The following is a 41,283-nucleotide window of genomic DNA, read 5'->3' as shown; positions in this document are numbered from 1 at the left end:
TATTGCACCATTTTCAATTACTTGTTTAGCAACAGGCAAGATGCCTGTTCCACAAGAAAATTCACTCTTTGTGGAACAGGCATCTTGCCTGTTCTTGAGAATGGTGCAAGATGTGAGTTTCAACCGACTTTCGCTATCAGCCAGGGAATGAATTCCCTGGCGGGCTCTCGAAGCATGAATCAACCCAGCCCTCTCCCCCTCTTGTGCTCTTGCGGGTTGATTCCACACTAAAGACGGGACGATCGCCAGTACGGGTAAAATCGAGACTGACAATATTAGACGCCAATAGAAAAAATTACGTTTCACAGCTTACAACTCACAATTTCACTTCTAAACGCATGGGAATTTAGGAACCCGGAAAATCCGTATGTTTCTTCTTACTAAATCCGATATTTTTGGCGATCGCAATAATTACGCTAGATCCCTACTACAAACTGCTCACCCCGGAATACCAATCACAAACTCCGAACCCTGCCCCAAAGAAGAATTCACGAGTAACGTACCTCCATGTTTTTCCACAACAATTTGATGGGCGATCGACAATCCTAATCCAGTGCCTTGACCCACAGGCTTGGTTGTAAATAAGTGGTTAAAGATGTTTTCCTTGACTTCGGGCGACATCCCTACTCCATTATCCTTAATGCGAATCAAAACCTGATTGTTGTCTTCACTCAGAACAGTTTGAACCGTGATTTGATTAGGCAGGGCTTTAATTTCACTAAAACTCCGCCCCTTATTTGACTCCTCCAGAGCGTCAATGGCATTAGCGAGTACGTTCATAAATACCTGGTTCAACTGTCCGGGAAAGCATTTTACTAGGGGCAAGTTACCATATTCTCTCACAATTTCAATGGCAGGGCGGAACTCGCTGGCTTTTAAACGGTGCTTGAGAATTAGCAGAGTGCTTTCGAGTCCATCATGAATATTGAAAGAAACTGGTCGATCGCTATCCGCCCTAGAAAACGTTCTCAAACTCGTACTGATATTGCGAATGCGCTCAACTCCTTCCTTCATCGAGCCAATCAATTTGGGCAAATCTTCTCGCAAATACTCCAAGTCCATATCCTCTATTTCTGCTTCTATTTCCCCTCCCGGATTTGGAAATTTTTCTTGATACAAATCAATCAAATTGAATAAATCCCCCACGTAGTCTTGAGCAGGTTGCAAGTTGCCGGCGATAAAGCCTACGGGATTGTTAATTTCGTGGGCTACACCAGCGACTAAATTTCCCAGAGCAGACATTTTCTCACCCTGCACCAATTGCAGTTGCATCTGTTTGAGAGCCTGGATAGACTGCTCCAGTTTTTGGGCATAATCCTGAGATTTTTGATAAAGCTGTTGAGATTGCTGATATAAGCGGGCGTTTTCCAGCGAGATGGCAGCTTGGGAGCAGAGGATGTTAAGCAGAGCGACGCGATCGCCAGTGAATGCCCCCGTCGTCAGATTATTTTCCAAATACAGAATTGCCATCATTTTGCCTTGATGGGTAATCGGAGTACATAGGATGCTCTTAGGTTGGTGCTGCTTGATATAGGGGTCAGAAGTAAATATTAATTCAGTCTTGACATCATCGAAAACTAAAGTTTTTTGCGTGCGTTTGACGTAATTAATCACAGTCTGAGGAATTGCTTCGCTCTCCTCTATCCCAATAGTTTCTTGCAGAAGACAGCCTTGGCGAGGGCTACAGTGGACGGCGATTGTCCAGTTGTCCTCTTCTTTCAAAATCAATACTCCTGTTTGAGCCCCTGCATTCTGAATCGCTACTTCCATCAGGGTAGTGAGCAATTGTTCCAGCTTAATTTCGCTAGACAAAGCTTGATAAGCTTTGATAACCGTTGGTAAATCTATTACTGTGGTACTCGTACTTCCAGTAATTGTTTGGTTTTTGCTAGAAGATGAGGTGTCATGGGAGGTAGTCACTGCATCGAAAAAACGAACTTGATTATGTTGCAAAATAGGAGCAAGCAATTGAGAATAGCGTTGTTCTATGTCGTCAATCTTCGCTTTAGCTCCCCAACGAGAGTAGGCATAGTAGGCATCAATTAGATAAAGTTGAGCAATTTTTTCTTTACCCCATTGTAAATAAAATTTTGCAGCCAGCTCATTTGCCAAAGCTTCTTCATTGAGGTATTTGTTTTCTTTAGCCAGAGCGATCGCGCGATCGTAAAAATCCATCGCCTCAACTTGCTGTCCTAAAACGCGATATCGCTCTGCCTCGACCAAATAGAACTTATGCAAGTGATTCATAGGGGCATACTCCGCCCATCGCTTGCTTTTTGCCTGATTTACTGCTACTTTTTCTAGGAGTGCAGCTTGTTTTTCCACATCAGCCTCGGCATACACCGCTAAGTACGTTAGAGACCCATAGAAATAAATCAGCGAATACTGAAGCCCTGCGGTTAGAGCATCCGAATATTGCTCTGCTAGCACGGCATTTTCCAGCGCTTGTTGATAGTTTTCAAACAAATAACCGAGAATCAACTTGTTGAGATAAACGCTGCAAATCGCATACTGCACGTTATTAGCTTGATGCTGCGGTATCATGATGTCTTCATCATAAGCTTCCCCAACCAAACGGCAGGGGTTATCGGTTTTGCCTCGCAAGTTCAAAACAGCCTGCCGAAAAATTTTCACGAAACTGAGTGCGTTTCCCTGACGAATCTGATGAATAGCGCGATCGAAGGTTTCTGTCTCCCGCTCCATTTCCGCCAAGTCTCTGCCCATAGAGAAAGAAAGCGCCGTATAATTGTAAAGTCCATAGGCAGCATATTCTAATTCTCCTGCTTCTAGGGCAATTTGATGGGCTTCTAATAAAAATGGCAAAGAATCTTGGGGGTAGCGTTTCCAATGCCGGACATAGCCATAAACAAGATTGTAGGTTTTAGTTTTTAACTCTTTGCTTTTCACATTATCTAGCAGACCTAAAGCTACCTCACCTGATTGATAGCCGATATCAATATCCCCTCCTGTTCCTGCATGAATTAAACCATACCAAGCATAACTAAAAGCAGATGTAGGTGCATTTCCATAAGTGAGAGATAGTTCTATTGGCTTGCAAACAATCAGCGGGAATAATTTAGATGCAGACTGATAAGAAGCCGACACAACCGTGCCTAAAATTCGCAGGGCTGCTAGATAATAGGAGTCGGTCATCTCTGGAAGATTAATCAATTCTTCCAACGTGTGGCTGGCGAACTTGCGTTTTGTTTCATCCTGGGTTTGCTGAACCTTTTCCGGGCTGGGATTCTCTGGAAATTCCACGCCCAGTTGTTTGAGAACAATCAGCGCCGTCTGTTCTGCTAAGGGTAAATTATTCTGAGCGATGTAACTTTGAATTCGCACTGTATAAACTTTCACAGTATCCAGAGAGGTTCGGGCTTGCTGCAACACGATTTGCACCCATCGATCCATTTGTTCAAATTCACCGCTCAGGAATGCCGCTTCAACTGCTTCCTCATATAGGTTTAAGGTGAGTTGGTACTGGCTGTCCCAACAATCCATTGCTAATAATTCAATTCCGTTACTCAAGCACTCAAAGGCTGTCGCATACGCTGTTGCGGCTTTTGCTTTTTGTCCAGCTACTAGATTTAACTGGGCAAATTCTTCCCGTTGCACGCGATCGCTAACCAGCTTAATCGCCATATTCAAATGGTTGACCATTTCAAAAATTCTTTCTTCCCGCTCGACTTCCGATGTTTCCTTAAACAGCAGTTGCCCTATCTTTAAATGGGTCGAGCGTTTTTGGTCTTCGGGAATGAGAGAATAGGCAGCCTGTTGTACGCGGTCATGCAAAAACTTGTATTTCGCTAATTGTTCATTGCTCGTTAATAAGTCAGTGGTCTCTTGCCTGCCGGCTGGTTCAGCTAAGTCTTTACTACATTGTTGATAAAATTTATAAACATCGCTAACTGGTAAAATCAACCCTTCTTGCAGTGCTTTCCACAAAGCTGTTGCTGTGGCTGTTTGCGAATTTTCATCAACAATTGCTAAGGTAGCCAAATCGAACTGATTGCCAATACAAGCAGCTAACTTTAAAACTTCCTGTGTCCTGATTGGCAACTTTCGCAACTGAAGTGCCATGAATTCTACTACATCATCCGTTAGTGCCAAGGTTCGCACTCTAGCGATATCGCACTGCCAATACCGAGCTTCAAAATTAAATTCAATTATCCCATCTTCATGCAAAGATTTGAGGAATTGTGTGCTGAAAAAGGGATTGCCTTGGGTTTTCTGATAAACGAGTTCTGTCAAAGGCAGAGCCAATGCTGTAGAACAAGCTAAGGTATCGGCAATCAGACAATTCAACTCCGAGCGATCGAGCGGCGCGAGGGTAATTGTGTTTACAGTAGCTCCCGTTTGTTGAATGTGGGATAATGTCAACACTAAAGGGTGTACCGGACTGACTTCGTTATCTCGATACGCTCCAATTAAAAAGAGATACCGCCGATCGCGATCGCTCGTCAAAAGTTGAATCAACTTTAATGAGGCTGAGTCTGCCCATTGCAAGTCATCTAAGAAAATGACGAGGGGATGTTCTTTGGTTGTGAAGAGTTGAATGAAGTTCTCAAGTAACCGATTGAAGCGATTGTGGGCCGCACTGCCCGAAAGTTCTGGTGCGGGTGGTTGCTCTCCGATAATCCCTTCTAGTTCAGGAATTACCTCAACGATTACCTGAGCATTCTCGCCCAATGCTGCCAGGATTTGAGTCTTCCACTGTTCAAGTTTAGCATCTGTTTCGCTCAGCAATTGCTTCATTAAATCGCGAAAAGCTTGTACAAAAGCTGAGAATGGTTGGGTGCGTCCAAATTGGTCGAATTTGCCTTTGATGAAGTAGCCTCTAGCTGCGACAATCGGTTTGTGAACTTCGTTGACGACGGCGGTTTTGCCAATACCTGAGAAGCCAGCCACCAGCATCATTTCCGCGCTTCCTGCACTCACGCGATCGAAGGCTGCCAGTAGGGAGAATACTTCGTTCTCTCTACCATATAATTTTTCGGGAATGATGAAGCGATCGCACAAATCTCGCTGCCCTAGTTTAAATGAGGCGATTTCTCCAGTTTTTTGCCACTGGTACAAACAAGTTTCCAAATCAAACTTGAGTCCTAGAGCACTTTGATACCTATCTTCAGCATTCTTCGCCATCAGTTTGCTAACAATTTCAGACAGCACCAATGGAACGCTTGTGTTCAGGTGATGGACTGGAATAGGCTGCTTGGCAAGGTGACAGTGTACTAACTCTATCGGATCTTCGCTTTGGAAAGGCAACTGTCTCGTCAGCAGTTCGTAGAATGTAACTCCCAGAGAGTAGAAATCTGTGCGGTAATCAATGCCTCGGTTCATTCGCCCAGTTTGTTCGGGAGATATGTAAGCTAAAGTGCCTTCAAGGAGGTTGGGATTTTGAATTTCTTGGGTTTGGCGCGGCAACAGGGAAGCGATGCTGAAGTCAATCAGCTTAACTTGTTTGCTGACAGGGTTAATTAGAATATTGGCGGGTTTGAGGTCTTTATGGATAACGTGGTGGCGATAAAGTCCATCGAGGGAGTTGGCAATTTGAATGGCAATGGGAAGAAACTCGTTAATGGGCAACCCTTCCAGAGGTTCGTTGCTGGCGAACACCAGACTAGCGAGGTAGCTACATAAGGAAATTCCGCCAAAGTCTTCCATCACCAGAGCATACTGGTTATGGTAAGTCTCCAGGCTGTATGCCTTGACAGTGCCGGGTATCTCTAAGTTTTTAGTAATGACAAACTGATTGCGGAAGTGAACCAGTTCGTGGAAGCGGGGAAAGTCATTTCGCAGCAGTTTTATCACTACGGGCTGCTGATCGGAAGACCGACGGGCACGATAAACTAGAGTTCGATTGCCTGCGTATATTTGCTCGTTAATCTGATATCCTCGAAAAATATTTGTTATGCTAGCCATACCTACCTATTCCTATTGCTTCTGTCAAGCCTGAAGCTTTTTAGAGTTAATATCTACTATTTTCGCTCTATCGGCCGTGCTATTGATTAACTATATTTAGTTTAATCTACTTTGTAGCTCAAATTATGAAACCGCCCTTTTCAAACCAGACTTAATATTTTGGTTGTTTTTGCTTGTATACTTGTTTTGAGATAGCGTTGACCTAAAATTACTTTAGATTTTGGTCTATTTGCTGAGTCATTAACACGCATTGATACAAGTGTGTGGGGTTAATTTAATCTCAGATGTTCCTTACAAAAAAAGCGTGACTTCTCAACAGCCCTGCCATTTTAATCAGTGTCAAGTTATTTTAATTATATCTCTCATACAATAGGATTACCATGATTTATATCACTTGGCTTCGGTCTACCTGTATGCAAAATTGAGCGTAATCACCATCGGCACATTTTTCCAGTCTTACTATTTCTGCTAACTAACTTTATTTTATAAAAGATAGGCATGAAATATTCCCCATGCCAATCAAATCTGTAAAAACGCTCACGGTTGAGCTAAACAAAATTACCAAGGACAAGCTTGTGAGCGTTAGTTGAGTTGAGTTTGAGGTTTGAGGTTTACTTCAATCAATCTGGCAGTTTGAACTGTGGTCTAAAATTTTTGCCTTTCCCCGAATCCTGTCAGCAAGCAAGTATCCATTTGGGGCGTGGTTAAAAAGGTGGCGCCGGCTCTACCAGATGCTCCTAATGCGTCAGAAATCCTTGAAATAGCCTGCATTGATGAGTGATATCCATTCGGGTGGTATCGGAATGATTAAACCGCAGAGAACACAGAGGATACAGAGAAAGGGAAGAGAGAGATGAATAATTCCGATGCCAACGGATTGGAGATGACAAAACTTTGTGGGTAAAAAAATCCAAAATAGGCTTGTGGAAAACTGTCAACCTTTTTGGGCTAGGCATCTTAGCCTGGGTTCTGGACATCGCTGACAAGACTTGCACGTAAACTCTGACTGTAATGGGTGAAATTTTATCAATTTTTTGATAAACTTGATGTTCGCAGCTTGAGAGTTGACTTCACAATAAGACCGGTTTCACCAGTTGTGAACCGCGCTGCTACATTGCACCTACCGACTGAGCGGGCAGGTGGCTTTTGTGTCTGCGGGCGCTGACGAAAGCAACTCAGCAGCGCAGCAAGCAAAATAACGCTAAAGTTACTATCTACCTGAGTCCGTAAGGCTACCCTTCCGAACTCAGGAAAAACCCACACAAAAAACTCGTGAAGCGCAGCTATCCCGTAGGGAATCGCCAGCAATGTATTTATTTGCAGGGCGGCGATTTCCCAAAGAATCACTGCTTTTTAACAGCAGGGTATTCTAGGAGACATCTCCGAGGCGATGCGAGCGAGATAATGTGAAATCTGCAAACAGGGTTTTAGTGCTAAGTACAGGCAGCATCGACGTAAATTTTTATCCAATCAGCTTCCAATGTGCTGTTTTAAAGTTTACTAGGCTCCCACCGCTCGGCAGCCTTCTCTCTCCGAGCTATAAAAACGCATCCACCACACAATCACGGAAATAACATTCAATCAACATGGGTAACACGATCGATCCAAACAGAAACGTGCATCAGACTGAGCGAGGAACTCCATTCGCCGGCCAAAGCTGGTTAGTGGAAGAAAGAGATGCCTGCGGTGTGGGGTTTATTGCCAACCAAAGCGGTGAAGCCACCCACTCGATTATTCAAAAAGCGCTGCCAGCTTTAACTTGTCTGGAACATCGTGGCGGTTGCAGCGCTGACTCGGATTCCGGGGATGGTGCGGGTTTAATGACGGCGATTCCTTGGGAATTGCTGGATACTTGGTTCGCCGAACAGGGAATTGTGCCTCCGGCGCGGGAAAACTGCGGCGTGGGAATGCTGTTTTTGTCTCAAGATAAATTTCAAGCGACTATAGCGCGGCAGGTGGTTGAGCAAGTTCTGACCGATCGCGGGCTGAAACTTGTGGGATGGCGCAAAGTTCCCATTGTACCATCGGTTTTGGGCGAGCAAGCGCTAGAAAATCAACCTCAAATCGAACAAGTAATAGTCAGTTCACCGCACTTAGGCGGAGACGAACTCGACAAACATCTATTTTTGGCGCGCCGCACGATCGGACACGCGCTGTCAAATCGGCCCAACTTCACCCGCCAAGACTTTTATACTTGCTCTTTCTCCTGCCGCACGATCGTCTATAAAGGCATGGTGCGAGCGGCCGTACTGGCAGAATTTTACCCAGACCTAAAAAATCCCGCTTATAAAAGCTCCTTTGCCGTCTATCACCGGCGCTTCAGCACCAACACCATGCCCCGCTGGCACTTAGCCCAGCCGATGCGCTTGCTGGGACACAACGGCGAAATTAACACGCTGTTGGGCAATATTACCTGGATGAAGGCGCGGCAAGCCAATTTATCTCACCCGAATTGGAGTCAAGCTGATATCGACACGTTCAACCCAATTGTCAATCCCGAAAGCAGCGATTCGGCAAACTTGGACAACGTGATGGAGTTGTTGGTGCACTCCGGCCGCACCCCCCTAGAATCCCTGACAATTCTGGTACCCGAAGCCTACAAAAATCAGCCGGATTTGGCTCCCTACCCAGAAATTGTCGATTTTTACGAATATTACAGCGGCATTCAAGAACCTTGGGACGGCCCGGCACTGCTGGTGTTCAGCGACGGCAAACAAGTAGGTGCTACGCTCGATCGCAACGGTTTGCGGCCGGCCCGCTACTGCATTACTAAAGACGGTTTGGTAGTTGTGGCCTCCGAAGCCGGAGTTGTCGATATTCCCGAAGCAGATATTGTCGAAAAAGGCCGTTTGGGGCCAGGACAAATGATTGCAGTTGACCTGCAAACCAAGGAAATTCTCAAAAATTGGCAACTCAAGCAGCGAATTGCTAAGCGGCACCCCTACGGCGAATGGCTGCAACAAAACCGCGAAACCTTGCAGCCGCAGCCTTTTGCCGAAACAGCAACCCTCGACTCGCAAACGCTGTTAGCAACCCAAACTGCTTTTGGTTACACAGCAGAAGATTTGGACATGGTGATCGTCGAGATGGCGAGTTCTGGGAAAGAACCGACTTTCTGCATGGGCGACGACGCTCCCTTAGCTGTATTGTCAGAAAAGCCTCAGTTGCTGTACAACTATTTCAAACAGCGGTTTGCTCAAGTCACAAATCCGCCGATCGACCCCCTGCGCGAGGGGATGGTGATGTCGCTGACGATGAATGTAGGCCTGCGGGGCAATTTACTGCAAGCAGTACCGGAAAATGCCAAGCGGCTGAAAATTGATTCTCCCGTACTCAACGACGCTGAACTCTCTTTCTTGAAAGAGCAAAAGTCTTTCCCCGCAACCGAATTGTCAACTCTTTACAAAATTGCTGCCGGGCCTTCTGGTTTGAAAACAGCAGTCGAGCAACTTTGTCAAAAGGCGGCTGCTTCGGTGCGCGAGGGTTCGAGAATTCTGATTTTGAGCGATCGAATCTCGAAGGCCGAAGGCGAATCTTCTGTTGGATTGAGTGCTGAATGTACTTATATTCCGCCCTTCCTGGCAGTTGGTGCGGTTCACCACCACTTAATTAGCGTCGGGCTGCGGATGCAAACTTCCCTGGTTGTGGATACCGCCCAATGTTGGAGCACTCACCACTTCGCTTGTTTGATTGGTTACGGGGCGGTGGCTGTTTGCCCTTACCTGGCCTTGGAAAGCGTGCGCGCCTGGTGGTCTGACAGCAAGACTCAAAACTTGATGCAGCACGGCAAAGTTCCCAATATTACCGTGGCACAGGCTCAAGCTAGATACCGCACAGCGGTGGAAAACGGCTTGCTGAAGATTATGTCGAAAATGGGGATTTCGCTGCTGGCTAGCTATCAGGGGGCGCAAATCTTTGAGGCGATCGGCATTGGCGGTGATTTGCTAGATTTGGGTTTCAAAGGCACTGTTTCCCGCATCGGCGGTTTGAGTGTGGCGGAACTGGCTAATGAGGTAATGTCTTTCCACAGTCAGGCTTTCCCAGAATTGCACCTCAAAAAGCTGGAAAATTACGGCTTTGTTCAGTACCGCCGGGGTGGTGAATATCACATGAACAGCCCGGAAATGGCGAAGGCTTTGCACAAGGCTGTGACTACTTTTAAGGCTCAGACTAACGGTAACGGCAATGGGGCCGAACCAAAAATGACACCAATTGGTGACAAAAATGGTGAAAGTGCTTACGATCACTACGAGGTTTACAAGAAACAGCTCGAAAATCGCCCGGTAACGGCTTTGCGCGATTTGCTGGATTTCCAGAGCGATCGCCCTTCCATTGCCATCGAAGACGTAGAATCTGTAGCAGATATTGTCAAGCGGTTCGCCACCGGCGGTATGTCCCTGGGCGCTTTGTCCCCAGAAGCCCACGAAACTCTCGCGATTGCGATGAACCGTATCGGCGGCAAATCCAACTCCGGCGAAGGCGGCGAAGACCCGGTGCGCTACAAAGTGCTAAACGATGTGAGCGCGGCAGGTTTCTCACAAACGCTACCTCACTTGAAAGGTTTGCAGAACGGCGATACAGCTTCTTCATCCATCAAACAGGTAGCTTCCGGGCGTTTCGGGGTGACTCCTGAGTACCTGATGAACGCCGAACAAATCGAAATTAAAATCGCACAAGGTGCGAAACCGGGTGAAGGCGGTCAATTGCCGGGGGCGAAAGTGAGCGAGTACATTGCTTATTTGCGCCGATCGAAACCGGGTGTCACGCTAATTTCTCCTCCTCCTCACCACGACATTTATTCGATCGAGGATTTGGCGCAGTTGATTTTTGACTTGCACCAAATCAATCCGAAAGCAGGAGTTTCGGTGAAGTTGGTGTCGGAAGTCGGCATCGGGACTGTAGCTGCGGGTGTCGCCAAGGCAAATGCTGATGTGATTCAAATTTCCGGTCACGACGGCGGCACCGGTGCTTCGCCACTGAGTTCGATTAAGCACGCAGGTTCTCCGTGGGAACTCGGATTGACAGAAGTTCACCGAGTGCTGATGGAAAATAAATTGCGCGATCGAGTTTTGCTCCGCGTTGACGGTGGTTTTAAAAGCGGCTGGGACGTGATTGTAGGCGCTTTGATGGGCGGCGAAGAGTACGGTTTTGGCACGGTGGCAATGATTGCAGAAGGCTGCATTATGGCTCGCGTTTGCCACATGAATAGTTGTCCGGTGGGGGTGACAACTCAACAAGAACACTTGCGGAAACGGTTCCCCGGAACGCCGGAACACGTGGTTAATTTCTTCTATTTCGTAGCACAAGAAGTGCGGAGTTTGCTGGCGAAATTGGGTTATAAGTCGATCGCAGATATCATCGGCCGCGCGGATTTACTGAAAATGCGCGATGGGGTGCAACTAACTAAAACCCAAGCGATTAATTTGGATTGTTTGACCAAGTTACCTGATACTAAGAGCGATCGATCTTTCTTGATCCACGGCGACGTACACACCAACGGGCCTGTGTTAGATGACGATTTGCTGGCGGATGCTGAGATTCAAAGTGCGATCGCCAATCACGGCACTGTTAGCAAGAGTGTAAAATTGGTGAATACCGATCGCACGGTGGGCGCAAGAATCAGTGGTGCGATCGCACAGCAACACGGCAACACGGGCTTTAGCGGTCAAATCACCCTCAACTTCACTGGTAGCGCGGGCCAAAGCTTCGGCGCGTTCAATTTGCCGGGAATGACGCTGGTGCTGTCAGGCCAAGCCAATGACTACGTTGGTAAAGGAATGCACGGTGGCGAAATCGCGATCGCACCGCCGGCTGGTGCGACTTATGATGCTTCCGAAAATGCGATCGTCGGCAACACTTGTTTGTACGGTGCGACGGGGGGAACTCTGTTAGCTGCGGGTAAAGCTGGCGAACGGTTTGCGGTGCGTAACTCGATGGCGAAAGCTGTGATCGAAGGTGCGGGCGATCACTGCTGCGAGTACATGACTGGTGGCGTGATTGTTGTGTTGGGAAAAGTCGGTCGCAACGTCGGCGCTGGAATGACTGGCGGCTTGGGTTATTTCCTCGATGAAGATGGGACTTTCCCGGCTCATGTCAACGGGGAGATTGTGAAGATGCAGCGCGTTTGTACGGCGGCTGGGGAGGCGCAATTGAAGGAGTTGATTGAGGCTCAGTGCGATCGAACTGGCAGCAAGAAAGCTGAGAAGATTTTAGCAAATTGGTCGGAATATTTGCCTAAGTTCTGGCAAGTTGTGCCGCCAAGTGAAGCGAATTCGCCGGAGGCTTCGGAACAAAAGATTGCTGTGGAAGTTTAATTTTCCAGTTGGTTAAATAGATGAGGGGCGACGCGAGTTGCCCCTTTTTTTGATGATTATTCTGGGTTTTTGAGTTGTAGAGTCGATCGCAACGCTGCGGTGTTATACTAACTGTCAGGTGGTACACCTGTTAACATAAGCAACTTTTAAAGTTATATGAGACAGGTGTGTTACCCCAGAACAAGTGTTTGAAGGTAAAGAGTAGAGATAATGGGTATTAATGTATGCGAGCCAACAAGCAATGCCTTCCAAAAAGCCTGTAATCACTATCCGAGTGAACCCCGAAGAATATGAGGTTTTGCAAGAATGGGCTGATTCGGAGTTCAGAAGTGTGCCCAGCTTAGTGCTGGCAGTCGTTCGGAAAACGCTCTTAGAGCGCAAGCAGCAACACCCAGATCGATCGAACTCAAAAACCTAAATCTAAATGGCCTTGCCATTGACACCATTCAAATGAACATTATGGAGATACGATCGTTGTGACCAATTCTCAACCAGAGGAAGTCACCTCAAGCCACTCCGTCACCGAACGACGGCGGTGTTATGCAATGCAGGAAAAATACGGCTGGCGACTGCTACGAATCAAACCGACAAAAGACTCCATCCTCAAATACTCCTGCATATTTGAAGGTGAAACCAGTTTTCCTAACTACATGGATGAAGACGAGGAGGATTAACAAATGAGCAGAAAATACATTATTTTTCGCGCTGACTGGACAGAAGAAGAAGGTGCCGAGAACAGACTTTTAGCTCACACCGGAGGGCTAACCGACATTCTGGCAGAGTATTTTGATTCATCAAATTCACCGATTCCTGAACCTGGTTATCGGCCGCTAGAGTTCCAAACTCTGACAGAATCTAAAGACACCCAAATAGCTGGTGCTGATACTCATTACCGCGTAGGCGACTGGGAAGTAGTTAGAGTAGAAGAATACCTGAGAGCCATCCAGAACAATGAATTTGAGATGATCGTGGTTTGCTACTGCAAATACTCCCCTGTTCAGACACCATTGATACCGATGCCAAAAGCTACGGTTTCAGTTGACTCCTTCGGTTCCGAGGAAAAATATCGGCAGTATCTCGAACAAACAAAGCAAGCAACAGCACTTGTTTAAAAATAATCTCCACTAGGAAGGTATGGAAATTTTCATACCTTTTTTGATTATTTGCGGTTGGCTAAAACAAAAGTGGCGATCGACCTCCCAATCCCTCACAATTTTGCCTAAAATAGACACAACCCACACTCATAACATCTGTCATGCAAAGTTACACCCTCGCAGAAGCCTGCAATCCACAGGGGACAGTCTTTAACCGAGCTGCTGTCGAGCCAGTTTTACTCACAGATAAATCGCAGCCCAGCCACGTAATTATGTCCGCTGATGCCTATCAGCGCTTGATAGAGCGACTGATGGAAGTAGAAGATATGCTTTTAGGCGATTCTGCAAAATCTGCCCTGAGTCAGTCTCAAATGGTGGGTACTAAAACCTTTGTAGAAACACTCAAACAACTGACAAATGGTGAAACTTGATGGTTTACAAATAACCGTTATTTTATTATAAATACAATCACCAGATAACAGAAATTACACCTGAAGCCGTAATATTTCCATCGCACGTAAACAGCGCAACAGTTTCACCTTGATTTTGCAAAATCATTGCGGTTGCTACAATTTGACGATCGTGCATTTCATGGATGCTCAATAAGCTGAGCGTTTGATTGATGATAGTTCGATCAAGTGGATAAATCGCGATTCTAGGATCGCTGTTAATGGCATTCAACAAAGCATTCACAGATGGAATTGATGTTTTTCTTCGTTCTACAATCCATGCAGCTTCAGCCAAGGCGATCGCAGGTAGAACAAGCTGACTGGTCAAATTGGAGAGAATTGCTTGGGCTTGAGTCCCCAATCTTTGATTTCCTTCGAGAAACCAGATCAGCGCGTGGGTATCAATGACATATTTCATCGGCAGCTATGACCAATCTAATTCATCGTCAGTATCCCCTTGAAACTCGGCAATCTCGAAATCGTCTGCGGTGGATTGTTGAGTACCAGCAAACATTCCAAACTTGATAAATGTAGGCGATCTAGGAATGGATGGCGCAGCCAAAAAAGTAATCACCACGCGGCTTTCATAAATGTTTTCAGGAACTTCTAAAAGTTCGATGACTCCATTTCTGTAAATTCCTTCAAATGCTTGGAGCATAATGATTCACCTCGCGTACAAAGTATGGTCTATCGACTCGCTAGCTCACAATCCCAGTCTAACAAATATTCCCCAAAAAACACAATTTTTTGATATGATATAGTCCGCGACGCAAAAAAAACGTGTTTCTGTCATTACGTTCGTAGGGGCGGGTTCACCAACAATACCAGCCAATAATTGACAATCTCAAAAACCCGCCCCGGCCGGGATATTATGATTAATCGAAGCGTAACGATGATGAAGTGTACAAAAAACTAGAGCGCCTTTTATAATAAACTCATTCTCAGCGATGCTGCTTTAACATTCTATCAAATGTGTCGGGCGATCGGCATTCGCGGAGGTGCTGTTTTCCACATCAAATCTATTTCTTCCGGTGTCAATCCGTAACCTTGATTAACTAAATCGGATAAACGGTGTTCGAGTCTCAACGCCTCAGCTTTGCGAGATTGAATGGCCGGTGCATATTCATTATAAGTTTCGCGGACGGCTTTTAGTCCAGCAACACCGAGAGGATCGGATGATTTAGTTTTCGGCATTCGCTTTCTGATTTCTGCTACGAATTCAGCAAAAGAAAGAGCAGAAAAATCTTCGAGTTTTTGTCCGAGTTTATCAATTACATAAGTGATTTCCAGCCAGTGCAAGACATCTCGGTGAGTTTCTTGATTAGTTTTGGCGATTTCAATTAAACGGCTGACAATTAGTTCTACTTCGGCACGAACTGAGTCAGTTGGTGGTGCGATGGGAAGCTTTTCCGTCAATTCGCCAAGCGGACTCAGTGCTTCATCTTTCATGTGCGGTAAATACCGCCAATTATGCCACCACATAAGTGCTGAATTAAGCACTCCCAAGATATACAATTCAGATGTCGAAATAATGAAAGCTTTATTGTTGGTCAAATAACTCCTATTATCATAGCTATATGCTGGATGAAATTGAATTTCCTGATATATAAGTTTAGGCTGTAGAAAGAGGTTGCAAAAAGATGGAGATGCTTGCCACTGCCACCATAATTGTTTACCTGATCTTGCTTCTAACTTAGTTCTATATTTTTGCAGATGAGATTTTATCATAGGATAGTTTTCTATCTCAATATCTCTATGAGCGAAGATTACCCAAATTTCATCCCATTGAGGATACCAGCGTTTAATATCCTGACCTCGCAATAAGGGCTTGATGATTTCAGCAGATTTAGGGTCAGCTTTAACTAGACTATTTTTAGTGGCTTCATCAAGAAAAAAAGCGTCGTTAAATCCTGTTAAAATACCTCGATAAGGCTTAACCCCTGCAAAATCTTTTAGCGGAACTCCCACTTGTTTTATTTTCTGCATTAACTCATCAACAGCAGGAGGTTCCAGACTCCAAGCACTCGCAGTGAAACGATCTCGCGAAATTTGATAACCGTGTTGTTGAACATATTGTGTAAGATTGATATTAGCAAGTTCCTCGCGCGGAACAGGACAAACAATCACAGGCGAATTAGGTTCAGATTTACCTTGCTCAATCTCGCTTTCAGTTTCAGAGATACATAGAGAAGCGTTAGGTTTTCTGACTGCGACAATACAGGGAAAAGTATCAGCATCCTCAAAAATGGGCGCGTGTCCGAAATCAATAATTTGCTCTAGTAAACCTTGACTGGCAAAGAACTTGCGTAGAGGTTCGCCGTATCCCGACCTCAGCCATTTATTTGTGACAATATACGAAAGCACTCCCTTCGGTTTGAGAATGTTTAATCCGAGTTCATAAAAATAAGTATAAAGGTCTGCTACGCCGTTATAGGATTCATAATTTGCTTGCAAGTATGGTTTAATTGGAGACAGCAACTCCTGCCGCACGTAAGGCGGATTGCCAAGGACAACATCAAAACCGCCATCAGCAAAAATCTGGGGAAATTCAGCTTGCCAATCAAACGCTGTATCTGCTACATTACTGTCAGCGACGATCGAGTTTCCCGCTTTAATATTATCATCCAAATACGTCAGGGTTTTACCAGGTTCGGCCGTCTTCAACCACAGAGAAAGTTTGGTAATTTCCGCCGATTCCGGCAGCAAATCTACGCCGTACAGGTTGTTGCTTAAAATGCTTCTGTCAAATTCCAGCGAGTTGCCGTCTTTTGGTTTATACCCCAAAGCATTCAATTCGCGATCGACTCTTTCGTACTGCTGCATCAAATAATCAAAAGCCGCAATCAAAAAAGCACCCGAACCGCACGCCGGATCGATGACGCGCGTTTTTTGCAGCACCTCGTCTCGATACGCTTTCCAAAACTTAATTGCAGTTTTCTTGGGCGGCTGAACCGACACTTCAGCAACTTCGCTAATTAGGAATAAATCGCGCAATTCTTGCTCTCGACGCTGCAAATAGCCACCGAGAGAAACCTCGACAATATACTGAGTAATAAAAGCTGGCGTGTAAAACACACCTTGAGTTTTTCGCTTGCCTTTTTTATGATTGTATTCCTGTCCGGTAGTTTCAGCATTTAATTCTTCCAAATCTGTAACAGACTGCTCGAAAATATGCCCCAAAATATCGACGGAAACTTCGGTATCAAAATCAAATCTGGTCAGCTTATTAAGCAGACTGCATAAAGGATTTGGCACAGTCAATTGTGCGTCTAAAACCGGATCGAATTTAAATAAACCGCCGTTGTATCCCGGTACAGGAGGGTCATCATTTCCCACATCAACCCAGCGAAATACAGATTGATAATTTTCCCAAATTAATCTAGGATTGTATTGGTCTTGGTGGTCGTGAGCGTTGCTGAGGGTGTTTCGCGGCAGCAACCCTTTATCTTCACAAAAAGCAATGAATAAAACGCGGTCTAAAGTTTTTTGAGCTTTTTCGATGAGTACGCGATCGCGGTTGGGGATATCCTGCGGCCCAGAAAAGCGAAAATGTTTGACGAGAGCGAGTCGAATTGCTTTGTACTCTTGATATAATTTATTGGTAATTTCCTCTTGAGCTTCGTCAGAGTCTTTTAACAGTCTGTCAATAACAGAAACTGTTTGAGCTTGGTTTTGAGGCAAAAAATTGCGGCGACACAGCAGAAAGTAAAACCGCTTAAAAGCTTCAATATCCGCCAAGTCAGCCAGAAAAAATTGTTCGTAATAAGCAGGAGTTTTATTGGTATGATAAAGTCGCAACTCTCGATAATTCGAGACAATAATCCAGCGACAATCGGGTGTATAATTAGCGTAGCGCCAACCTTGGTCAACTGCTGATTCCGATCGCGCAGGATGCTGATGTGATGCGGGACGATCTAAATCATTTTTCGCTCCCTTGAGTTCGATCGGAGCAATCACTTTACCTTGCAGGGACACGGCTTTGCCTTTAGGATTGTCAGCAGCAGTAAAAAAGCCGATCGCCCCGTCAGCAGAACCGCCACCATCAGATATCGTTTGTTCCGCGTTAATTTCCCAAGCTTTCCCCCCACCTTGAATTACCGAGCAATATCCCAAAATATCCTGAAAAATATCATTAATAAAACTGCCGTGCAGCGAAACTTCTTTAACTTCGTCTAACGTACCCGTTTTAAGTGCAGCAATCCACGTTCCCAATTTTTGGCGGCGCACTTCCATATCTGGCGGAAAGCTAAAAGCACGCAAAGCAGTGTTCAGTGTTTTGCTGTGAAAAAGGGCGCGAGTAGAGCGATTTGTCATAAAGTTGAAAAGGCGATCGATTTAATTTTACAGCAAAAAAGCGGTTGTGAAATCCTAACTAACGGCAGTCGTTTCAAATCTAATCCCTTCATAAATTTCGCCCAATTGAATTTGAAACGGCAGCGAAGACAAAGCCAGCACTGCATCTGCCGATTCGTATTCACTTAAAAGCCACTTATTTTCCGAAGTCTTGACAAACTGTTCGACATAAAATTTATACTGATCGATTAAAATGTATTCTCGAAACTCAGGAATCGAGCGATAATAATCAAACTTATCCCCTTGATCGTAATTTTTCGTACTTTTTGACAAAACTTCAACAATCATCAAAGGATTAATTATTGTATCTGTGCGATCGTCTAAAAGCACTGGTTCGCCTTGAACCACCATCACATCTGGATAAGTATAGAGATGATAGCGCGGTATCGACAACCGTAAGTCACCGATAAAAGCCTTATAGTTTTGCCCCCGGAGCGCAAATTTTAAATGAGCATAAAAATTGCCCGCAATATCATTATGATTTGGAGTACCACCAGTCATAGGAACTATCTCGCCATCAATATATTCACTTTTAGACTCGGCCACTTCCTCTAGTGCCAAATATTCCTCTGGCGAGTAGAGTTTTTGAGTTTGGGTTAACATAGTTTATATCCTCAACAGCCGTTCATTTTATTTTAATTAAAAGTACACCTATTTTACCAAATTTGAATCGGGTCAGGGTGCGATCGCACTGCTATCAAATCAGTTATAGTCCAAGGTCGATCCTCTTCGTTGGCGTAGCCCCCGTAGGGGCGGGCTTCGCTAACGCACCCTACCCCCTCAAAAAAGCGTGAGCGATCGCTCAAGAGTCAAAAACGCCACCTCTAAAGCTGAGCTAGCTCTCATTTACTTTGCATATTGTAATTATCACCAAAAGCTATCATTTTTTCTCAGTAGCTTTCCGCTGCTCCCTCCGGGTTTTACAGCAAAAGTTAAATACAGGTGAGCTTATCTGCACGGAGCGAAAAGTTTTGTTACAATAGGTAAGCTGTTACAAATCGTAACTTATGCTGGTTCCTATTTTAATAATTGACGTTGCCCTCGTTGCCTGGTCTTTGCACTTAATGCAGGAGGCGATCGCGCAACGGGAATTTTCACTAATGCTAGCCGGCACCCTAGTTGCGGTATCAGCCGCCGCTCTGCTAGTCGTCTACTTCCTCATGGGGTCTTGTTTGAGCCATTTGAGCGAAATATCCCAACACACTTACTAAATGATAGTAGGCGATTGACCATTGTCCAGAAGCGAGGAGAGTTTTGTGGAAAAAAAGCCGAAAGCCTTGCCAGCCGAAGGCTCAAAACTAATTTCCCCAAAAAGCTTGACAAATATTGGTCAGTTAAGGCATGATTGAGAGCGCGAAAAGAAAGGGGAATTAGCTCAGTTGGTAGAGCACTACAATGGCATTGTAGGGGTCAGCGGTTCGAGCCCGCTATTCTCCATAAATCAAGATTAGGGATACGGCACTGCTCATTCGTGTCAACTTAAGACTAAAACTGTTGATAAATATCGCTTTTACCCCAGTCTAGATCCCCCTCGCATCCCCCTTAATAAGGTGGACTAAAGAGAAGACTCTTGTCCCACCCTTATTAAGGGGGCTGTTTCATTATCACCAAAAACGAGGTTTTTGTAGGGGTAGTGCTACCCCTACTCCCCGTGCCTACCCCCGCCACCAACCATCGAATGGGGGTTTCAGACCAAAAGGGCCGGCACGGGGGCACGGCCCCTACCAAGAATGAAACCGCCCTGCCTTGTTAAGGGGGACTTTGAATACTCTTGTCCCCCCCGACCTAGGGGCCGTGCCCCCGTGCCCGCCCTAGGCGCCGTGGGGATCGAGGGGCTCATCGGTAGACGGTATACTGATACTACTTTTGACGTTAAGTTGACACGAAGAAGGGCACTGCAGTGTCCTTACTCGTACCTAAACAGCATTGCCGTGTCCTTAAATTCGATCGCCCTACACACCGCGAAAACCAATTTTCCCGTAAAATCAAAACAGTCTACCCGCAACCAAAGCGCTACCAGTGGCAAAGTCAACTGAACCCAGCAATCCAGAGAGTCCGAGCCAACTTGCCCGCACGCCTCTGTACGACCTATCATTAGAACTCAAAGGCCGAATGGTGCCCTTTTCCGGGTGGGAGATGGCAGTACAGTACGCAGGCATTAGCAGCGAACACCAAGCAGTACGCCAGCAAGCAGGAATGTTCGACATTTCCCACATGGGAAAATTTGGTTTGAGAGGGAAACAAGTAAGAGAAAAATTTCAACCCTTAGTACCCTCAGACTTGAGCCGCTTGCAACCCGGTCAAGCTCAATATACAGTCTTGCTAAATGCCCAAGGCTGCATCTTAGACGACATTATTTTCTACTGCCAAGAACCAGACCCCATCACTAGCGAAGAACGTGCAGTAATTATTGTCAATGCCGCCACTCGCATCGCCGACAAAGCATGGATCACCACTCACTTAGAATTGAACGAACTCACTTTTACAGACCTCTCCGAAGATAAAGTTTTAATCGCAATTCAAGGACCGGAAGCCGTTAACTATCTCCAGCCTTTTGTAGAAGGCAATCTCGCACCAATTAAGGCATTCGGTCACTTAGAAACAAACCTGTTGGGACAGCCGAGTTTTATCGCCAGAACTGGTTACACCGGCGAAGATGGGTTTGAAATCATGGTGGATGCCGAAGTAGGAAAAGAACTGTGGCAAAAATTGTTAGCTGCTGGCGTTGTGCCCTGCGGTTTGGGTGCGAGAGATACCTTGCGTTTAGAAGCAGCAATGGCTCTTTACGGTCAAGATATCGACGACAATATCACACCTTTAGAGGCTGGATTGGGTTGGGTTGTTCACCTCGATAGCAAAGGCGATTTTATTGGGCGGGAGGTTTTGGAACAGCAGAAAGCGAGTGGAGTATTAAAGCGGTTGGTAGGGTTAGAAATGCAAGGGCGGCACATTGCACGCCACGGCTATCCGGTAATATTTGAAGGCGAAACAGTAGGAGAAGTTACTAGCGGTACATTATCGCCTACATTGAATCGGCCAGTAGCCCTCGCATTTGTTCCGGCAAAATTAGCTAAAATCGGTCAGCAATTAGAAGTCGAAATTCGCGGAAAAAACTATCCGGCTAGTGTAGTGAAAAAACCATTTTATAAATCGCAAAACCGCCCTAGTTAGATTAAGTAGGTAAGCCTTAATTCAGGACTTACCTCCTGGGTCCAGAAACCGGGTTTTTTTACGAAAATAGTTCGTTGTAGACCGCAGATTCGGTAAAAAACCCGGTTTCTTTAGTAGGAGTGCGTCGAGGACTGATTGAGTTCTTGTGGAACGGGCTTCTAGCCCGTTGCTCATCTTGGTCGAGAAGATTCATCTACTAGCTTAGCAAATTGTCGCAAAGTTGCAGCATAGCGATCGCCCGCCACATCCATCAAATCATTATGACCGGCCCCATCAACCCAAAAATTCAATTTCGGCCGCTTCGCCGCTGCAAACAACTGTTCTCCATGCCAAAAATGAACCACCTCATCAGCCTTACCATGAATCACCAAAACAGGCGATCGAACTTTGCCAATCTTATCAATATTCACAAACTTATCAAAGGGTAAAAGCGGAATCCGCGTCAACACCCGAAAAGCCGAAACAAAGGAACTTTCAACCACCAAACCGCCGACTTTTTGCCGCGAAGCCAAATCAATAGTCGGCCCACCCCCCACAGAACGCCCGTAAAGAATAACTTGCTTTGCAGGTACTCCCAACTGTTGGGTTAAATAATTGTAAGCAGCCTCAATATCACGATAAGTATTATACTCAGAAGGATTTCCCTGACTCGTGCCGTAACCTTGATAATCATAGGCAAACACAGCAAACCCGCTATCTCGAATCTCTCTGAGTAGCCACAAAATGCCGTCCAAGTCTTCCGCATTCCCGTGACTGTAAAGTATGGTATATTTAGCTTGCGGGTTAGGAAAATGAACAGCAGAAATTTTCACGCCATTAGCTGAGCTAACTTTGATAACTTCCCTGCTATCACTTTGACTAGATGGGGGAGGTTGAAAAATTAGCCGTTCTGAAACAAAGAAACCGTAAAAACATAGAAATGCGTAAATAAAAATTATAGAGCGCATCAGTCGTTTGACAGAAAATTCTCCAAAAAGCAAGCGTTTAATATTTTTTCTGTTCCATTTAGTCATTACTAAAGGCTCATAGTTGAATAAGATTTAACTAATACTTTTTTATTGCGAGAAAAGACATGGCACTAACATACCCCGATGACCTGAAATACCTAGACACCCACGAATACATCCGATTAGAAGGCGAAATTGCCACCATCGGCATCAGTGCCTTTGCAGTTGACCAACTCGGCGATATCGTGTTTCTAGATTTGCCCGAAGTCGGTGCAGGGTTGGAAAAGGGCGAAGCTTTCGGTACAGTCGAGTCAGTGAAAGCCGTTGAAGACTTGAAAGCACCAGTTACCGGTATAGTCGTAGAACGCAATGATGACATTATAGAGTCTCCCGAAGATTTGGCAGAAGACCCCTATGGCGCTGGATGGCTGCTGAAAGTGCGCGTTGACAATCCCAGCGAAGCAGACGACGCTTTCTCGGCCCCGGAGTATCGCAAAATGGTCGAAGGGGAATAGGGCATAGGGAATAGGGAATAGGGCATAGGGCATAGGGAATAGGGAATAGGGCATGGGGCATAGGGCATAGGGCTCGTTGATAATTCCACAATCCGCCAGGGGTTGAAACCCCTGGCTAATAGCACAAGTCGTCTAAAGACGACTGAAATACCAAGCTGTTGCGGGGGGAGTTGCGATAAGTGCAGCTAAAGACGACTGAAATACCAAGCTGTTGCGGGGGGAGTTGCGATAAGTGCAGCTTAATCTACAGTCGTCTTCAGACGACTTTAGCTATGAGACAGGGGTTGAAACCCCTGTCGGACTGTCGGACTGTCGGACTGTCGGACTTTGATAGACGCAAAAAATCTTCCTTAGTCGTCTTCAGACGACTTTAGCTATGAGACAGGGGTTGAAACCCTGTCGGACTGTCGGACTGTCGGACTATCGGACTGTCGGACTCTCGGACTTTGAGAGACGCAAAAAATCTTCCTTAGTCGTCTTCAGACGACTTTAGCTATGAGACAGGGGTTTCAACCCCTGTCGGACTGTCGGACTGTCGGACTATCGGACTGTCGGACTTTGATACACGCAGAAAATCTTCCTGGTTTTCTTAGCAAAATGTTACAAACAAAGAAGCAAAAGTCTATTCAGGAGAATCCGCCTTGGTACTCTACAGCCCTCAACTTGAACCCAACCAGCAGCAAAACCTTTCCTCCATCAATGGTTTTGCGGGCCGGCACATTGGCCCGACACCCAGCGAAATCCAGCAAATGCTCAATGTTTTGGGCATTTCCAGCCTCGATGTGTTGATTGACAAAACGGTTCCTGCGGCGATTCGTATTTCTCAACCCTTACAACTTCCCGAAGCGCGAAGCGAGTACAGCGCTTTGGCAGAATTGAAAGAAATTGCTGCAAAAAATCAGGTATTTCGATCGTACATCGGCACAGGATATCACGACTGCATAACTCCCCCGGTCATCCAGCGGAATATCCTAGAAAACCCCGGCTGGTATACAGCTTACACTCCCTACCAAGCCGAAATTGCTCAAGGGCGATTGGAAGCTTTGCTGAACTTCCAAACCATGATAATTGACCTTACGGGTTTGGAAATTGCCAACGCTTCCTTGCTGGATGAAGGGACTGCGGCGGCGGAAGCGATGGCGGTGAGTTACGGCGCCAGCAAAAATAAGGCAAAAGCGTTTTTTGTTTCCCAAGATTGCCACCCTCAAACTATTGAAGTGGTGCAAACTCGCGCTAAGCCGTTGGGAATTGAGGTAATTGTCGGCGACCATCAAAGCTTTGAGTTCGATCGTATAATCTTCGGCGCTCTCCTGCAATACCCCGCCACAGACGGCGCAATTTACGACTATACCGATTTTATTCGATCGGCACACGAAGTCGGCGCATTAGTCACAGTAGCCGCCGACATATTGAGCCTTTGCTTGCTCACACCCCCCGGCGAATTCGGCGCGGATATAGCCGTAGGAAGCACTCAGCGCTTCGGAGTGCCGATGGGATTCGGAGGGCCCCACGCAGCCTATTTCGCCACGCGAGAAGAGTTTAAACGGCAAGTTCCGGGGAGAATTGTCGGCGTTTCTAAAGATGCCAACGGCAAATCTGCTTTACGTTTAGCCTTGCAAACTCGCGAACAACACATCCGCCGCGAAAAAGCAACCAGCAATATTTGTACGGCTCAAGTTTTGCTGGCAGTGATGGCGAGTATGTATGCTGTTTATCACGGCCCTTCTGGACTGAAAGACATTGCTGAGAAAGTACGGACTTTAACAGCACTTTTGGCATCCGGTTTAAGAAGTTTCGGATACAAAATTGGTTCTCAACCTTTCTTCGATACTTTGCGGGTAGAATTGGGAGACAAACCGCTGTCAGAACTTCTAGAAGCTGCTAAAGTTCGCAAAATTAATCTCCGAGTTTTCGATGATTCGACAGTGGGAATCACTTTAGATGAAACTGTCACGGTTGAAGATGTGCAAGAGTTGTGGGAAATTTTTGCACAGGATAAAGATTATATCAGGGGTGACGGGCAGAATGCTCTCAACATTCCGCTGGATGCAGACGCATTGAATTCCTATTTGACCTTACCAGATTTTTGCGATCGCACCAGCAGCTATCTCGGTCATCCAGTTTTCAACAGCTACCATTCAGAAACTGAACTTTTGCGCTATTTGCACCGTTTAGAAGCCAAGGATTTATCGCTAAATACATCGATGATTCCGTTGGGTTCTTGCACAATGAAATTGAATGCAACAGCAGAGATGATGCCGGTGACTTGGGCGGAATTTGGCAAGATACATCCCTTTGCACCCCGCGATCAAAGTCGCGGCTATCAAATGATGTTCGTGCAACTAGAACAGTGGCTGGCAGAAATCACCGGTTTCGCGGGAATTTCTTTGCAGCCAAACGCCGGTTCCCAAGGCGAATACGCGGGTTTGTTAGTTATTCGCCAATACCACGAACACCGAGGCGAATCTCACCGAAATATCTGTTTGATTCCCCAGTCAGCCCACGGTACAAATCCGGCTAGCGCGGTGATGGCGGGGATGAAAGTAGTGGCTGTCGAGTGCGATTCTCAGGGCAATATTGATGTTGCGGATTTACATAAAAAAGCCGAGAAGCACAAAAATGAACTGGCGGCTTTGATGGTGACATATCCATCAACCCACGGCGTTTTTGAGGAAGAAATTAAAGAAATTTGCGAGATTGTCCACAACTGCGGCGGACAAGTTTATATGGACGGCGCAAATATGAATGCTCAAGTTGGTTTGTGCCGCCCCGGTGATTTTGGCGCTGATGTTTGTCACTTGAATTTGCACAAAACTTTCTGTATTCCTCACGGCGGCGGCGGGCCAGGAATGGGGCCGATTGGGGTAATGTCTCATTTGGTAGAATTTTTGCCCAGTACATCTATTCTTAACAGTCAACAGTCAACAGTCAACAGTCAACAGTCAACAGTCAACAGTCAACAAAAATCAGTTGGTGCTGTTTCCGCAGCGCCTTGGGGAAGTGCTAGCATTTTGACTATTTCTTGGATGTACATTCGGATGATGGGAGGATTCGGTTTAACTGAGGCGACAAAAGTAGCAATTCTTAATGCTAATTACATGGCAAAACGGTTAGAATCTTATTATCCGGTTTTGTACAAAGGGAAAGCTGGTTTGGTGGCGCATGAGTGTATTCTAGATTTGCGACTTCTCAAAAAATCTGCGGCTATTGAAGTCGAAGATATCGCCAAACGCCTGATGGATTACGGCTATCACGCGCCGACGGTTTCTTGGCCGGTTGCTGGTACGGTAATGGTGGAACCGACGGAAAGCGAATCGAAGCAGGAATTAGACCGTTTTTGCGATGCCATGATTGCGATTCGAGGCGAAATTGCGGAGATTGAAAAAGGTAATGTTGACGCGCAAAATAATGTGTTAAAAAATGCGCCACACACCGCAGAATCTCTGATGGTTGATGAGTGGAATCGTCCTTATACTCGCGCGCAAGCGGCTTATCCGACATCTTGGACTCGCGAACATAAGTTTTGGCCGGCGGTGGGCCGGATAGATAATGCGTTTGGCGATCGTAATTTTGTCTGTTCTTGTTTACCAATGGAGGCATACACTTAAGAGTGTAATCCATTTAAATCTCGTTTATATCTGAGTCTAGATCCCCCTAAATCCCCCTTAAGAAGGGGAGTAGGGGTTGACTTTGAGAACGCTTCCGGTCCCCCCTTGTAGGGGCGGTGCCCCGTGCCCGCCCTCTTGGCTAGGGGGGATCTCCGGGTTTGATAGATGCCGAATATCTAGGTAAAAAAACCCGGTTTCTCAACCTCACCTCTCTCTTCTCTTCCTCTGTGCCCTCTGTGGCCTCTGCGGTTAAATCATTCCGAAACAACCGTAAACGAGATCATCCAAAGCCTCAACAAAAATTCCCCCATCTCAGCTACAATCAAAACCATCATCCCCACATCCTCACCACCCACCATGAGGCACTGGCCCCCCGGACAACAACTCCAAAACGGCAAATACATCATCGAAGAAATCCTGGGCTGCGGCGGATTCGGTGTCACCTACCGCGCCCAAAACCTCAAAGAAGGTAAAGCCGTCGCCATCAAAACCCTAAACGCCAACGTTCAAAGTAAACCAAACTTTCAGGAATTACAAACCAAATTTCTCAACGAAGCATTATCTTTAGCCCGATGCAGTCATCCCCACGTCGTCCAAGTTTACGAAGTGTTTCCCGAAATGGTAGGAAATATAGAATTGTGGTGCATGGTGATGGAATTAATCGATGGAATTGACTTAGCTAGCCATCTCGAAGATAACGGCATTTTGTCGGAAGAAAAAGCTTTGGCAATTATTAAGCAATTGGGAAGGGCCCTGAGTTTTGTTCACAAGCAAGGATTTACTCACCTGGATGTTAAACCCCAAAATACTATGCTCAGAAAGCAGGGTTTGAAAGCCGTTTTGATTGATTTTGGCTTAGCACGACAGATGACAGCACCGGGAAAATTGAGAACTAATAGCAATTCCGGGACTGAGTGTTACGCACCCATTGAATTATTAGAAAAACGTGCCGAACTAGGCGCTTATACAGATGTTTATTCCCTAGCAGCAACGCTTTATGTAATGTTGACGGGTGAGTTGCCGTTTTCGTCGCAAGTCAGAAAGCAAAATATTGCTTTAACTCCGCCAAAGCAATTCAATTCAGAGATTAGCGACAGAGTGAATGCCGCGATTGTGAAAGGGATGGAATTGGAACCGCAAAATCGCCCACAGTCGGTGCAGGAATGGTTGAATTTAGTGATGCCTAAAAAAGCTGAGGATGAGGTAGAGTTAATTTCAGCCGTGGGGATGGATTATATAAACTTGCGAAATTTATTAGCAGTAGGAAAGTGGCAAGAGGCGGATCGGGAAACGACGAGAGTGATGCTGAAGGTGGCGAGTACAGGTAGGGACGAACAAAGATCGCTGGATGTAGGAAGTATTAATTTTCCCTGCGAGGACTTGCGTACCATTGACCAACTTTGGGTGAAATACAGTAATGGGCGCTTCGGCTTTTCGGTGCAGAAGCGTATCTATCAAAGTCTGGGTGGAACCAGGGAATACGATCATAAAATATGGGAAGCGTTTGGCGATCGGGTAGGTTGGCGCGTGAATAGTGAATGGACGGAAAACTGGCAATATAACACCAAAGCACCAGAAGGAAACCTCCCGACACCTCCCGGCTGGGGTTGGTTGAGTTGGGCGGGCAGTTTTGATTGGTGTGGGGAGCTAATTCTAGTGGCGCTCTTCTCTCTTGTCGAGACTTGTAGACTCTAACATCTAAGCGTTACAGGATTTCAAAAAGATTTATAATAAAGGCTATGCCCAAGCTAGACATAATTCACTACGCTGTCAAAAACGCACTAATCAAAGACGGCTGGATAATTACTGACGATCCCTATGTAATTCAGTATCGTACAACAACGCTGTACGCCGATCTCGGTGCCCAACAACCTATTGCTGCTGAACGGTCGGGACAGAAACTTGTAGTTGAAGTGAAAAGCTTTATCGGTGCCTCAAAAATCCAAGATTTAAAAGAAGCTCTCGGTCAGTATGACATTTATCGTTACCTTTTAGAAGAAACAGCGCCCGATCGCAAACTTTACGTGGCTATTAGTACCATAGCATATAGAACCTTCTTCACTCAAGATGCGATTCAATTAATTGTAAACAGACATCAACTTCCCCTAATAGTCGTCAATACAGAAGTAGAGGAAATAGTACAATGGATAAACTAACCGAGTATCCCAAATTAATCGAGCGGATTTTAACCGAGTATATAGAATTGTGCCGCCGTCCTCAACCAGACATCGAAACCTTCTTAATTACCGATGCACAAAACGGTCATTATATGTGGATGAATCTGGGCTGGCAAAAGGGAGAACGCATTACCGGGATGACTGTCTACGTTAGGATTCGGGATGGCAAATTCTGGATTGAGGAAGACTGGACAGAAGATGGAATTGCAACAGATTTAGTGCGTGCAGGGGTTCCAAAGGAAGATATTGTATTAGCATTTCACGAGCCAGGAATGCGGCAGTACACGGATTTTGCAGTAGCTTCCTAGCGCTATCAAATATATTTTATAGGAGGAGACATGAATCCCCATAACTTAGAAGCACAATTTGTAGTTTGCATCAACAATCAAGACCATCCAGCGTCATTGGAAGTACGAAAAATCTATCAAATAATCCCGGATAATCGCGCTGAGGAACATCAATTGATCCGAGTTATTGATGAATCTGGCGAAGATTATTTGTATCCAGTTGCATATTTTGTACCCATCGCATTGCCGCAAGCTGTAGCCGCCGTATTTGCCTAGCATAACTTCATAATTATAACAGAAGTAGAGGAAATAGAAATTTTACCAACTATAATTGAATTAATCTAAAATCCAAAATCTAAGATCCAAAATCGATAGATGGCTTACAGTAACTTTTCCCTCAGTGACTTAATCAAACAATTCGGCTTCACTCTCACAGACAAAAACAACTTATTTGTCAATATCCCCGAAGTCGGATACAGCGAATATCTAGATTTCACCCTCAATTACAACCTCCGAATAGCCAGCGAAATCAACACAGAAAAAGCTCGTTCTGAAATGATTATCACCCCAATCTTACTAGAATTGAGGAGAATGCTAGACGATAAAATTAGCTTGTTTTCCGGTAAAGAATTTAACGTTGACATAGAAAAAGGGCTGAATGGTGCTTGTGATTTTTTAATCAGCCTGTCTGAGTCTCAAATTGTAATTATGGCACCAGTCATTGCGATTGTTGAAGCTAAGAAAGAAGACTTAATCGGCGGTTTGGGACAGTGTGCAGCCCAGATGTATGCAGCGCAATTGTTTAATCAACAAGAAGGCAATCAAATTCCCATAATTTATGGTGTGATGACATCGGGCACTGTGTGGAGATTTCTTAAGTTAGAAGGTAATGCTTTAGATGTTGATGTTGCTGAGTATTACATTAAAGATGTAGGAAAAATTTTAGGGATTTTATCAAGTTTGCTGAAAGGAATTGCTTGATTGATAATGAGAACCAGACTTACGCACTCCGACCAAAGAAACCGGGTTTTTATTGAATCTTTCGGCTGGAACCAAATATTGCCGTAAAAAACCCGGTTTCTGAACCCCCCTGCGTCCTGGACTATAGCTGTTTGTGTTATGATATATTGAAAAAGCATATTTTTACTGAGAGGTGAATCGATGCCAACATTAACATTCACATTAACCGATGATTGAGTAATTGAATTAGCTCAAGAATTACCCGATCGCAAAAAACATCAATTATTGAAAATATTGCTGATGCAGCCTTGGGAATCTTGGGCAAACTTAACCCATGATGGCCCAGAAAAAGCGCGACAGGCTGCTGCACAAAGGGGAAAAGACTGGGATGCAATGACAGAGGATGAACGGGAAGAATTCATCAATGAATTATTGCATGAAGACTAATTTAAGCAAGGAGACTTAGTAAATGGTATGCGATATTTGCGGAACAGAAGGTGTGCGAGTTCGCCGAATTCCCAGAACCTATGGTAAAGGCAAAGATTTGCTAGTTATAGAAAACATTCCCCTCATAAGCTGTCCTCACTGTGGTAGCAGTTACCTAACAGCCGAAACACTCCATGAAATCGACAGAATTAAACGCAAGCGTAAAAGTGTAGCGGTAGAACGTTCTGTAGAAGTAGCTAGTTTTGCTTAGCCAATTATCACCTTCACAATCATATATTGAAATGAGTTCAAAAGTCACTCTCACTTTTGTATGTGACGAGGGCGGGATTTTCCCCGCGCAATTTTGTGGGAGTAGACCCGTTTTGTGGGATTTTGAATAATGATGGGGGATGGGGTTCCTATTCGCGATCGCACTTCCTCGATTCCTCAACCGCTAGCCGCAGTTATCGATCGCGCTTTAATCGACAATCCTGAAATTTATTACAAAAGTGCAGTAGATTATAAACAAGCCCTATTAAATACTCTACCATAAATTAATGAATGCACGATTTTTGTGGCAGTTTCCCGAAAATAAACCTCGTTGGCTTGTCCTATTTTTGTTAGCTTTAATCGCCGCTTTGGCAATTGTCGCCACAACAGCTTACTTCAAAAACGGCATAGCCCAAACAGTCAATCCCACCTTGTCTGTTGATGTGACAGCCGATCGACATTCCATCAGTCCTGACATCTATGGTATGAATGATTATGCCCTAGATCCCACAATCGCCAAAGAGTTACGAATTCCAGTAGAACGCTGGGGGGCCAATCACACCAGCCGCTACAACTGGTTAGTCGATTCTTCCAACAGCGGCGATGACTTCTTTTTCGTGGGTGGCGGCGACAAGAAAAATCCTGTTCCCGGTGATTCTATAGATAAAATTGTCAAAATCAACCGCCAAAACGGCAGCAAAAGCATCGTTACAATTCCGATGATTGGCTATGTAAATAAATTTAGCACTTGGAACTGCGGGTTTAGAGTATCCAAATACGGGCCACAAGAAAAAACAAATCCCTACATTTTTCCAGAAGGTGATAAATGCGGCAACGGTAAGCGTCCCGACGGCACTTTGATAACTGATAATAATCGCCTTGATGTCAGTATTATTAGCGACCCAGCATTTCAAAAAGCTTGGGTTCAACACTTAATTAAAACCCACGGTACTGCTGCTAAGGGCGGCGTGCAAATTTATCAAATGGACAATGAACCAAGCGGTTGGGGAAACACTCACCGCGATGTTCATCCAGAAGCGACGAGTTACGAGGAATTGCGCGATCGCACTTACCAATATGCCTCAATGGTAAAAGCTACAGATCCAACTGCTAAGGTACTCGGCCCGTCGGATTTTGGCTGGCCTGTCTATGTGGATTCGGGGGTTAAGGGCGATCGCGAAAAGCACGGCGGTGTCTGGTTTGCGCGGTGGTACTTGCAACAAATGCGCGCTTATGAAAAGCAAAAAGGTGTTCGGATTCTCGACTATTTCGACGAACACTACTATCCTTCGGCGGACGATACCTGTTTGGCCAATTGTCCCGCCGGCGATGCCAACACCCAAGCGCTGCGACTGCGATCGACTCGTTCTCTATGGGATGCTACCTATACTGATGAAAGTTGGATTGGTAAATACAATCCACCCCTAACAATTATCCCCCGGTTTCGAGAGTGGGTAAATCAAGATTATCCAGGTACAAAAGTCGCGATTACTGAATACAATTGGGGCGGTTTAGAGTCGATTAACGGCGCCTTAGCCCAAGCCGACGTACTGGGGATTTTTGGGCGGGAACAAGTGGATTTAGCGACGCTGTGGGGGCCTCCTAAGTCTTCTGAACCGGGGGCATATGCTTTCCGAATGTACATGAATTACGACGGAAAAGGCGGTAAGTATGGCGATACTTGGGTGCGATCGGGTAGCACAGATCAAGGACTTTTGTCAATCTACGGAGCCGATCGCAGCAGTGATGGTACTCTGACGCTGGTAATTATTAATAAAACCAACAAAAATTTGACTAGCAACCTGAGTTTGAAAGGATTTAAATCGTCGGGTAAAGCTGAATTTTACACTTACAGCGAGGCGAATTTGCAGGCGATCGTCCGTCAGAGCGATTTAGGTGTCAGTGATACTGGATTCCAGGCAACTTACCCCGCTAATTCTATGACTTTGGTGGCTATTCCCAAGGCTAATTCTTAGCGGGGCTTAACTTAACCCACGGAATTCACGCCCCAGAACCGGAATGATTAAACCGCAGAGGACGCAGAGGACACTGAGGAAGAGAAGAGAGAGATGAATAATTCTGACATTTTTAATCTGAAATTAGACCTGAAGCGTTCATGCGATCGTCCTTAGCATCCGAGTGTGTTAGTGGACAAATACAACTCTCCTGTCCCAGCCACTGCGATCCTACTTGATGCAGGGCTGCCATCACCGGTTGAATTTGACGACCCTTGGGCGTGAGGGAATATTCGACGCGGGGCGGAATCTCGGCATAAACACGGCGATCGACTAACCCTTGAGCTTCCAACTCTCGTAGGCGTTGGGTGAGGGTTTTGGTGCTGATGCCAGGAAGTGCCGCGAGTAATTCGTGGGTACGCCGATCGCCTCCAAACAGTTCGCGTAGAACCAAAATTGACCATTTATTGTCCAACAAGTCTAGCACAAATTGAATCGGACATTTAACCTCTACGCACTGACTCGCTTCCACCATAAACTCCCTGCACAGTTGCCTTCACGATAATTTCCATATTTCTTTAGAAATGGCTCAAGCGTCCTATTTGCTTCAATGCTTTACCTAAAGTAACTATAGGATACCACTGGTAACTGACTTGTGGGCGATCGCGGATTAAGGCAATGTGGTGCACAGTCATCAATTCCGAACAATCCACTCTCCACTCCTATGGTCAGTTCAATTAGTAAATCGGAGTCTGCCGGTCTGCCATCCGGCATTAAAGCACCTGTTCAAGAAACCCTGTTAACACCCCGCTTTTACACCACCAATTTTGATGCCCTTGCCGAAATCGATCTGTCCGGGCAACAAGCGGAATTAGAAGCAGTTGTAGCAGAATTGCGCGCGGACTATAACCGCCACCATTTTGTCCGCAATCAAGAGTTTGAGCAATGCTGGGACAACATTGATGGCGAAACGCGAAAGGCATTTATTGACTTTCTAGAGCGATCCTGTACCTCAGAATTTTCGGGTTTTCTGTTGTTCAAAGAACTTTCCCGCAAACTTAAGAATCGCCAACCCTTGTTATCGGAAGCCTTTAGCTTACTGGCCCGGGATGAAGCGCGTCATGCCGGTTTCTTGAATAAGGCGATGGCAGATTTTGGGTTGTCTCTCGATCTGGGCTATTTAACAAAAAATCGTACCTACACATTCTTCCCTCCAGAATGGGTAATTTATACTGTTTATCTGTCGGAAAAAATTGGCTACTGGCGCTATATTTTGGTGTATCGCCATCTCGAAAAACATCCCGAACATCAAATTTATCCCCTGTTTCGCTACTTCGAGAATTGGTGCCAAGACGAAAATCGGCATGGGGATTTCTTTAAGGCTTTGTTGCGATCGCAGCCTCAGCTTTGGAATAACTGGAAGGCAAGACTCTGGGCGCGCTTTTTCCTACTGACGGTGTTTGCCACCCACACAATGACGGTGTTGGAACGCTCCACATTTTATGACTCGATCGGCATCGACCCCGATGAATATAACAAGCAGGTGATTCATCACACCAATGAAACAGCAAAACGGGCGTTTCCCAGTATTTTAGATACCCACCATCCAGAATTCTTTCCCCGTTTGGATCGATGTGCGATCGCCAACCAGAAGCTAGCCGAAATCTCAACTAACCAGCGCCCTGCCGCCATCCAATTTTGCCAAAAATTACCCTGGATTGCTGTGATTGTCTGGCAGTTGTTGCGCCTTTATTTACTGCCCTCGATTAATGCTGAATCGTCCAGAACCGCTATTAATTAGGAGATATTGCCATGACTAATCTATCGACACGCCTCCGAGAAGGCACGATGCAATCCCACACCACAGCCGAAAATACGGCATTTATGAAATGCTTTATGAAAGGCATTGTGGAACGGGAACCTTTGCGTAAACTATTTGCCGATCTATACTTTGTTTACAGCGCCTTAGAAACGGCTTTGCAGAACCATGTCAACCACCCGATTATCGGGATCCTCTATTTCCCTGAGTTAAATCGCACTGAGAATCTGGCTTGCGATCTAGCTTTTTATTACGGTGAAAATTGGCGGGAGGAAATTACGGCTTCGCCAGCGGGTTCTGTGTATCGCGATCGCATTCAAACCCTCTCAGCAACCGATCCAGTCCTGCTGATTGCCCATGCCTACACCCGCTACATGGGTGATTTATCGGGCGGACAAAGCTTGAAAAACGTGATTCGATCGGCGTTGTCTCTGCCGCCGGATCGGGGAACAAATTTCTATGAATTTTCCCAAATCTCGACACCAGAAGCAAGGCGAGTATTTAAGGAACGCTATCGCCAAACCTTTGATGAATTTCCGGTGGATGCTGACACGATCGAGCGAATTGTCGCCGAAGCAAATGCGGCATTTACCCTTAACCAGGATGTAATGCACGAACTCGAAGCCGATGTGAAAGCGGCGATTGGAGATCATACCTTTGATTTGTTAACTCGGCAAGATCGCCCCGGTAGCACAGAAGGCCGCAGCCCTCATGCCAAGCGAGAATCTGTCGCGAAATAACTCGCCCCACGAAAACAAGATCGATCGTATCTCTAAAATATGCCGGGGTTCTGAATTTACACAACAACAGAAGGATACATTAGTTAATGAAACAGTTATCACAAACGGTTGAATTTGATGCTGCATTGTTGAATAAATACAACCAGCCTTTACCTCGCTATACCAGCTATCCACCCGCCACAGAATTAAGCACTGACTTCGATCGCCACGCATTTAAAACTGCGATCGCCGTCGGCAATCACAAACGAACCCCCTTATCGCTTTACTGCCACATCCCCTTTTGCGAAACGCCCTGTTATTTCTGCGGCTGCAATACCATCATTACCCAGCGCAAGGAGGTGGTAGAACCCTATTTAGGCTATCTCGATCGCCAAATTCGCCAAGTTGCCAGTTTGGTGGATGCCGATCGGCTGGTGCATCAGTTGCACTGGGGCGGCGGCACGCCCAACTATCTCGATCGCAGTCAGGTAGAGTTTCTCTGGAATCAGTTAAATCGATATTTTCGGTTCGATGACGCGGCAGAAATATCGATCGAAGTCAATCCTAGCTATATCGATCGCGAATATATTCTATTTTTGCGACAATTAGGCTTCAATCGGATTAGTTTTGGCATTCAAGACTTTAATCCCATCGTGCAGCAAGCTATCAATCGGGTGCAGCCCGAAGCGATGTTGTTTGATGTGATGGATTGGATGCGGGAAGCTGGGTTTGAAAGTGTCAATGTGGATTTGATTTACGGCTTACCTTTCCAGACACAAGCCACCTTCCAGGAAACAGTAAAGAAGACCTTACAATTAAATCCCGATCGCATTGCCGTCTTTAATTTTGCCTATGTTCCCTGGCTCAAACCGGTTCAGAAACGAATGCCAGAATCTGCTTTACCGACTGCGGGCGAAAAGCTGAAAATTCTGCAAAGTACGATCGACCAACTGACGCAAAATGGCTATGTGTTTATTGGTATGGATCACTTTGCTAAGCCTAATGATGAACTAGCTATCGCGCAACAAGCTGGACAACTACATCGTAATTTTCAGGGTTATACCACTAAGCCCGAATCGGATCTGTTGGGCTTTGGCATGACTTCCATCAGTATGTTGCAGGATGTGTATACCCAAAACCACAAGGGATTGAAAGATTTTTATCTGGCGATCGATGGGAAGGAATTGCCGATCGAAAAAGGTGTTAGACTTAATCAAGACGATCTGATTCGGCGCACAGTAATCATGGAATTAATGTGTCAATTCCAACTGTCGGTGCAGGATTTGGAAGAAAAATACCATCTCGGCTTCGATCTAGATTTTAATGACTATTTTGCTCAGGTTTTGCCACAACTTGATGCCTTAGAAGCTGATGGGTTAATCAAACGTTGGGGCGATGGCATTGAAGTAACCGCGCTCGGCCGCTTGCTAATTCGCAATATTGCATCCGTGTTTGATAGCTATCTCATCCGCCACTCAAGCAAACGGTTTTCCAAGTCCCTATGAATCGTCGTCAGATTTGTTAACTCTGAGATGTTGCACCCTTCTCAATTACTTGTTTAGGAACAGGCTTTTCGGCCTGTTCCACAACAAAATTCACTCTTTGTGGAACGGGCCGGAGAGCCCGTTATTGAGAATGCTACAAGATGTGAGTTAACTCAGATTTGTTAACATAGTCAGAGACGGATAAATACTTTCATAACCGAGTTGTTGCGTAAATTCTAACCAATTCAACAAGGAAAAATCAATGTTCTGTGAACAATGCGAACAAACAGCAAGCGGACAAGGATGCCATCAGTTTGGTGCTTGTGGGAAAAGTCCTCAAGTGAATGCTATCCAAGATTTGCTGATTTATTATCTGCGCGGGTTGGCTCCGATTGCCCTGAAAGCAAAGGAGTTAGGCATTGATACTCATGCAGTGGATGTCTTCACCTGCGAAACGATCTTTGCCACGATGACGAATGTCAACTTTTCCGAAAAGCGGTTTGTTGAGTATCTCCAGGAAGCGATCGCCCATCGCGCCAACCTCAAGGCTCAAGTGCAGCAAGCAACAGACACTCCACCCACGTGGGCTGCAATTTCCGACTTTGAACCCAACTTTGAGGAGAGCCTGGTTGAGCAGGGTGAGCAGATTTCCCTCCAGTTCCTCAGTCAGTCTGCCTCGAATGTGGATATTTTCTCACTCAAACTCACAGTGCTATATGGGGTGAAGGGTCTTGCCTCCTACACCTTCCACGCCTACGAAGTGGGCCAGGAAGACGAGCGGGTGTATCGTTTCATTTATGAGGCACTTGTCGCCCTCGATAACCAGACCTTGAGCTTGCAGGAGTGGGTGGATCTTGCTCTTGAGGTGGGAGCCATTAATCTGCGCTCTATGGAACTATTGGATGCCGGACATACCGGTACCTATGGGCACCCAATTCCCACGCCTGTTCCCCTCAATCCACGGCAAGGGAAGGCGATTCTGGTTTCAGGACATGACATCAAACAACTCGAAGGCTTACTCAAGCAAACAGCAGACACTGGAATTACTGTTTACACCCACGGCGAACTTCTACCAGCCCACGGCTATCCCAAACTAAAACAGCAGTATCCCCATCTCTACGGTCACTACGGCACTGCTTGGCAGAACCAAACCAAGGATTTTGGCAAGTTCCCCGGTGCGATCGTGATTACGACCAACTGCTTAATGCCAACCCATTCCTATTATGAAAATAAACTCTTTAGCGTTGGCCCCGTCGGCTATCCGGGTCTGATTAACTTGAGTGAGATCGACAATGGCACACCCGATTTTACTCCCGTTATTGAGAAAGCACTGGCACTTCCCGGCTTTACCGAAGATGCACCCCCCAGGGAAGTCACAGTTGGTTTTGCTCACAATACAGTCCTAGGGGTGGCAGATAAAATCATTGAGGCTGTGAAACAGCGTAAAATCCGCCATTTCTTCCTGGTGGGGGGCTGTGATGGAGCCAAACCCGATCGCAACTACTACACCGAGTTCGTAGAAAAAGTGCCTGATGATTGTGTCGTGCTCACCCTAGCTTGCGGTAAGTTCCGCTTCTTCGATCGACAAATGGGCGACATTGACGGACTACCCCGCCTGATGGATGTTGGTCAGTGCAACGATGCCTACTCCGCGATTCAGATTGCTGTAGCCCTAGCCAATGCCTTTGAGGTAGGTGTCAACGATATACCCCTTTCCATGATTCTGTCGTGGTATGAACAAAAGGCAGTAGCCGTCTTGCTAACTCTCTTGCATTTGGGGATTAAAAACATTCGTCTAGGGCCGACATTACCGGCGTTTATTTCTCCCAATGTATTCAAGCTTCTGTCGGAGAAATATAACTTGCAGGCCATTACCACCCCTGATGCCGATCTGGCAGCTTGCTTGAGCCCATTAGCAGTCATTCGCTAAGTCTATTCAGAGGGATTCATCTGCGTTAATCTGTGTTTATCTGCCCTCATCTGCGGTGAAAAAAAGAGAATTTATCGAGCCGCAGATGATAAGGGATTGACGCTGATTCACGCAGATGTCGAGAAGAGAGATAGGAATGGGCGAGCGATCGGATGGAGATTCATATTCTCAAAGATGGCAGTCGGATTTTCACAGGCTACCGGGGTCAAATGAATCTGGCTGAGTCGGAGTTATGAACCCGATCGCACTAAGCATCGAGCATCCAAGCAATACACTTTTGCATTTGATTGCTCATTGTTTGTCGATCGGCATTATACCTGCGGCCGTGTCCCGGCAACACCCATTCAAACGAGTAATTAGCCAAATTCTGCATAGATTTGATTTGTTCCGGCCAAGAATACCAACAGACATCGTAAGGAACCCCACGCTTAAAAGCGGGGGCTTTTGGGAAGTCCGGCTCGATCGCCAGCGGTGCAAGAAGAAAGCCCGAACCTTACCAGAGACAGGATTAGACCTACGTTTTTAGAGTCATGATACCGGAGAATGCGACGCTAGTTTTCCCCTCTATCGCCAAAAGTTAAACAGGATTAACGGGGTTAAACCAGTGCTTTTGGCATAACAAGCTCATAAAACATTCTCGAAGCGAACTTTACCCAGCAATGGAGGACATTAAATGTCTAATTTCGTTTTTGTAGTTGATATCCACAAACGACAGCTCAACCCAATCCGCCCAGGATTGGCACGTAAATTGCTAAACAATGGCAAAGCTGCCGTCTTTAAAAGGTATCCATTCACGCTAATTTTGAAAGTAGAGGTAACAGTACCACAAAAACCAATCACTCTCAAAATAGATCCTGGCTCAAAAACTACTGGAATCGCATTAGTGCAAGGAGATAAAGTAATCTTTGGTGCAGAACTAACCCACCGAGGTCAAACTATCAAAGCCAGTCTGGAATCTCGCCGTTCATTGCGTAGAGGCAGAAGAAATCGCCATACCCGCTATCGTCCAGCTAGATTTCTAAACAGAAATCGCCCGAAAGGGTGGCTGGCTCCAAGTTTGCAACATCGTGTCGAAACAACCTTGACTTGGGTAACTAGATTGATGAAAGTCGCTCCTATTGCTTTTATAGCTCAAGAGCTTGTTAGATTTGATTTGCAACAACTAGAAAACCCAGAAATCTCTGGAATCGAGTATCAACAAGGCGTTTTACATGGCTACGAGATCCGCGAGTATTTGCTCAACAAATGGGACAGGAAGTGCGCTTACTGTGGTGTAACTAATGTACCGCTACAAGTTGAACACATTCATCCCAAAGCTAAAGGAGGTTCCGACCGCATTTCCAATCTTTGCCTTGCTTGCGATGCTTGCAACAAAAAGAAAGGCACTCAAGATATTGAGCAATTCTTATCTAAAAAACCAGAGATTTTGAAGCGGATTCTATCTCAAGCACAACGTCCCTTAAAAGACGCAGCAGCCGTTAATTCGACTCGTTGGGCGTTATTTAATCGACTCCGTATGACTGGTTTACCAGTTTCTACTGGTAGTGGCGGCTTGACAAAATTCAATCGCACTCGTTTGCAGCTACCTAAATCTCACTGGTTAGATGCTGCTTGCGTAGGTAAAGTCGAAGAATTAAAGGTGCCGACTTCTCAACCGCTGCTAATAAAAGCAGCAGGACACGGTACTCGACAAATGTGTGGCACGGATCGGTTTGGCTTCCCAATTCGTCACAAGTCGAGAAAGCAAATTCATTTCTGTTTTCAGACTGGCGATATCGTTGGCGCGACAGTCACCGCAGGCAAGAAAGTCGGCTATTATGTGGGACGAGTTCTTTGTCGTGCATCCGGTTCGTTTGACATCGCCACACCAGAAGGAAGAGTGGCAGGAATTAGTCATAAATATTGCAAACATATTCACAAAAAAGATGGCTATTCATATTGCTTTTGATTCAAGGCGACTGAAGTCGCAGCCGCTTTCCTCCCCATGTCTAAAGCCAGGGGCTTCTCGCTCGTTTTCCGGTGAACAAAAACTTGTTATTGTAAAGCAAAACTGTGTGACCTTTCGTGTGACCGGGCATCGATATAATCAACAAATCATCTGCTAGTTGATACGGTTCGGTGGGCGACAATTGCATTTCTACACGGCAAGTATCAGCGTTAATTTCGTCATAATGAATGATGCGATCGCACCCAAAATGCTCGTGGTATAGTTGATGATCTGCCACATCATCGCCGTGAGTCAAGTACATATAGCGAATGCCGCCCATTGCTTCTATGTTTTTGACTAGCGGCGGCACAAAACGGGGAGAATCAACTAAAATATTTCCTTCGGGGCGGACAATTAAATAGCTGGCTGCGGCGTAGGAATTCTCTGAGTGGTAGCCGCAGTGATAGACATTTTCTGCTACGAGTGCGGGTAACAGTTGCTGGGCTTGTTTGATGCTTTTGGGTTTTTCTACAGTGCCGATCGAACTTGTGGGACAAGACAAAAGAGCCGCGAGCGATCGCATTTCTTCAGTGTCATTAGTTGGCTGGTGGTAAACCGCAGACTGTTCTCCCGCTTGAGTAAATACTTCAGGTGCCATCCACCGACAAGTATCGCAGTCAATGCAGGTACTGTCCACATAAAAGTTACCGTTAATATTTTCAGTACGCCTCCGATTAATGTTAGCCATTGTTCTACCTCTTAATAAGCCATATAAATTATAGTAACTGAGTATAACTAGCACCGGACATCCCGCCGGGGTTTAGACCCCCGTTTCACAGCACAAGTCGGTTAAAACTCTGATCTTGCACCATTCTCAAGAACGGGCAAGATGCCCGTTCCACAAAGAGTAGATTTTCTTGTGGAACAGGCATCTTGGCTGTTCCTAAAAGGCTAAT

33 protein-coding genes, 1 tRNA gene and 3 pseudogenes are annotated in these 41,283 nt (G+C 45.8%); 25 read left to right on the top strand and 12 right to left on the bottom strand.

Features of this window, described 5'->3' with window-relative positions:
• Both QUA00_RS09175 and QUA00_RS09170 read right to left on the bottom strand, forming a co-directional pair.
• Positions 1-306 (bottom strand): annotated as a pseudogene (locus QUA00_RS09175) (phosphodiester glycosidase family protein); the annotation flags it as partial.
• Positions 307-438: 132 nt separating this feature from the next.
• On the bottom strand, positions 439-5,922 hold the full coding sequence (locus tag QUA00_RS09170) for an AAA family ATPase (protein ID WP_333146178.1): 5,484 nt from the start codon (positions 5,920-5,922) through the stop codon (positions 439-441).
• Positions 5,923-7,508: 1,586 nt separating this feature from the next.
• On the opposite strand from QUA00_RS09170, the gene QUA00_RS09165 reads away from it, so the two are divergent.
• From QUA00_RS09165 to QUA00_RS09145, 5 genes are all read left to right on the top strand, one after another.
• On the top strand, positions 7,509-12,236 hold the full coding sequence (locus tag QUA00_RS09165; protein ID WP_333409409.1) for a glutamate synthase-related protein: 4,728 nt from the start codon (positions 7,509-7,511) through the stop codon (positions 12,234-12,236).
• A gap of 241 nt (positions 12,237-12,477) precedes the next feature.
• Positions 12,478-12,654, top strand: a complete 177-nt coding sequence (locus tag QUA00_RS09160; protein WP_333146182.1) for a hypothetical protein — start codon at positions 12,478-12,480, stop codon at positions 12,652-12,654.
• Between the two features lie 58 nt (positions 12,655-12,712).
• Positions 12,713-12,910, top strand: coding sequence for a hypothetical protein (locus QUA00_RS09155; protein ID WP_333146184.1), 198 nt, complete (start codon positions 12,713-12,715; stop codon positions 12,908-12,910).
• A gap of 3 nt (positions 12,911-12,913) precedes the next feature.
• Positions 12,914-13,348 carry a hypothetical protein gene (locus tag QUA00_RS09150; RefSeq protein ID WP_333409408.1) on the top strand — a complete coding sequence of 145 codons (435 nt, stop codon included), beginning with the start codon at positions 12,914-12,916 and terminating at the stop codon, positions 13,346-13,348.
• Between the two features lie 143 nt (positions 13,349-13,491).
• Positions 13,492-13,761 carry a type II toxin-antitoxin system Phd/YefM family antitoxin gene (locus QUA00_RS09145; RefSeq protein ID WP_333146188.1) on the top strand — a complete coding sequence of 90 codons (270 nt, stop codon included), beginning with the start codon at positions 13,492-13,494 and terminating at the stop codon, positions 13,759-13,761.
• A gap of 37 nt (positions 13,762-13,798) precedes the next feature.
• Here the strand turns inward: QUA00_RS09145 and QUA00_RS09140 are convergent, their stop codons facing one another.
• The 5 genes from QUA00_RS09140 to QUA00_RS09120 form a co-directional block, all read right to left on the bottom strand.
• Entirely contained in the window at positions 13,799-14,197 is a 399-nt protein-coding gene (locus QUA00_RS09140; protein ID WP_333146190.1) for a PIN domain-containing protein, read from the bottom strand.
• 6 nt (positions 14,198-14,203) lie between these two features.
• On the bottom strand, positions 14,204-14,437 hold the full coding sequence (locus QUA00_RS09135) for a hypothetical protein (protein WP_333146192.1): 234 nt from the start codon (positions 14,435-14,437) through the stop codon (positions 14,204-14,206).
• 308 nt (positions 14,438-14,745) lie between these two features.
• Complete coding sequence (locus QUA00_RS09130; protein ID WP_333409407.1) at positions 14,746-18,093, bottom strand: Eco57I restriction-modification methylase domain-containing protein; 3,348 nt, start codon at positions 18,091-18,093, stop codon at positions 14,746-14,748.
• A 54-nt stretch (positions 18,094-18,147) separates the two neighbouring features.
• Entirely contained in the window at positions 18,148-18,735 is a 588-nt protein-coding gene (locus QUA00_RS09125) for a Uma2 family endonuclease (protein WP_333409406.1), read from the bottom strand.
• A gap of 53 nt (positions 18,736-18,788) precedes the next feature.
• The gene (locus tag QUA00_RS09120; RefSeq protein ID WP_333409405.1) at positions 18,789-18,938 is read right to left on the bottom strand and encodes a hypothetical protein; all 150 of its coding nucleotides are present in this window, start codon (positions 18,936-18,938) and stop codon (positions 18,789-18,791) included.
• Between the two features lie 201 nt (positions 18,939-19,139).
• Here QUA00_RS09120 and QUA00_RS09115 point away from each other — a divergent pair, with 201 nt between their 5' ends.
• The 3 genes from QUA00_RS09115 to gcvT all read left to right on the top strand — a co-directional run bounded on the left by QUA00_RS09115 (position 19,140) and on the right by gcvT (position 21,303).
• A complete protein-coding gene (locus QUA00_RS09115) occupies positions 19,140-19,343 on the top strand; it encodes a hypothetical protein (RefSeq protein ID WP_333058474.1) in 204 nt (67 codons plus the stop codon).
• A 153-nt stretch (positions 19,344-19,496) separates the two neighbouring features.
• Positions 19,497-19,569 (top strand) — tRNA-Ala (locus tag QUA00_RS09110).
• A gap of 582 nt (positions 19,570-20,151) precedes the next feature.
• Entirely contained in the window at positions 20,152-21,303 is a 1,152-nt protein-coding gene (gene gcvT / locus QUA00_RS09105; protein ID WP_333409404.1) for a glycine cleavage system aminomethyltransferase GcvT, read from the top strand.
• Positions 21,304-21,473: 170 nt separating this feature from the next.
• Here the strand turns inward: gcvT and QUA00_RS09100 are convergent, their stop codons facing one another.
• Positions 21,474-22,316, bottom strand: coding sequence for an alpha/beta hydrolase (locus QUA00_RS09100; protein ID WP_333409403.1), 843 nt, complete (start codon positions 22,314-22,316; stop codon positions 21,474-21,476).
• Positions 22,317-22,375: 59 nt separating this feature from the next.
• Between QUA00_RS09100 and gcvH the strand changes: the two genes are divergently transcribed.
• The 11 genes from gcvH (at position 22,376) to QUA00_RS09045 (ending at position 32,469) form a co-directional block, all read left to right on the top strand.
• The gene (gene gcvH, locus QUA00_RS09095) at positions 22,376-22,765 is read left to right on the top strand and encodes a glycine cleavage system protein GcvH (protein WP_333409402.1); all 390 of its coding nucleotides are present in this window, start codon (positions 22,376-22,378) and stop codon (positions 22,763-22,765) included.
• 641 nt (positions 22,766-23,406) lie between these two features.
• Positions 23,407-26,373: an aminomethyl-transferring glycine dehydrogenase gene (gene gcvP / locus QUA00_RS09090; protein WP_333409401.1), complete on the top strand. Its 2,967-nt coding sequence runs from the start codon at positions 23,407-23,409 to the stop codon at positions 26,371-26,373.
• Positions 26,374-26,730: 357 nt separating this feature from the next.
• Positions 26,731-28,068: a serine/threonine-protein kinase gene (locus QUA00_RS09085; protein WP_333307285.1), complete on the top strand. Its 1,338-nt coding sequence runs from the start codon at positions 26,731-26,733 to the stop codon at positions 28,066-28,068.
• A gap of 44 nt (positions 28,069-28,112) precedes the next feature.
• Positions 28,113-28,529: an element excision factor XisH family protein gene (locus QUA00_RS09080; RefSeq protein ID WP_333307287.1), complete on the top strand. Its 417-nt coding sequence runs from the start codon at positions 28,113-28,115 to the stop codon at positions 28,527-28,529.
• A complete protein-coding gene (locus tag QUA00_RS09075; RefSeq protein WP_333307289.1) occupies positions 28,517-28,858 on the top strand; it encodes a XisI protein in 342 nt (113 codons plus the stop codon). Before QUA00_RS09080 ends, QUA00_RS09075 begins: the two co-directional genes overlap by 13 nt.
• A gap of 30 nt (positions 28,859-28,888) precedes the next feature.
• Positions 28,889-29,113 (top strand): hypothetical protein, encoded by a 225-nt coding sequence (locus tag QUA00_RS09070; RefSeq protein WP_333307291.1) that lies wholly within the window; start codon positions 28,889-28,891, stop codon positions 29,111-29,113.
• A 99-nt stretch (positions 29,114-29,212) separates the two neighbouring features.
• Positions 29,213-29,818, top strand: coding sequence for a hypothetical protein (locus QUA00_RS09065; RefSeq protein WP_333307292.1), 606 nt, complete (start codon positions 29,213-29,215; stop codon positions 29,816-29,818).
• A 279-nt stretch (positions 29,819-30,097) separates the two neighbouring features.
• Entirely contained in the window at positions 30,098-30,244 is a 147-nt protein-coding gene (locus tag QUA00_RS09060) for a hypothetical protein (protein WP_333106837.1), read from the top strand.
• A 22-nt stretch (positions 30,245-30,266) separates the two neighbouring features.
• Positions 30,267-30,494, top strand: coding sequence for a type II toxin-antitoxin system MqsA family antitoxin (locus tag QUA00_RS09055; RefSeq protein ID WP_333307294.1), 228 nt, complete (start codon positions 30,267-30,269; stop codon positions 30,492-30,494).
• A gap of 129 nt (positions 30,495-30,623) precedes the next feature.
• Complete coding sequence (locus tag QUA00_RS09050; protein ID WP_333307296.1) at positions 30,624-30,776, top strand: hypothetical protein; 153 nt, start codon at positions 30,624-30,626, stop codon at positions 30,774-30,776.
• Between the two features lie 4 nt (positions 30,777-30,780).
• Positions 30,781-32,469 carry a glycoside hydrolase family 44 protein gene (locus tag QUA00_RS09045; RefSeq protein ID WP_333409400.1) on the top strand — a complete coding sequence of 563 codons (1,689 nt, stop codon included), beginning with the start codon at positions 30,781-30,783 and terminating at the stop codon, positions 32,467-32,469.
• A gap of 112 nt (positions 32,470-32,581) precedes the next feature.
• Here QUA00_RS09045 and QUA00_RS09040 read toward each other — a convergent pair whose 3' ends face one another.
• A complete protein-coding gene (locus QUA00_RS09040; RefSeq protein WP_333409399.1) occupies positions 32,582-32,983 on the bottom strand; it encodes a helix-turn-helix domain-containing protein in 402 nt (133 codons plus the stop codon).
• Positions 32,984-33,026: 43 nt separating this feature from the next.
• The gene (locus QUA00_RS09035; protein ID WP_333181438.1) at positions 33,027-33,161 is read right to left on the bottom strand and encodes a hypothetical protein; all 135 of its coding nucleotides are present in this window, start codon (positions 33,159-33,161) and stop codon (positions 33,027-33,029) included.
• Between the two features lie 11 nt (positions 33,162-33,172).
• Here QUA00_RS09035 and acsF point away from each other — a divergent pair, with 11 nt between their 5' ends.
• From acsF to QUA00_RS36780, 5 genes and pseudogenes are all read left to right on the top strand, one after another.
• Complete coding sequence (gene acsF / locus QUA00_RS09030) at positions 33,173-34,249, top strand: magnesium-protoporphyrin IX monomethyl ester (oxidative) cyclase (protein ID WP_333409398.1); 1,077 nt, start codon at positions 33,173-33,175, stop codon at positions 34,247-34,249.
• A gap of 11 nt (positions 34,250-34,260) precedes the next feature.
• Positions 34,261-35,007 carry a heme oxygenase (biliverdin-producing) gene (locus tag QUA00_RS09025; protein ID WP_333409397.1) on the top strand — a complete coding sequence of 249 codons (747 nt, stop codon included), beginning with the start codon at positions 34,261-34,263 and terminating at the stop codon, positions 35,005-35,007.
• 86 nt (positions 35,008-35,093) lie between these two features.
• Positions 35,094-36,491 carry an oxygen-independent coproporphyrinogen III oxidase gene (gene hemN, locus QUA00_RS09020; RefSeq protein ID WP_333409396.1) on the top strand — a complete coding sequence of 466 codons (1,398 nt, stop codon included), beginning with the start codon at positions 35,094-35,096 and terminating at the stop codon, positions 36,489-36,491.
• A 241-nt stretch (positions 36,492-36,732) separates the two neighbouring features.
• On the top strand, positions 36,733-38,400 hold the full coding sequence (gene hcp, locus QUA00_RS09015; protein WP_333320094.1) for a hydroxylamine reductase: 1,668 nt from the start codon (positions 36,733-36,735) through the stop codon (positions 38,398-38,400).
• 137 nt (positions 38,401-38,537) lie between these two features.
• Positions 38,538-38,636 (top strand): annotated as a pseudogene (locus QUA00_RS36780) (radical SAM protein); the annotation flags it as partial.
• Positions 38,637-38,647: 11 nt separating this feature from the next.
• Here the strand turns inward: QUA00_RS36780 and QUA00_RS09010 are convergent.
• Positions 38,648-38,773, bottom strand: coding sequence for a hypothetical protein (locus tag QUA00_RS09010; protein WP_445305727.1), 126 nt, complete (start codon positions 38,771-38,773; stop codon positions 38,648-38,650).
• 300 nt (positions 38,774-39,073) lie between these two features.
• On the opposite strand from QUA00_RS09010, the gene iscB reads away from it, so the two are divergent.
• Positions 39,074-40,348 (top strand): RNA-guided endonuclease IscB, encoded by a 1,275-nt coding sequence (gene iscB, locus QUA00_RS09005; protein ID WP_333339297.1) that lies wholly within the window; start codon positions 39,074-39,076, stop codon positions 40,346-40,348.
• Between the two features lie 67 nt (positions 40,349-40,415).
• Here the strand turns inward: iscB and QUA00_RS09000 are convergent.
• A pseudogene (locus QUA00_RS09000) lies at positions 40,416-41,075 on the bottom strand (MBL fold metallo-hydrolase); the annotation flags it as partial.
• Positions 41,076-41,283 lie beyond the last annotated feature (208 nt).

Source organism: Microcoleus sp. T2B6, assembly GCF_036700475.1.
Taxonomy (GTDB): domain Bacteria; phylum Cyanobacteriota; class Cyanobacteriia; order Cyanobacteriales; family Microcoleaceae; genus Microcoleus.
Note: the sequence above shows the minus strand (reverse complement) of the source record. Positions and strands in the feature narration are given on the sequence as shown.

Bases quoted from the DNA above. Each gene is read 5' to 3' on its own strand.
- QUA00_RS09170 (WP_333146178.1), bottom strand. From the start codon at position 5,922: ATGGCTAGCATAACAAATATTTTTCGAGGATATCAGATTAACGAGCAA.
- QUA00_RS09165 (WP_333409409.1), top strand. From the start codon at position 7,509: ATGGGTAACACGATCGATCCAAACAGAAACGTGCATCAGACTGAGCGA.
- QUA00_RS09160 (WP_333146182.1), top strand. From the start codon at position 12,478: ATGCCTTCCAAAAAGCCTGTAATCACTATCCGAGTGAACCCCGAAGAA.
- QUA00_RS09150 (WP_333409408.1), top strand. From the start codon at position 12,914: ATGAGCAGAAAATACATTATTTTTCGCGCTGACTGGACAGAAGAAGAA.
- QUA00_RS09145 (WP_333146188.1), top strand. From the start codon at position 13,492: ATGCAAAGTTACACCCTCGCAGAAGCCTGCAATCCACAGGGGACAGTC.
- QUA00_RS09140 (WP_333146190.1), bottom strand. From the start codon at position 14,197: ATGAAATATGTCATTGATACCCACGCGCTGATCTGGTTTCTCGAAGGA.
- QUA00_RS09135 (WP_333146192.1), bottom strand. From the start codon at position 14,437: ATGCTCCAAGCATTTGAAGGAATTTACAGAAATGGAGTCATCGAACTT.
- QUA00_RS09130 (WP_333409407.1), bottom strand. From the start codon at position 18,093: ATGACAAATCGCTCTACTCGCGCCCTTTTTCACAGCAAAACACTGAAC.
- QUA00_RS09125 (WP_333409406.1), bottom strand. From the start codon at position 18,735: ATGTTAACCCAAACTCAAAAACTCTACTCGCCAGAGGAATATTTGGCA.
- QUA00_RS09115 (WP_333058474.1), top strand. From the start codon at position 19,140: ATGCTGGTTCCTATTTTAATAATTGACGTTGCCCTCGTTGCCTGGTCT.
- QUA00_RS09100 (WP_333409403.1), bottom strand. From the start codon at position 22,316: ATGACTAAATGGAACAGAAAAAATATTAAACGCTTGCTTTTTGGAGAA.
- gcvH (WP_333409402.1), top strand. From the start codon at position 22,376: ATGGCACTAACATACCCCGATGACCTGAAATACCTAGACACCCACGAA.
- QUA00_RS09085 (WP_333307285.1), top strand. From the start codon at position 26,731: ATGAGGCACTGGCCCCCCGGACAACAACTCCAAAACGGCAAATACATC.
- QUA00_RS09080 (WP_333307287.1), top strand. From the start codon at position 28,113: ATGCCCAAGCTAGACATAATTCACTACGCTGTCAAAAACGCACTAATC.
- QUA00_RS09075 (WP_333307289.1), top strand. From the start codon at position 28,517: ATGGATAAACTAACCGAGTATCCCAAATTAATCGAGCGGATTTTAACC.
- QUA00_RS09070 (WP_333307291.1), top strand. From the start codon at position 28,889: ATGAATCCCCATAACTTAGAAGCACAATTTGTAGTTTGCATCAACAAT.
- QUA00_RS09065 (WP_333307292.1), top strand. From the start codon at position 29,213: ATGGCTTACAGTAACTTTTCCCTCAGTGACTTAATCAAACAATTCGGC.
- QUA00_RS09060 (WP_333106837.1), top strand. From the start codon at position 30,098: ATGCAGCCTTGGGAATCTTGGGCAAACTTAACCCATGATGGCCCAGAA.
- QUA00_RS09055 (WP_333307294.1), top strand. From the start codon at position 30,267: ATGGTATGCGATATTTGCGGAACAGAAGGTGTGCGAGTTCGCCGAATT.
- QUA00_RS09050 (WP_333307296.1), top strand. From the start codon at position 30,624: ATGATGGGGGATGGGGTTCCTATTCGCGATCGCACTTCCTCGATTCCT.
- QUA00_RS09045 (WP_333409400.1), top strand. From the start codon at position 30,781: ATGAATGCACGATTTTTGTGGCAGTTTCCCGAAAATAAACCTCGTTGG.
- QUA00_RS09040 (WP_333409399.1), bottom strand. From the start codon at position 32,983: ATGGTGGAAGCGAGTCAGTGCGTAGAGGTTAAATGTCCGATTCAATTT.
- acsF (WP_333409398.1), top strand. From the start codon at position 33,173: ATGGTCAGTTCAATTAGTAAATCGGAGTCTGCCGGTCTGCCATCCGGC.
- QUA00_RS09025 (WP_333409397.1), top strand. From the start codon at position 34,261: ATGACTAATCTATCGACACGCCTCCGAGAAGGCACGATGCAATCCCAC.
- hemN (WP_333409396.1), top strand. From the start codon at position 35,094: ATGAAACAGTTATCACAAACGGTTGAATTTGATGCTGCATTGTTGAAT.
- hcp (WP_333320094.1), top strand. From the start codon at position 36,733: ATGTTCTGTGAACAATGCGAACAAACAGCAAGCGGACAAGGATGCCAT.
- QUA00_RS09010 (WP_445305727.1), bottom strand. From the start codon at position 38,773: ATGCAGAATTTGGCTAATTACTCGTTTGAATGGGTGTTGCCGGGACAC.
- iscB (WP_333339297.1), top strand. From the start codon at position 39,074: ATGTCTAATTTCGTTTTTGTAGTTGATATCCACAAACGACAGCTCAAC.